The sequence below is a fragment of the Propionibacterium australiense genome (assembly GCF_003666605.1).
GTDB lineage: Bacteria > Actinomycetota > Actinomycetes > Propionibacteriales > Propionibacteriaceae > Propionibacterium > Propionibacterium australiense.
Window position 1 is genome coordinate 1 of the sequence record NZ_RCIV01000012.1, and the last position, 57101, is coordinate 57101.

Here is a 57101-nt window from a genome sequence, read left to right on the forward strand (position 1 = left end):
AAGATGGCTTCGGCTTTCATCCGCACAAGTACGTAAGTGTCTGTGCGTTTCTTCCATCTGATCAGGACAGCGGTTTCTTCCGGGGTGACCTCGATCTGCATGTCTCAATCATATCCGAAACAAGACCCCGAATCCATCAAAAATACGATTTCGTTTCATGACGGCCATAGCACGACAGTTTCCCCACCTGAATAGGTGGGGCTCCATTGAGGCCCGGTGAGGGTGGGGGTGATTATGGTGCGGGCATGGTTTCCCCACCTGAATAGGTGGGGCTCCATTGAGGCGCGACGATCACCTCCACACCCCCTCGTGGGTGGCCTGTTTCCCCACCTGAATAGGTGGGGCTCCATTGAGGCTTGGTAGCTGAGACCAAGATCATCCCTCAAAGAGTCGTTTCCCCACCTGAATAGGTGGGGCTCCATTGAGGCTTGCTCGCAATGGTGTTGTTGACCAGCTCGTAGAGCCGTTTCCCCACCTGAATAGGTGGGGCTCCATTGAGGCTTCTTTCTTCTGGTTGTTGACGTCGTCGACGACCCACGTTTCCCCACCTGAATAGGTGGGGCTCCATTGAGGCCCACGCGCTGATGCTCTCAGCAAGCGCCTCGCCCAGGTTTCCCCACCTGAATAGGTGGGGCTCCATTGAGGCGAGCACTCTGACCTGCTGTCCCGCGAGGGCTGGGCGCGTTTCCCCACCTGAATAGGTGGGGCTCCATTGAGGCCATCTTCCAGGACGTGTACGAGTGGGCCGGTGAAGAGGTTTCCCCACCTGAATAGGTGGGGCTCCATTGAGGCCCGGTGACGTGACTGCCCCGGACGCAAATGATGCATGGTTTCCCCACCTGAATAGGTGGGGCTCCATTGAGGCGTGGACAAGGTGAAGGAGTGCGGCACGGTCCCGGATGTTTCCCCACCTGAATAGGTGGGGCTCCATTGAGGCACAGCCGACACGGCGTGCACGCGACGCTCTTCTACCGTTTCCCCACCTGAATAGGTGGGGCTCCATTGAGGCACAGCCGACACGGCGTGCACGCGACGCTCTTCTACCGTTTCCCCACCTGAATAGGTGGGGTTCCATTGAGGCGAGGCGCTCCTCGGTGACATGTGAGCGTCCGTGCCGTGTTTCCCCACCTGAATAGGTGGGGCTCCATTGAGGCGTTGACCGCGGCGGCTAAGACCGCGCAGTGGCGGGTTTCCCCACCTGAATAGGTGGGGCTCCATTGAGGCTTCAGCTGTGTCACCACGGCTGTATACCGATCTGATGTACAGGTTTCCCCACCTGAATAGGTGGGGCTCCATTGAGGCTTGCTGATCGCAACGTGCGTGTGCAGGTCGGGGTCACCGTTTCCCCACCTGAATAGGTGGGGCTTATTGAGGCGTGCAACTCACGGCCAAGAAGATCGAGAGCCCGGAGGGTTTCCCCTGGGTCTCCGTGACGCTGCGCCCATTGCGGACAGCGCCGTGGCTGATCTGGTCAGTGTCACTCCCCCCTGGGAGACGGTCATCGTGCCGATCACGCCGGAGTCTTCCAGCCTCCGGGCGGCAGCGCCACCTCGCAGAGTCACCACATACCATCCGCACCGTGCCGCCTGACCCCGGGGCGAGCACTCGCGTCAGGGCATCGAAGGCCAAGGATGAAGAGGGGCCGCGGAACGATCGTTCCGCGGCCCCTCTTCCGGTTCTGCTCAGCCCTGGTGGGCCTTGCGGGCCGACCAGGCCGAGGCGACCATGTCGTCCAGGCTGTTGCGCATCTTCCAGTCGATGTCGCGGGCCGCGAGTTCACCGCGGGCGACGATGCGGGCCGGGTCGCCGGGGCGCCGGGGCGCGATCTCCGGGGTGAAGTCGATGCCGGTGACGCGGGCGATGGCCTCCATGATCTCGCGCACGGACGAGCCGTTGCCCGAGCCCAGGTTGTAGGAGGGCTCCAGCGCCCGGCCGGCCATCATGGCCTCGGCGGCCGCCACGTGCGAGCGGGCCAGGTCGGCGACGTGGATGTAGTCACGCACGCAGGTGCCGTCGGGCGTCGGGTAGTCGTCGCCGTTGATACGCGGCGTCCTGCCCTCGAGCAGCATGTCGAAGACGATCGGGAACAGGTTGTGGGGGCTGGCGTCGTACAGCTCGTCCGTGCCGGAGCCGACCACGTTGAAGTAGCGCAGGTTCACCGACTGCCAGGCCTCGTCGACGGCGGCCATGTCCCTGTTGAGCCATTCCCCGATGAGTTTGGTCTCGCCGTAGGGCGACTCGGGGTGCAGCGGCGTGTCCTCGGTGACCGGGTCGGTCTCGGGCGTGCCGTAGACCGAGGCGGACGAGCTGAACACGTAGCGGTGGACGCCGGCCTCGCGCATGGCCCGCAGCAGCGAGACGGTGCCGGTGACGTTCTGCGTGTAGGTGTGCAGCGGGCGCGAGACGGACACGCCTGCGTACTTGAAACCGGCCAGGTGGACGACGCCCTGGCAGGAGTGCTCGGTGAGCGCGCGGCGCACGAGAGCGGTGTCGAGGATGCTGCCCTGCACGAAGGGCACATCGCGAGGCACGAAGTCGGCAAAACCGCTTGACAGGTCGTCGATGACGACGGGCTCGATACCGGCCTGCTGGAAGGCCCGCACGATGTGCGAGCCGATGTATCCTGCCCCGCCTGTGACCAACCAGCTCATGAATCCTCCTAGTACGCCGTGTCGGACGGGCCGGCGCCTCACCCACTGAGAGCCTACCGAGTGCTCGACCGGCGCCCGGCAGTGGCGCACCCTTGCGGCTCTCACTGGCCTCCGTCGCCCCCGACCCGTCGGCGACATGTGAAGCAGCCCCGGCAAACCTGTGAATAACCTCGGGAACAGCCGCCTGCCGCCCCGGCCGCCACGACCGCAGTGCCACGGCGGACTAACGTTCCTGAACAACACGACAGCGACGGTGCTGTCCGCACCACGAGGAGTCACCATGTGCACAGGAATCAGGTTCACGGACAGTGCCGGGAACATGTACTTCGGACGCAACCTCGACTGGAGCACCTCCTACGGGGAACGTGTCGTCATCACGCCGAAGGGCTTCCCGGTCCGGTGGGCGTTCCTGGACGACGCCCCGGCAGCACACGCGGTCATCGGCATGGGCATCGTCTTCGAGGACCATCCGCTGTACTTCGACTGCGGCAACGACGCGGGCCTGGCCGTCGCCGGGCTGAACTTCCCGGGTTACGCCCACTACGAGGACGGCCCCGCCGACGGCAGGACCAATGTGGCCGCCTACGAGTTCCCGCTGTGGGTCGCCTCGACGTTCTCCACCGTGGACGAGGTCGAGGCCGCCCTCTCCGGCACCGCCATCGTGGGCAGGCCCGTCAGCGAGGAGCTGGGCGTGTCCCTGCTGCACTGGATCATCGGCGACGGGCGGCGCAGCATCGTCGTGGAGTACATGGCGGACGGCATGCACGTCCACCAGGACACGGTCGACACGCTGGCGAACCAGCCCACCTTCGACTGGCACCTGGAGAACCTGCGCAGCTTCATCACCGCGACGGGCGACCTGCCGCAGCCCGCCCACTGGCGGGACGCCGAGCTCGTCCCCTTCGGCTCGGGCGCGGGTATGCGGGGCATCCCGGGCGACTACTACTCGCCGTCCCGCTTCGTCAAGGCAGCCTTCCTCAACGCCCACTACCCCACCAAGGACACCGAGACCGAGAACGTGGCCCGCCTGTTCCACACCCTGGGGAACGTGTCGATGGTCGATGGCGCGGCGCTCATGGCGAACGGGGCCTACGAGCGCACCCTGTACACCGGCTGCTTCTCGGCCCGCACCGGCACCTACTACTACTCGACCTACGACGACCCGGCTCTGCGGCGGGTCCGCCTCGCCGACCACGCCGATGCCGATCCCGGGCACCTGCTGCAGCCCGAACCGCTGTCGGGGACGGCTCCGGCGACGATCCGTCGTGTGTTCTGAAGGGGGTGACACCGCCAGAACACACGACGGAGCGTCGATGCCTCGCACCCTGCCATCGGCTGCGGGCCGGACTCGGCACCTGACCCAGGGGCGACCCCCTGGACGCCGGGGCGGGGAGCCGGCGAGTCGCTTCGGTGCGGCCCACGCCATGGCCCTCCCCGTTGAGGAGATTACCCGAGACCTCCGTCCTCACCCGGGTCCGGCAGGCGGGCGAAGACGATCCGGTCGTCCAGCAGCTGGTAGAGCTGCCCGGTCTCGGTGAAACCGGCGGCCCGCAGGGCGGCCAGGTGGAACTCCAGGCTCACCTTCACCGTGGGGTGGTCATCGGCCCAGACCTTCTCGCGCTCGGCGGCCTCCTGCTCCCAGCCGGGCATGCCGGTTGCGGCGGCCCACCACTGGTCCCAGCCCATCACGCCGCCGGCGACGGCCTCCCGCTCGAACGCCTCACGGGCGTCCGGCGCATGGGCCGACAGCCACGGGTTGTGCCGGGCGTCGTAGAAGAGGTGGTCGGCGTTCATGAACAGCGCGCCGGGGCCCAGCAGGCGCGGCAGGCGCTGGTAGAGCGCCACCAACTCGTCCGGGTCGAGCCAGTGCAGGGCGGTCGCGCTGAAGGCCGCGTCGTAGGGCCCTGCCGGCAGCCGTTCGGGCAGGTCCGGGGCGGTCAGGTCGGCCTCGACGACCCGCAGCCGGTCGCCGAACCGGTTCGTCTCGCGCGCCAGGCGCAGCAGCACCGGGTCGCAGTCCACGGCAACGGCCTCCCCGTCGGGCAGCACCGCCAGCGCCGCGGACGCCAGGCTGGCCGGGCCGCAGGCCAGGTCGAGCATCCGCAGCGGGCGCCCTCGCTGCTCGCGCAGCCGTTGGAGCGCGTCGGTCATCATGCGGGTGCGCAGCTCGCGGAACTCGATGAAGGCGGTCTGCTGCCGGTGCCAGGCCTCGAGCAGTTCGTCCGGGGTCATCTGTCTCCTTCCTCGCCGGACGCCTCTCCGGCTTCCGTGTGGGCCCCACCGGCCGCCGCGTGGGTCTCGGAGTCGAAGAGCAGGTAGGGCCTGCCCAGGTGCTCGACCCGGTCCACGTGCATCCGGTAGATGGGGGCGATTCGTTCGGGGGTCAGGACGTCGGCCGGTGCGCCGGAGGCCACGACGCGTCCCTCGGCCAGCAGCATCACCTCGTCGCAGAAGCGCGCCGCCATGTTGAGGTCGTGCAGCACGATCACCGTCGTGCAGTCGAGTGCGCGCACCAGTTCCAGCAGGGCGAACTGGTGGCGCAGGTCCAGGTGGTTCGTCGGCTCGTCGAGCAGCAGGTGACTGGCCTGCTGGGCGATCGCCCGGGCCACCATCGCCCGCTGGCGCTCGCCGCCGGAGACACGGGTGACGAGCCGGTCGGCCAGCTCGGTGAGCTCGACCCTGGCCAGCGCCTCGTCCACCAGTGCGGCGTCCGCGTCATTGCCGTAGTCGAACATCGTGCTGGTCGCCAGTCGCCCCAGCGCGACGCTGTCGCGCACCGTCAGCGGGAGCACCGTCTCGTTCTCCTGCGCCACGACAGCTACGCGGCGGGCGATCTCGCGGCGCCTCAGGTCGGCGACGTCGTCCCCGTCGATGAGGACGCGCCCGCCGGCGAGCCGCAGCGCCCTGTTGAGCGACAGCAGGAACGTGGTCTTGCCCGAACCGTTCGGTCCGACGACACCCACCACCCGACCGGGGCCGGCGGTCAGGTCCACCCCGTGGCAGATCGTCCGGCCGCCCCGGTCGATGGTGATGTGCTCGGCCTGGATCACTGGGCCTCGCCGATGAGCTGCGACAGGCGCACGGCGCCCTGCACCGACAGCGTGTTCGGCGGGTCGGTCAGCCGGAAGGACAGCACGAGCACGTGGCCGTCCTTGACGGCCTGCAGGTCGGCGGCACCGTTGAGGCCCATCAGGGTCTCGGTGAGCTGCTCGGTCGTCGTACCGGCGTCACCCATGAGGACGATCCACTGCGGGTTGCGGTCGAGCAGATCCTCCATCGAGGCGTCGAAGACCCGCTCCTGGGTGTCCTCGTAGGCGTTCTTCAGCCCGTTCGCCTCGAAGATCGGCTGGATCATCGAGGGGGTTCCGTAGGCGTAGAAGACGTCCGATCCGGGCGTGAGGTACAGCGCGGCGGCGCTCTGCCCGGACGCCGCGGTCTGCTCGATGTCGTCGAGCCGGCCTCGGACCTCGTCCATGAGGGCGGGCACCTTGTCGGTGACGCCGAAGATCGTGGCGGTCTTGGTGACCTCGTTCTCGACGTTGTCCCAGGTGGCGTGCTCCAGCGTCATCTCGTCACAGAAGGCGTCGGGGGCGTAGAGCGGCACGCCCGCGTCGCGGAGCGCGTCGCGCTCGACCCCGCTGTCATAGCCGATGACGAGGTCGGGGCGCACCGACAAGATGGCCTCTGTGGAGACGACCCGGCCGCCGGTGACGTTGCTGCTCGACTCGACCTCGGGGATGGCCTCGATCTGGCTCTGCAGATCAGGATCGGCGTCCTGGAGGCCCGGGTCACCGGCGCGGGCGACGACATGATCCATGAGGCCGAGGTCCTTGAGGATCGAGGCGCTCGTCCCACCGATGATGACGACGCGTTCGGGCGCGGCGTCGAAGTGGAGGGTCTCGGTGCAGCTGGTCACCTCGGCCGGGAAACCAGCGGCGCTGCCGGCCTCGCTGGCCGAGGAGGCCGCCTTGTCGGCCGCGGACGAGCCGCAGGCGGTGAGCATCATCGTCGCGGCCAGTGCCGCGGCGGCGGGTGCGAGTTTCTTCATGATTCCTTCCTTGTGGTTCGTGCCGTACGGCACTGCGTGTCCGGGCGGTCACCATGTGGCGCGGCTCCGGCGGATGATGACGATGAGGAAAGGCGCCCCGACGAGCCCGGTGATGACGCCGAGTGGCAGCTCCGCAGGCGAGAAGACGATGCGGGCCACCGTGTCGGTCCACACGCAGAACAGAGCGGCGGCCAGTGCCGTGCCGACGACGAGCAGGCGGTGCGAGTGCCCGATGAACGAGCGCATCAGGTGAGGGATGATGAGGCCGATGAAGCCGATGCCGCCCGCACCGGCGACCGCGATGGCGACGGCCGCCGACACGGGGATGAGCAGTCCGATGCGCGCCCGGCCCGGTTCGATGCCCACGGACTGGGCGGTGCGGTCGCCGCTGGCCAGGGCGTCGAGGACGGGCCCGAGGAGGGCCATGGCCACGACGAGCACGACGGCGGTGGTGATCATGCGCGGCAGGTCGCCGTTGCCGATGCGGGCCATCGAACCGAGCATCCAGAAGGCCACCGACTGGCCCGCCTCGGCGGAGTCCGCCGAGAAGATGATGAGATTGGTCAGGGCCTGGAAACCGAAGCCGACGGCCAGGCCGCCGAGCACCAGGTGCAGCGGGCTGTGGGTCCGGCCGGCCACGGCGAGGACGGCCGCGGTGGCCAGGGCGGCGCCGGCGAAGGCCAGCAGCCCGACCCCGGTGCCGGAGGAGATGCCGAGCACGATCATGGCGAGCGCGGCGCCGGTCGAGGCGCCCGAGCTGACACCGAGCACATAGGGCTCGGCGAGCGGGTTGCGGACGATCGCCTGCATGACGACACCCGCCACGCCGAGGATCGCCCCGACGGCCATGGCGCCGATGATGCGCGGCAGCCGGGTCTGCCAGACGATGGCGTCGGTCGTGCGGTCCCAGGTGATGTCCACCGGCAGGCCGGGCACGTGGCTGGCGATGACGCCGAAGACGTCGTGCAGCGGCACTGCGGCCGGGCCCATGGCGATGGTGAGGGCGGGTGAGACCGCGAGAAGGATGGCGATGAGGCCGATCCTGCGCAGCGCCGGCCCCCGGCGCGAGCGGGCGTCGGCCGCCGCCGGCCGTGGGGGACCCGCTGGTACCGCACCAGCCCGCCCGGCCGGGGCGCGGTTGGTGCGTCGGCGCTGGAGTGTGCTCATGGTCTTCTTCCGTGTCGGCCGCGCGAGGACGGTGCCTGGGTCGCGGGGCGCGAGACCCAACTATGCTAAATAAGAATCATTTGCACAAATTGGAGGGTCTTCGCCGATCCGTCCAGCGCAATGGTCAACGGTGACCGGCAGCCGACGTTCTGGCGGCAGCCACACGGCGAGCGCGCATGTCGTCCACGGTGACGCAGCGGCTCGTGTTCGGGCAGTGGCGGTGCCCATGACTCGCTCCTCGGCGTGCAGGCCCGGAAACGACGCGAGGGTGAGGCCGCTCCCAGGGCATTCAGCTGCGACGGCGGCCGCCGTCGCACTGGCAGGTCTTCGGGCTCATGGGCACCCCGGACCACGCCGGGTTCCTCCGCCGCTGCTTCCCGGACACCTGTGCCCAGTGCACTCGATGCGGCATCGTTCCCACTGACCGCTGCGGGACAGCTCCGGACTCACACCGGATTCCCTCTTACGACGATTCACCGAAGGCGAACCGAACCAGTGGGATCACTGTACACACGGCCCGGTCGGCCACCCAGTTCCCTGACGAGTGAGAAGCTCATGCTGACGTGCCGACACCGGTGGACGACGCCGGGCTCGCCGCCGACGCGACATCGGCCCATGGGTTCTTGGCCGAGAACGCAGGTTGCCCGGGCCACCCCACCGCCTGTCCGGGCGGGCCGCTCAGACCCGTTCGGCGGCCACCCGGGAGACGCCGCGCGGGGCCCCGCGGCCGGTCGCCACGACGAGAACCGCGGTGCCCCACACCAGGAGCAGCACGACGGCGGACGGGAGAAGAGCAGCCTGCGGCAGGGCCAGGCCGCTGAACAACTGTCCCAGGTTCGTCATGACGATCGCCCCGCCCACGAGAGCACCCATGATCTTCGGGGGGATCCGGCTCACGAGCCAGGCCGCGATCGGCGCGGCGATCAGGCCGCCGGCGAGCAGCACGAGGACATGGGTCAGGTGCACCCCCGAACGGCCGAGCCCGACGAAGAAGCCCGCGGAGGCGGCCAGCGAGACCATGAACTCGGAGGTGTCCACCGAACCGATCACCGTGCGCGGCGAGGTGCGCCCGGCGCTCACCAGGGCCGTCGTCGAGACCGGGCCCCAGCCCCCGCCACCGGTGGCGTCCACGAACCCGCCGACCAGCCCGAGCGGGACGAGGAAGCGCCTGCCGTGCGGGGAGATCCTCGACTCGCTCACGGCAGCGTCACGACGGCGGAGGGAACGGCCCAGGATGAACAGTCCGAGCCCCACCAGGAGCAGGGCCATCACGGGTCTCGCCGCCTCGGTCGACAGGCCGGACAGCACGGTGGCGCCGAGGAACGCGCCGGCGGCGCCGGGGACTCCCAGCCGCAGCACGAGCCACCAGTCGACGTTGCGCAGCCTCCAGTGGGAGAGGCCGGAGGCCACCGTTGTGCCGACCTCGGCCATGTGCACCGAGGCGCTCGCCGCGGCCGGTGACAGGCCGCCCGCGAGCAGTACCGAAGTGGATGTGACGCCGTAGCCCATGCCCAGCGATCCGTCGATCAGCTGCGCGACGAGGCCGGCCACGGCGAGAAGAACGAGTTGCTTCATCTGAGGATTCCTTGCCCGAGTTCCTGGCGGAGTGCGTGGAGGAGCCACGGGCGGAATCACTGCTACTGAACAAGCGGAAGGGCCGCGATGTGGCCGTACTTCCGCCGGCGCCCGCCCGGGCCGGGCAGCCGTGCGGGGACGACGGCTGCGGTCAGAGGCGAGGGGCGCGACAGGCCATCGCGGCGACACGCACCAGGTCGATGTGGCGCCGGACGACGAGACGAAGCATGGCACGAGGTTAGCGTCCGCGACCCTCGCCGGGCAACGCCGTCCATGCCCGTCCGACGGAACCGGACGGCGTTGCTAGGGTTCGTCCATGTCCACGACGAAGACCCCGATGAGGCGCCGCGCGGGTCTGGCAGCGGCACTGGCATCGCTGATGTCCGTGCTGTGCGTGGCCGCGTGCACGGCCTCCCCATCGTCTCCTCCCCCTCGTTCGACCACCGGGCCGAGCACCCAGGCCAGCACCGCCGCCTACGACTTCTCTCCCTTCGCCGAGCAAACCTACGAGCAGGTCGAGGTGAGCGACGACCCCGCACGGGTCACCGCCTTCCTGCCCGAGCTGAACGTCTCGGAGGCGCACTCGATGGCCGCCAGCAGAGAGGATCCCCGCAGCATCCCCGGCCCGGACCCCCAGTACTGGCTGAACGCGGTGGTCACACTCGAACAGGACTCGGTCGAGGCGCTGGCCGAACGCGTCGATCCCCACGAGCTGAGCACGCTGCCGGCCCTCGCACCCGAGCTCCAGCAGTACGTCCCCTCGGGCTGCACCTTCACCCGGCTGCCGCTGAAAAACGCCACACCCATCACCGGTGCGACACCGGCCGGCACCGATAGTTTCAAACTCACCGCGTTCTCCCTGTCGGCGGACTGCTCGACGGCGATCATCATGGCCGAGATCGTCTTCTGAACAGCCGCCGGCCCGCGCCGGGAGACAGCACCCGATGCCGGCCGGGCACGGCCGCTCGGCGGCACCACGGGCTTACCGCGCAGCACATCGGACCGGCCGCCACGGCACGGACGGCATCGCCCGCCTCAGGCACCGGGGCGAAGACCACCGAGGCGAGAAGGCGCCGGCCGTGCGGGACGGACCCACGCTCGCCGCGACCTGGTGGTGAAAACAGGCGAAGGCGCTGGCCGTGCGGGGACGGACCGGTCTGCGCCGCCGGGAGCTCACGGCCGACGGGCCACCGATTGTCCGTCCGGGCGCTGATGGTCAGCGTCCGGGCGCATGAACCGTGCTCGTGCCGCCGGACTCCCCGACGAGCAGGCCATCGACGATCGTCGTGAACCGCGGCATCTCCTGCAGCATCGCCCCCTCGTTGGAGTAGATCGCCCACTCGTCCTCCCAGCCGGCCCGGCCGCCGTGGGTGTAGGTGCGGGCCAGCGCCATCGACCCATCGACGCTGACCAGGTCGATGAAGTCGGCGTCGATGAGTTCGCGCGAGGGCAGCATCCTGATGCTGTTGCCGAAACGGACGGCCACCACATCGCCCGAGGCGTCGACTGCGGCCTTGGCCGTGGGCGCGCTGCTCATGAGCAGGTCGTCACGGGAGAAGAGCAGCCCGCCGGAACCGTAGCCGGGCAGGTTGATCGCGTCGACGACGCCCCTGCGATTGCCGTCGAGATCGAAGACGAGTCTGGAAAGCCCGCTGCCATTGCCGTTGGTCGTGAAACCGTTCCACAGCCACGTGACCGACAGCTCGTCGCCGGCGTGCTCGTACTCGGTGGGGCTCAGGCTGAACTCGCCGGTGGCCAGGTCGATGACGGCGATCTGCGAGTCGGCGTAGGAGATGCAACCGAGATGATCGGTCAGGAAACGGCACTGACCCCACCAGGGCAGGTCGAGTTCCCAGGTCACCTCGCCATCGGCCCCGATGGCGAGGACCCGCTCGGTGACGCGCCCGGCGGCCTCGGTGACGATCAGGTCGCCCTCGTGCTCACCATGGGCCTGCACGAAGGAGAGTTCGTCGTCGCTCTCGTGGACGACGCGCTGCTGGCCGGTCGCGATGTCGACGCCGACGAGCTGGTCCGACTCGTCCTTGCCGTCCTTGACGGTGCGGGCGCAGTAGACGGTGCCGGCGAGGACGGCGTCACGGCCCATGCACCTCAGCCCGGCGCTCCGCCAGCGTTCGGCGCCGGTGGCGATGTCGAGGCCGACGAGGTCCTGATCGCTCTCGTCCTGGCCGCTGGACCCGCGCTGGGTGAGAACCGTCGTCCAGTCCGCCGAGTGCCCCAGCACCGTCCCGTCGGCGCGCCACGACGTGTACCCTGCCGCGTAATCGGTGTTGAGCCAGTCGTTGTCCGAGCTGCGAGGCGAGTAGACGACCCGCCGGGCGGTGAACTCGGCCGTTCCCGGGCCGCCCAGGAGGAGATTGGTGACGAACCCGATCACGAGGACGAGGACCACCACGAGCACGGCCGCCCAGACGCGCAGGGCCTTCCGAGGACGCCCGCCCGTTCCGCGGCGGGCCGGCAGCACTGGTGCGTCCGATGTGTCGCCACCGACCCTCCTCGGCGTCCCCGATGGGCGCACGACCTCCTCGGTGGCATCGGACTGCTCCGCTTCTGGCGACGCGTCCGGTTCGGGGGTGGCGGACGCGCCCTGCTGCTGCGACATCGTTACTTCTCCCAGGTTGTGTGCGCCCATCCAATCAGCCGTCCGGCCGTGATGAGGCACGCCCACGCCCGGCACTGCCGCAATGATCATGCGAGGCCGGGCGGAGAGGGCATCCCGCCGCGCTGGTGGGGTGAACGGGGTGGGTTCTCCCGCAGAAGGGTAGTGGAGCCCGGCTGTGACGTCGCGTCACAGCGCAGCGCACGGCCCTCCTCGCCGTCGGGGGAGGACCAGGCGCTGCCCCGCAGGGCATGGCACCCCGCATCTGCGGGTTCACAACGCCGTGAGCGTGTCGCTGCGGCAGCAGGTGCGGGTTCGCCCCCGCGGAGATCGGGGGCGGACGCGTTCAGCGATCAACTCATGGCAACGCAGTCTGTGGTGCGGTCACTGCTGCGCGTAGAGTCTCAGGAGCCTCTCCGCCTCGGCGCTGACCTTCTTACCGGCCGATGCGAACCACTTGCGCGAGTCGACCATGTCGGGATTCTCTGCCAGGGTCTGGCGCACCGATCCGGTGAAGACCTTGTTCAGGTGCGTCGAGACGTTGATCTTGACCATGCCGGCCCTGATGGCGGCGCTCATGCCCTCGTCGCTCACACCGGAGGAGCCGTGCAGCACCAGCGGCACCGGGGTGGCGTCGGCGATCTCCCGGATGAGCCCGGTGTCGAGTGCCGCCGTGCGGGTGACCATCGCGTGCGAGGAGCCGACAGCAACGGCCAGCAGGTCGACGCCGGTGTCGGCCACGAAGGCCGCGGCGTCACCCGGGGCCGTGCGGGCCGTGGGGTCATGGACGCCGTTCTTGCCGCCCACCTCGCCGAGTTCGGCCTCAACCGTCACGCCGGTGGCATGGCAGAAGTCGACGACCTCGGCGGTCGTGGCGCGATTGACGTCGTCGGGCAGTTTCGAGCCGTCGTACATGACCGAGGTGAAGCCCAGTTCGACCGCCTCGCGCACCAGGTCGACGCTCTCGGCGTGGTCGAGGTGGACGGCCACCGGCACCCTGGCGGCGCGGGCAGCAACGAGCGTCCCGGTGCCGATGGGGGCCAGTGAACCGTGGTACTTCACGGCGTTCTCGCTGATCTGCAGGACGACGGGCCGTCCGGCGCGGGTGGCCGCGTCGATGAACATCATGGCGTTCTCGAGGTGGATGACATTGAAGGCTCCGAGGCCCGTGCGCTCGCTCTGGCAGGCGCGGGCAATGCTCGCCAGGTCAGTGAGCATGTTCGTTCTCCGTAACTGTGATGCGCGAGAGCATCTCGCGGTAGGCGTTCAGATCGACCTCGCCCGCGACGGGGCTCAGGACGGCGGCACCCGACAGGGCGACCGCGTTCGGCAGGGCCAGCACCAGCGCCTCGGCCCGATCGGCACCCGCGGCCCCGTCCAGTGCCACAGCAAAAGCGGCGACCGCCGCGTCACCGGCACCTGTCGGGTTGCCGGACAGGACGCGGGCCGGAGCCGCCGTCCAGCGGATGGAGTAGCCGGCCAGGAGCAGCAGCATCCCATCGGCACCGAGTGAGACGACGACGGCCGAGGCGCCCTCGTCGAGCAGTACCCGGGCGCCGGCCACCGGGTCGTCCAGACCAGTGGCGGCGGCCAGTTCGTCGCGGTTGGGTTTGAGCAGGTCGGCGCCGGCTCTCGCTGCAGCGTGAAGCAGCTGGCCGGAGGTGTCGACGATGATCGGGCGGCCAGCGTCCCGGGCGGCTGCGACGACCCCGGACAGGTCCTCGGACCGCGAGCCGGGCGGCATCGAGCCGGACACGACGACCGGCCCGCTGCCGTCCGCGAGCATCGCAGCCTGCCGCACCCAATCGCCGGTGGTGACCGCGGGGCCCGGCTCGTTGAGCATCGAGGTGTCCTGGGAGTCCACGACGGCGACGGTGCGGCGAGTGGCACCGTCGATGGGCACCCAGCGCTGGGCGATGCCCGGGTCGATGCGGGTGAGCAGGCCTGCGACGGCCTGTCCGTCACGGCCGCCGAGAAAACCACTGACCTCCGCGTGGTGGCCGAGTGCGGCGGCGACGCGGGCGACGTTGACGCCCTTGCCGCCGGGGCGTTCGTGCACGGCGCGCACCCGGGTGGTGCGGTGCAGGAGGAACTCGTCCACTTCGTAGGTCACATCGAGTGCCGGGTTCGGCGTGATGACGGTGATCATCTCAGTGCCCGCTCAACCGGTAGAGCAGCTTGAGCCGCAGCCCGCTCGGGTCCTTGATGTCCTCGAAGGCCCGGGCGCCGTCCGAGAGCGTGTACTCGCCGGTGACCATGGCCTCGCCGTCCACCGCGCCGGAGGCGATGAGGCCGATCGCGGCCGGCCACTCGTAGCCGGGGAAGGGCGCCGAGTAGCTCATCCACGAGCCCGTCACGGCGAGTTCGCCGCGCAGGATCCGTTCGAAGGTGCCCGTTCCCAGCACCAAGTCGCCGTGCCCGGTGCCTACGTAGGACACCTGGCCGTCCTTGGCGACGAGGTCGAGGGCCATCGCCTGGGTGACGGATGAGCCGGCCGTCTCGATGACGATCTCGGGGGCCTCGTCGGCGACGAGTTCCTTGGCGTCGGTGCCGGCCCTCGTCCCGAGCCGAGCGGCGATCTCGATCTTGGCCGGGTCGATGTCGCACACCAGGACGCGGGCGCCCTTGGCGAGCAGCACCATGACTGTCATGAGCCCGATGACTCCGGCGCCGAGGACCATCGTCAGAGCGCCGGTGCGCACCCGGGTGCGCTCGACCCCGTGGACGGCGACGGTCAGCGGTTCGACGAGGGACGCCGCCTTGAGGGACATCGTATCGGGCACGGGCAGGGCGTTGCGGGCCGGGACCACGACGTACTCGGCGATCGCGCCCTGGCGGCGTGAGCCGATGAAGCTGTAGTCGGTGCACAGGGCCGGACGGCCCCTCTGGCAGTACGCGCAGTGCCCGCAGGGCACGAGCGGTGCCACGGCGACGCGCTCTCCCACCGCGTGGTCGTCCACGCCGGGGCCGAGCGCGGCGATCTCGCCGGAGAACTCGTGGCCGAGCACCTGGGGGAAGGCGTGCACGCCCCCCTCGAAGTAGCGGGGTATGTCGGAGCCGCAGATGCCGCACCAGGCGACGCGCACCAGCACCTCGCCAGGCCCGGGTTCGGGGACGGGCAGGGTGACCAGGTCGAGCTGGCGCACCCCGGTCACGGACAGCGCCTGCATGGTCTTCGTCTCACCCATCAGACGGCCTCGGCTTCCAGCTCGGGCTCGTCGGCGCGGTAAAGGGTGCCGCGGCGGTACTTCACGAAGGTGTAAACCCAGCAGAAGACGTACAGGGCGGCGATGACGACGAAACCGATGCCGACCTGACCGGTCAGGCCGCGGGCGAGCAGATAGGTGATGGGATTGCCACCCTGGTCGAGGGAGGCGACCTGAGAGGCGTCGCCGAGTTTGTCGGTGACCTGGGCTAGCTCGGTGGTGAGCGGCACCATCTGGTTGGCGATCCAGATCGTCACCGACATGATGAGGGTGCCGCTGAACAGGGTGCGGAAGATGTTGCCCTTGTGGATGCCCACCGCGATGGCGACGAAGAAGCCGATGGTGGCCAGGTCACCGAACGGCAGGACGCGGTTGCCGGGCATCGCGATGGCGATGACGATGGACAGCGGCACGAAGATGAGGCTGGCCGAGATGACCTGCGGCTGGCCGAGTAGCAGGGCCGGGTCGAGACCGATCTTGTAGTCGGCGTTCTTGAAGCGCTTCTGCAGCATGTCGCGGGCCGCGTCGGCGATGGGCATGAGGCCCTGCATGATGAGCTTGACGACCATCGGCATGAGCAGCATGACGGCGCCCATCTCGACGGCGAGCTGCAGCGAGTCGCCGATCGGGTAGCCGGCGAGCAGACCGACGACAAGTCCGAGAAGTGTGCCGATGACGATGGGCTGGCCGAAGAAGCCGACCTTCTCCTCGAGGGTCTCGGTGTTGATGTTGACCTTGCGCAGGCCGGGGATCTTCTCGATGAGGTCGTCGATCGGGGCGGCGAAGACGCCCATGACGGCCGAGGTGCCGTGCGGGATGGCAACGCCCTCCAGACCGAAGTAGTCGTCGGTCACGGCGCCGTACATGTCGCCGAACTTGTAGGACAGGACCGCGTGGACGATGACGCCCAGCACGCCGAGCCAGAAGTTACCGGTGGCCAACTGGACGATGATGCCGGTGAAGGCCATGTGCCAGATGTTCCAGATGTCCACGTTGAGCACGCGGGTGGTCCGGGTGAGCAGCATGACGATGTTCACGGCGATGGCAATGGGGATCGAGATGATGCCCATGTTCGAGGCCCAGGCCATCGGGGAGGTGCCGGGCCAGCCGAGGTCGACGACCTCAAGGCTGCCGCCGAAGTTCTCGGCCATGGCACCGGCAGCCGGGCCGAGTTCGTCGTTCAGCAGGTTGATGACCAGGCCGATACCGACGAAGCCGGCGCCGATCGTCAGGCCGGCCTGCAGCGACTTGCCGACGCCCCGGCGCAGGATGAGGCCGAGGATGAAGATGATGATGGGCAGCATGACGTTGGCGCCCAGGTCGACGACGTACTGGATCGCGTCGAGGAATGCATTCATTGGAATCATGGTGGAAGTCCTTGTCCTTGGGTAAATGGGCCCCGCAGGGCGCACGATTGCCAGGGAAATGGGCCCGGTGGCCGCCGGGGCGGGGATCTCCTGCCGGAGTGCGGGCCGATGCAGCATCCGGCCCGTGTGATGGCGTCCCTGCGGGGACGCGGCGGGCGGGGGTCTCAGCCCCTCGGCTCAGCCCTTGAGGATCTCCAGGATCGCGGCGTCGGTCTTGTCGGCGCCGATGCCGGAGATGAAGGCGATGCCGTGGACGACGGGCGTGCCGTAGTCGCGGGAGACCTTGGCGGTCGTGACGATCAGGTCGGCGTCGGCTGCGCGGCTGCCCAGCTCCGAGATGCGGCACTGCTGGACGTCGGCGTCGATGCCGTTCTCCTTGCACAGATCGCGCACGTGCTCGGCGGCGACGGTGGACGTGGCGACGGCACCGCCGCAGGCGACGAGGATCTTCTTCATGGTGGTTCTCCTTGAACTGTTGGGATTCGGTTGGGAAGTCGGCCGACCCGGTGGCCGGTCAACCGGAAAATGGGCGCACGAACGGCGGCGATGGACGTTCGGCGTGCGGTGCCGGCGTCGGGAGTCGCCGGCCTGGGAACAGGGTTGCGGTTTGGTTGGGATCAGACGTCGAGACCGAAGGCCTCGGACGCGGTGTCGACGATGACCTGCGGGTCGGTCGTCGACCGGATCGTCTCGAGGAACTCGGGTCTCTGGATGCTCGTGACGATCTTCTGGAGCACCTTCAGGTGCTCGCCTGCGCTGGCCAGGGCCAGCATGAAGACGGTGGAGACCTCGACCTCGTGGTCGGCGTCGCCACCCATCTCGTGGAATGTGACGGGCCTGGCCAGGGTCGCGATGACGATCGTGTCCTGGTTCACGTGTGAGGCGTCGGTGTGCGGGATGGCCACTCCCCCGGACACCGGCAGGCCGGTGGGATAGCCGTCCTCGCGCTCGGTCAGTGCGGTGATGTAGTCGTCCTTGACTCGACCATCGGCGAGGAGCGCCCCGCCGAGCTGGTCGAAGACGTCCTGACGGGTCTCGGCGTCGAGCCCGGTGAAGACGTATCTCGGGTCGATGAGAATGCTCATGTTCGTCCTTGGGTCACGTGGATGGTGCAGTGCGAGGACTCGAGGAGCGAGGCGAGCTCGCCCTCGGGTTCGCGGTCAGTGACGAGGTCGTCGAGGTCGTCGATGGAGGCCGCGCCGAGAGCCGCCGTGCGGTCGAACTTGGAGTGATCGGCCACGAGGACGACCCGCTGGCAGTGGCTCGCCGCCAGCTGGGAGACGGCGTTCTCCACGGCGTCGAAGTTGGTGACGCCGCTGCGGGCGGCGATACCGGCACAGCCGAAGAAGCCGATGTCGAAGAACAGCCCCTGCATCGCCTTGTCCGTCAGCGGGCCACCGAGCGAGTTCTCGTTGCGGCGCACCTGCCCGCCGGGGACGACGAGCTGAACGCGCTCGCACGGCAAGAGCGCCGTGATGATCGGCAGCGAGGCGCTGATGACCATGACGTCCGGGTCGGAGACGGCGATGAGCTGAGCGATCTGGAAGGCCGTGGTGCCGTAGTCGAGATAGATCGAGTGAGCATCGGCCGCCAGCCGAACGGCCTCCCTGGCGATGTCGCGCTTGGCCTGCGCGTTGATCGTCTTGCGACTCTCGTACGCGGATTCGCGGTTCGCCGTGGCGACCGCCCCGCCGTGAACGCGTTCGAGCAGACCCCGCTCGTCGAGGGCGAGGATGTCCTTGCGGATCGTCTCGGCGGAGACGCCGAGCTCCGTGCTCAGTTCGCCGACCTTCACGGACTGCTGAGCGCGCACCTGGGCCAGGATCGCCTGACGACGCTGCGTGGTCGGCATTGCCCCTCCTCGTGCTCCGCTGCCCGATGCACTCTCATCATAACTATGTTTCCCAACCATTCGCAACCAATCTCCCAAGTATTTCCCAATTAATTTCCCAAGGAACCAGCACCAAGGTACCGGCGAGGCGGCACCCCCGCACGAGAACCATCACCACCCCGAGTTCGATTCGGCGTTCCCACCGGACCCACCCGGCGATGACGCTCACTCACAATCGATGAGAAAGGTGTTCGCCGCACAGTGCCCACCCAGCTGGTGGAGGCGGTCTCACAGGCATGCAGTCCCGTAGCAGTCGGCCCACCACATCCGGTTGACCCATAGAGCGGTGAGCGCAGGACGCACTCCACAAGGCCGGCCCCACCGCCATCGGTCGACCCGGACGCGAGACCGCCTCGGGGGCGAGAGGCGCCGACTCGCCCGACAAGGAGCAAGACACGTAGCATGAGCCCATGGCCTACACCCTCGGAATCGACATCGGCGGCTCGGGCATCAAGGGCGCTCCGGCCGACCTTGACAAGGGCGAGTTCGCGCTGCCTCGTCTGCGCATCCCCACGCCCCAGCCGTCCACGCCGCAAGCCTGCGCGCAGGTCATCGGCGAGATCGTGGACCACTTCGGCGACCAGACCGAGGGGCCGGTCGGCGTCACCATCCCGGCGCCGGTCATCCACGGCGTCACACCCTCGATGGCCAATCTCGACCAGGGCTGGGTCGAGTTCGCCGCGCAGGACTTCCTCGCCGAGCAGTTGCATCGTCCGGTCAAGCTGCTCAACGACGCCGACGCGGCCGGCATCGCCGAGATGCGCTTCGGCGCCGGGCGCGACAAGGGCGGCCTGGTCATCATGACGACGCTCGGCACCGGTATCGGCACCGCCCTGTTCTACAACGGGGTGCTCATCCCCAACAGCGAACTCGGGCACATGGAGGTCGACGGACACGACGCCGAGACCCGCGCCTCGTCCGGCTACCGCGAACGCGAGGGCCTCAGCTACAAGAAATGGGCCAAGTCGCTGCAGCGCTACTACGCGGCACTGGAACGCCTGCTGTGCCCTGATCTGTTCATCGTCGGCGGCGGCGTCAGCAAGAAGCACGACCGCTTCCTGCCCCTGCTCAACCTGCGCACCCCCATCGTGCCGGCCCAGTTGCGCAACGAGGCCGGCATCATCGGCGCAGCGCTGGCCGCAACACAGGGCTGAACCGGCCCCTCAGCACCGGAGCACCAACCGCCTCGTCCCCTCAACGCCCCGACCTTGCGCTACGCACTCACCCTGCGATCCCCGAAAACCCTGCGGTTTTTGTGCGTCTTCTCACAACAACCGCAGGCTGTCCCAACAGGCAGGGCGCTCGCCCCCACTCGCCCTGCGGTTCGCATCACCCTGCGGTTCTTGCGTGTCTTCCCACAACAACCGCAGGACAACCGTCAACCGGGACACCACGCCGATAAAACACACGCCGGACCAAACCCTGCGCTACGCACTCACCATGCGGTTTTTGTGCGTCTTCTCACAACAACCGCAGGGCCATCTGATCGAGGATCAGCTCCGGTGAAGATTCGCCACCTCAGCCCTCATAATGTCAAGAGCCCATCCCGGGTCGTCCTCCGGCGAGTGGTGCAGCAAGTGAAATGACAGTCCGTCGACAAGTGCATGCAAACGGCGGGCTGCCTGACGCACCTCATTGTTCTCCCGGCTCATTCCGGTCACCATCTCAGCCACCCTGAGGAACAGCTCCGACAGCAATCTGTGCGCCTCATCCCTTGTCTTCGCGAGTTCTGGCTGTGCAGCTGCTTCAGCCATGAGGGCCATGTTCACCTCGAACTCTGCGCGACCATCATTCGACAGGGGAAGCACCTGTTCAATGACAGCCATCGCACACTCTTCAACATCGTCACCCTGCAGTACGGCGGTCACTCGCTCCGTTGCATGGTGAATCATCAGGTCAGCCGAAAAGGCCATCAGATCAGCGCGCGTCGGGAACACATGCCGCAGCGAGCCCACCGCGACTCCAGCTTGTTCAGCGACCGCCCGCACGGATACGGCCGTGATACCCCGATCGAGGATCACTCGCCACACGGCCTCAGCGAGTTGAACCTTCCTAGCATCCCTGTCGATTCTTCGAGGCACGTGGCGATACTAGTACGACTGTGCTAACCTTACTAGCACAGTCGTACTAGAAAAGTTGGGCTGTTCCTCGTCTACAAGCACCCAGAGAATGACAAGGGGCCCAAGCAGGGTCACATGGCTGCCATGCGTACCGGAGGATTGAGATGGAGCACGCGATGAGGCCGCTGGCGTCTCGAGACGCCACGGACCGTCCATGTAAGAAGAAGCTTGTGACCAGCCAGCTCCGTCACGATGGTCGTACTACAGCGCGCGGGTGGGATCGGAGCCTGGTATTACCGTGAACGTCGAGACCATCGGAACGCTCACCGTCCTCGCGCTCATTGACTCCATGAGTTTCGGCACGCTCGCCCTACCCACCTGGCTTCTCATGGCACCGGGGCGGATACGACCGCACCGTGTCCTGATGTTTCTGTGCGTAGTCGGCTGCTCTTACTTGGCGCTCGGCATGGCCCTGTCGTACGGCGCAACAACTGTCGTCGATAAGTATGAACACCTCCTCGCTGTTGAAGGCTTCCGGTACGTCGAGCTGATCACCGGAGCCATTCTCATCGTTGCCAGCGAGGTCATGGACTCGAAGAAAGCAAGAGCGAAAGCTGCAGGGCGAGCCGCTCAAGGCGGCGACCGTGTCATGACGTGGCGTTCACGGGTGATGAATGGCGACGCCTCGAAATGGTCATTGATCGCGCTTCTGAGTCTCGCACTCGCGGCCGTTGCCATCGAGGCCGCATCGATGCTCCCCTATCTCGCAGGAATCGGCATCATCTCGACCCAGGCCTCAGGATGGCCAATGAGGATCGCGCTCCTCACCGGCTATTGCCTTGTCATGATCACCCCTGCCCTCGTCCTGACTGCGGGAAGAGTCATTGCGCACAATGAACTTGAAACTCTGCTCAGGCGCCTCGACAGGTGGTTCGTCCGCAATGCACGGACCATGATGGCCTGGGTAACAGGAGTGATGGGCTTCATCATGGCTGCACATGGGGCACATTGTCTCTGGTTCGCGGGCTCGTAGTTCATACGATCAGCACCCCAGACGACCATGTTCTGCCCTTGTCAGGCTCTTACTCCTGCGATCATCGTGCGTCTTCTCACAACAACCGCAGGGCCACCGTCAACCGGGACACCACGCCGATAAAACACACGCCGGGCCAAACCCTGCGCTACACACTCACCATGCGGTTCTTGTGCGTCTTCTCACAACAACCGCAGGATCACCTGGCTGGCGAGTGTCAACCAGCCGAGGCGTCACGCTGTCTGCCGGCGCCGAGCTGTCAGCCGGCTGTCTGCCGGGGCGCCGAGCCGTCAGCCGAGGTGCTCGCCGGGGCGAAGTCCTGCGGCCTCGGCGGCCGCACGGGCGCTGGCGAGGACATCCGCGATGGGGCGGGCGAGGCTGGCGGCCAGGGTCGCGACGTCGTCGAACTCGGGTTGAACCTGGACGATGGTCCCGTCCCGGTGGCCGATCTTGATCCACACCGCGTGGTCGTCGACGGTGACCGTGCGCCAGTCGCGGGCCAGGACGTCGCGGACGACACCGGTGTAGCGGCGCACACCGAAGGTACTCGTCAGCGCCATGATGCGGGCGCTCAGGGCGTCGGCCTGGGCCGGTGCGCAGAGCACGTGCAGCACGTGGGCGGGACGGCCCTTCTTCATGAGGGCCGGCTCCGACCAGGCGTCGAAGGCGCCGGCCGTCATGAGGGCGGCGAGCACCTCCGGCCAGACGCGCGGGTCGAGGTCGTCGATGTTGGCGGCCAGCTCGCAGACCTCGTCGGAGCCGGCCGGCTGGGTGTCCTCGTCACCGAGGACGACGCGCACCACGTTGGGACGCCCCGGGGTGTCCTTTGTGCCAGCCCCCACGCCGACCGCCCGGGTCGTCATGGCGGGCTGGGGGCCGGGCTGCTCGGCGAGGACGGTGACGAGGGCCATGCCGGTCGGGGTGCACAGCTCGCCCGGCAGCGGGCCGACGACCCCGCCGTGGCCCCGATGGCCCGCGGCATGCTCGGCCTCATGGGCGTCGTGGCCGTGCGGGTGCGTGTGGGCACCGTCCGCGTCGGGCCCGGGATGATCGTGGCCCTGCTGGGAATGGCCGTCGCCCGGCCCATGGTGGACATCGTCATGTCCGGGACGACTGTGACCATGCGCAGAATGACCACCGCGCTGCTCGGGATGGGCGTGATCGGGCCCGGGATGATCGTGGCCCAGCGGGGAATGATCATCCCTCAGCCCATGGCGGGCACGGTCCTGACCGAGGTGATCGTCACTCTGCCCAGAACGATCGTGGCCGTGCCCGTCGTGGGCATGGTGGTGTCCGTGGTGCCCTGCCGGCACGACACCGGCCGTGGTCGGCCAGCCCAGGGCGAGCTGCGCGACGGCCGGGACCGGCACGGGCATGAGCCCGTGCGCCACCTGCACCTCGCCGGCACCGACAGTGACCGGCGTGGCCACGATGCGGTCGACGCCGAGCAGGCGAAGCCCCTCGCAGCAGGCGACGACGTCGGCGATGGAGTCGAGCGCACCCACCTCGTGGAAGTGGATCTGTTCGGGGTCTACGCCGTGCACATGGCCCTCGGCCCGGGCGATCGCCTCGAAGACGGCCAGGGCGCGGCCCCTCGTCCCCGATGCCAGGTCGGCCTGGTCCAGCAGGGTGCGGATGCTCGTCCAGGTGCGGTGCGGCGGATCGTCGACGAGGGTGGCGACCTCGGCCTTGGTCGCGCGCATGCCCTGGCGTGTGACCTGTCTGGCGGTCAGGCGCACAGAACCGGGTATGACGGCGTCGACGGCGGCCTGCAGAGCGGCGATGTCGGCGCCGGCATCGATGAGTGCCCCCATCATCATGTCGCCGGCCATGCCGGCCGATGCGTCCAGCCACAAGGTCGTCATCGTGTTCTCCTCATTGATCGGTCGGTCCAGGATTCGCGTGCGCGATCTGGGCTGCGAGATGGCCGGCGCCGTAGCCGTTGTCGATGTTGACCACCGCCACCCCTGGTGCGCAGGCGTTGAGCATGGCCAGCAGCGCGGCCATCCCCTCGAAGGCCGCCCCGTAGCCCACCGAGGTGGGCACGGCGATGACCGGGGCCGCGACGAGCCCTGCCACCACCGAGGGCAGGGCGCCGTCCATGCCGGCCACGACGACGACGACAGACGCCTGCTCCAGCAGGGTACGACGGGCGAGCACCCGGTGCAGACCCGCCACTCCCACGTCGACGACCAGCTCGGTGCGACAGCCCAGGTAGCGGGCCGTCAGCCAGGCCTCGCGGGCCACGGGGATGTCGGAGGTGCCGGCGCAGGCGACGACGACGAGTCCCCCGTGGGGTTCGGGTTCGGCGCCGGGCCAGGCGAGCAGCCGGGCCTGCTCGTCCCAGTGGGCGCCGGGCAGTGCCTCGGTGACGGCCGTGGCGCGTGAGACGTCCATGCGGGTGAACAGGGCCACTTGGCCGTCGGGGCGTTCACGCAGCGCCGAGGCGATGGCGACCAGCTGCTCAACGGACTTGCCGGGGCCGTAGACGGCCTCGGGGATGCCGCGACGGCGGGCACGTGCGGCGTCGAGGTCGGCGACCCCGTCCAGGGGTCCTGGGCCCTGCCCGGCGGTGGCGTGCTCAGTCATGGCGGTCCACACTCACCAGCGGCAGGGTGAACGCGCCCGACTGGATGCCCGCCAGGTCGAGCGTCACGAACCGGAAGCCGGCCGCCCGCACCCCGTCGACGACGCGGGTGCGCAGGCCGGCGTCGGCGAGGCGGCCCAGCTCGTCGGCGGGCACCTCGATGCGGGCGACGGCACCGTGGTGGCGCACCCGCACGTCGCTGAAGCCCTCGGCCAGGACGACGTCCTCGGCGGCGTCGATCTGCCGCAGCTTCTGCCCGGTCACCTGCTGCCCGTGGGGGATGCGGCTGGCCAGGCAGGGCGCGGCGGGCTTGTCGGCGACGGGGACTTCCCAGGCGCGGGCGAGGGCGCGCACCTGCGCCTTGGTGAGGCCGCAGTCGGCGAGCGGGCGCAGCACCGCGTGGTCCATCGCGGCCCGGGCCCCGGGGCGGTCGGGCCGCAGCCTGTCGTCGGCGTTCTCGCCGTAGGCCACGGCGGCCAGCCGGTACTCGGCGGCGATCTGCTCGTCGATGACGGTGAACAGTTCGTTCTTGCAGAAGAAGCAGCGGTCGGCGCCGTTGGCCGCGTAGCCGGCGATCTCGCCCTCGTGCGTCGTGATCTCGGCGAGGGGCACGCCGATGGCCTCGGCGGTGGCGTGGGCGGCGCGGCGTTCGCGCCGGGGCAGCGAGTCCGAGACGGCCAGCAGCGCCACGACCCGGTCGGGGCCGAGGGCCCGGACGGCTGCCGCGCACAGCAGCGCCGAGTCGACACCGCCCGAGTAGGCGACGCCGAGGCGCCCGGCCGGCAGCGCCGCGCGCAGGTGCTCGACCAGCCGCGCGGCCGTCTCGTCGACGCCGCTGGGAGCGGGGACTGGTGCAGCGCTCACATGCGCTCCGGGGCTGCCATGCCGAGCAGGTCGAGGCCGGCGGCCAGTACCTGGCGGGTGGCGGCGCACAGGCCGAGGCGGGAGGCACGGAGCTGCCCCTCGCTCCTGAGCACCGGGCACTTCTCGTAGAAGACCGAGTACGTGGTGGCCAGCTCGAACAGATAGGTGCACAGCTTGTGCGGGGTCAGCTCGGTGGCGACCTCGTCGACGGCCTCGCCGAATCGGGTCAGCCACAGGGCCAGCTGCTGCTCTGCGGGTTCGTCGATGACGGTGACCGGCCCGGCCTGGTGGCCCTCGGCCTCGGCCCTGCGCAGGATCTGGCAGACGCGGGCGTGCGCGTATTGCAGATAGGGGCCGGTGTCTCCGGTGGTGGCCGTCATGCGCTCGGGGTCGAAGACGTAGTCCTTCTGCAGCGCGTTCGACAGATCGGCGTACTTGATCGCGGCCAGCGCGATCTGGGGGGCGGCGTGCTCCTCGGCCTCGTCCAGCAGATCGTTGAGGTGCACCGCCGTGCCCTCGCGGGTGGAGAACTTCTTGCCGTCGGGGCCGAGCACCATGCCGTAGCCGACGTGGCGGGCCTCGACGTCCTCGGGCAGATAGCCGGCCTTGCGGGTCACCGCGAAGATCAGGTTGAAGTGGTAGGTCTGCTCCGAGCCGACGACGTAGATGAGGCGGTCGGCGCCCAGCTCGTCGACCCGGTAGCGGACGGCCGCCACGTCGGTGACGTCGTAGCCGTAGCCGCCCTGCGAGTTGCGCAGGATGGCGGGGGCGTCGAAGCCGTCGACGAAGACGACGAGGGCGCCCTGGTCGTGCACGGCGATGCCGCGGGACTCCAGGTCGGCGCAGACCTGCGGGAGCAGGTCGTTGTAGATCGACTCGCCCGCGTAGTCGGCGTCGGTGAGGCGCACGTTCATGCGCGCATAGGTCTGGTTGAAGCCGTCCTTCGACAGCCCGACGAGTTTGTCCCACATCCGCCGGGTGCTCTCGTCGCCGGCCTGCAGCGCGACGACCCGGTCACGGGATCGGGCGGCGAAGTCCTCGTCGGCCTTGAGGTGGGCGTTGGCGCGCTTGTACAGCTCCTCGGCGCCGGCCAGGTCGAGGGCGTCGAGGTCGAGGCCCTCGTCGAGGGACTGCTCGATGAGCATGCCGAACTGGCGGCCCCAGTCGCCGATGTGGTTCTGCGGGATGACGGTGTGACCCTTGGCCGTCAGGACGCGATTGAAGCAGTCGCCGATGATCGTCGAGCGCAGATGACCGACGTGCATCTGCTTGGCGGCGTTCGGCGCGGAGTAGTCGATGACGACGCGCTGGGGCGTCTCGGCCTGGACGATGCCCGCGTGCTCGTCGGCGAGCTGGTCGTTGACGGCGCCGGCCAGCACGTCGGAGCGCAGCCGGAAGTTGATGAAACCGGGGCCTGCCACGTCCGGTGTCTCGCACAGGTCACCGACGTCGAGCCTGGCGATGATCTCGGCCGCGAGCTCGCGCGGCGGGCGCCCCTCGTGCTTGGCCAGGCGCAGGGCGACGTTCGACTGGAAGTGCCCGAACTGGGGCTTCGTGGCGGGGCGCAGCTCGGGATCGGCACCGGCGACGGCCTCGATGCGGGCGGCCAGCCGGGATGGCAGGGACGGCATGACTCTCATTCTCTCACGCAGGCGGTAGCCGACCACCGACGTGCAACCGGCTTGCCGCGGCGGGCCGTCGAGGAGGGAACTCGCGCACGCCTGCCCGGCACCCGGGCGGGCGAGTGGATGGGGAGCGCACCGGAGTACTCGTCATTCGGTCACGACGGAGCCCCTGGCAGGGGGACCGTCCCTGCCAGGGGGCCAGCCTTCCGGGGCAGGTCACGGCCCAGCCGTTCAGATGGGACCGCCCCTGCCAGGGATAGCCTGCTCAGCGCCCGTGGCGGGCAAGGGCGTCGGTGACGGACGTCTCCTGCGATCCCATGATCGTCGCCTCGCGGCGCTGGATCAGGTCGGCGATGAGTTTGACGTTCGAGCCGAGCTCACGGACGATGCCCCAACGCCAGGTGCTCGTCGCGTGGGGCTGCTCGTTGCCGACGCCGACGGTGTCCAGGCCGAGCATCTGGCAGGTCGTGACGGCGCGGGCGATGTGGTAGCTCTGCCCGATCACTGTCACCGAGGTGACGCCGAAGATGTCGCGTGCCCGGTAGCAGGAGTCGTAGGTGTCGAGCCCGGCGTAGTCGGCGATCACGTCCTCACGCGGGATGCCCTTCTCCACGAGGTAGCCGGCCATCGCGTCCGGCTCGGAGTACGAGGTGGTGCGGTTGTCGCCGCTGACGAGGATGACGCTCACCAGTCCGGCGTTGTACAGCGTGACGGCCTCGTCCAGGCGGCCCGACAGATAGGTCGACGGCGTGCCGTCCGGGGTCAGCCCGGCCCCCAGGACGAGGGCGACGTCCCGGTAGGGGGCCTCGGTCGCCTCGTAGACGCGGGCGTGCGAGACGACGCGGACCCACGCGAAACCGCCTGCGACGATGATGACGGCCAGCACGATGATGGCGCCGATGAGTCGGCGCAGGAACTTGAACATCGCGGGGCTCCTCACGTGGTCGGGGTTGCTCGTACAGGGTTTCGCGCGGGGGCGCTCTTTCGAGGCTACCCGCGGATCATCCGCCGGGGCGCCACCGATCGTCGTACGCGCACCCTGCTCGCCCCTGAGGAGGGCAGCAACGAGCGGTCAGCGTGGCCGCAGCTCGGGGTGCAGGAACCACTCACGCAGCGTGCTGGTGCGTTCGGCGACCTGTTCGGTCGTGCACTGGGCCAGCCGGGGCCCGCCGCAGTGCCGGCGCAGGGCGGCGTGCACGTGCGAGTGCGGCACTCCGATGGTGCGGGCGTACTGGGACACGAGCGAGTTCAGTTCCTTGCGGGACGCCTCGAGGGCCTTGTGGAGGCTCTGCTGGGGCGGCACCTTCGCCTTCCGGTCGGCCTTCTCGTGGCGGCGCATCTGGCGGCGCTGCCGTTCCCGCAGCAGCGTGCTCACCTGGTCGGGTTCGAGCAGGCCCGGCAGGCCGAGATAGTCGGCCTCGTCCTGGCTGGTGGCGTCGGCGGGCAGCCCGTAGGCCTGCGAGTCGAAGAGCACGTGGTCGAAGTTCGCGTGCGCCTCGAGTGCCTCGAAGCTGCCGAGCAGGTCGTCGCTGGCACGCTCGGCACGGTTCGCGGCCGCGAGCAGGGCCTCCTCGGGCGACCACAGATCACCCTCGTCGTTGCGGGGCTTGCCGATGACGTGGTCGCGTTCGCGTTCCAGCAGGGCGGCGTGCGCCAGGAGGATCGGCACGGTCGGCAGGAAGACGGTCGCCAGCTCGCCCTTGCGGCGGGTGCGGACGAACCGTCCGACGGCCTGGGCGAAGAACAGTGGGGTCGAGGTGTTCGTCGCGTAGACGCCCACCGCGAGGCGGGGCACGTCGACCCCCTCGGAGACCATGCGCACGGCGACCATCCAGCGTTCGTCGGAGGCGGAGAACTCCGCGATGCGCCGCCCGGCGTTCGCGTCGTCCGAGACGACGAGGGCGGGCAGCTCGCCGGTGATCCGGTGGAGGATCTTCTGGTAGGAGCGGGCCAGTTCCTGGTCGGACGCGATGACCAGGCCGCCGGCGTCGGGCATGTGGGCGCGCACCTGGCTGAGGCGGGTGTCTGCGGCACGCAGCACCGATCCCATCCACTCGCCCTTGGGGTCGAGGGCGGTGCGCCAGGCCGACGCCGTGACGTCCTTCGTCGCCGGCGAGGCCAGGTCGGCCTCGACCTCGTCGCCCATTCTGGTGCGCCAGCGCATCTGTCCGCCGTAGGCCATGAAGATGACCGGGCGGACGACCTGGTCGCGCAGCGCCTCGGCGTAGCCGTAGGTGTAGTCGGCGTGCGAGTGCAGCGAGCCGTCGTCGAAGCGGTCGTAGCGGACGAACGGGATCGGGGAGTCGTCGCTGCGGAAGGGCGTGCCGGTCAGGGCCAGGCGCCTGGTGGCGGGCTCGAATGCCTCGGCGATCGCGTCGCCCCAGCTCAGCGAGTCACCGGCGTGGTGGATCTCGTCGAGGATGACGAGCGTCTTGAAGTTCTCGGTACGGGCCCGGTAGTGGAAGACGCGGGCGGCGACACCGGCGTAGGTGACGGCGACGCCGTCGTACTGGCGGCTGCGGCCCTTGCGACTGGCGCCGCCCAGTCCCGGGTCGAGCTGGATGCCGACCTTGGCGGCGGCCTGGGCCCACTGGGCCTTCAGGTGCTCGGTGGGGCACACGACGATGACGCGCTGCACGATGCGGGCACCGAGCAGTTCGGCGGCTACCCGCAGAGCGAACGTCGTCTTGCCAGCCCCGGGAGTTGCCACGGCGAGGAAATCGCGTGGCGACGACTCGTTGTAGCGGGCGAGGGCGTCGCGCTGCCAGGCACGCAGACGACCCGAGGTGCCCCACGGCGCTCGGCCCGGGAATGCCGGTGACAGGTGCTCGAAGGCCGAGGTACTCACGGCACCACTCACCTCGATCCGTCGATTTCTCCTGGTCAATGCCAGGTTCGGGCATCTCACGCATTCAGCTGCCGGCACCGGCCCGACTCTGCGGAGCAGCACGGCACAAGGCTCCACATGGTAGCGGTTCCTGGCTGCGCACCGGAAAACTCGTGGCTTCCCCAGGTATCCGCCTCGGGGCGAGTCCTGCCCCCCACGCCTCCCTGATGCGAACGCTGGGGGCTTGGCAAGGGGGCTCTTCATGAAGAAAAATTGCTTTGTTCGTCTCAGGACAGGGCATCTGCAGAGCCGGGACGATCGGGTGGGATGTGAGCCCTGAGACACCGCCTCGCAGCTCACCCACAAATCGACGCACGGAGCACAGCACCCCCTCGACGAGCACCGGACACATGTGCCGGTCATCGGGGAAGGTGCCGGCCCCGAGCCTCACGGGCAGCGGTGACGCATGAAAGGTGAGCATGAGCGAGAACGACGGCCACGACATCCCCTGGCCAGGCGCTCAGCCCAGCGGGACGAACGAACCCGCTCAGCATGGTCCTGCGCGCGACACCGGCCGACCGGCCGACTCCCGCGAGCCCCTGCCCGATGACGACGCGACACGTTCCCTCGCCAGGGACGAGACCATGGCATTCGCCCCCGACGACCAACAGACCATGGCATTCGGCACAGGCACGGGCCAAGCGGGGCCTCACAGCGGCCCAGCGGACCAGTCCGCAGGTCCCGGCGAGCCCGAGAAGACCCTCCTCGACGTCACCGGCCAGGGCGCCCAGGCACCGAACCAGTGGCCCCAGCCCGACCAGTCCTCCATGTGGACCGGCCAGGCAGCCGGCGCGACGCCTTCCGCGCAGCAGGGGCCTTCCCAGCCGGGGTGGGTCGCCGGGCCGAGCCACCCGCAAGGTCAAGGCGGGCCCTACCCTTACCAGAACCAGAACGGGTACCAGCCCTACCCCGGCCAGCAGCAGCCGTACCAGGGCCAGGGCGGGTACCCGTACCAGGAACAGCCCGGCTACCAGCAGTACCTGGGGCAGGGCGGCTACCAGCAGCCTCAGCCCGGCCAGCCACAGCCCGGCTACGGCCAGTCCTGGTCCGATCCGCGCGCCGAGAACATCGCCGCCCACACCAGCTGGGACGCCAACGGCCAGTTCATCCCGTACCAGCAGCCGAACCCGGAGGCCCAGGGCTTCTACAACCAGTTGGGCCAGTGGGTGCCCTACCAGCAGCCGCAGAAGCCCCGGTCGAGGTCGAAGAGGGCCGCCGGAATCGTGGCGGCCGTCGTGCTCGGCCTCAGCGCCTTGGCGCTGGGTGTCAACGAGATGAACAACGCGCTGAACCCGTCCCCGACCACCCCGACGTACCCGCCCTCGTCAGTGCCCTTCCCGACACCGAGCACGGACGTCCCGAGCGCGTCGACGAGTGAGCAGACCCCGGCCAGCGACGCCCAGTCGCGGGGCGTCGTCCTCATCGAGAGCCAGTTGTCCAACACCACCTCGGCCGGCACCGGTATGGTGCTCAGTTCTGACGGCCACGTGCTGACGAATTACCACGTCGTCCAGTCGAGCACTGCGATCTACGTGAAGGTGGCCAGCACCGGTGCCACCTTCGAGGCGACGATGATCGGGCACGACGCCACCAACGACGTCGCGCTGCTCAAGCTCAACGGCGCCAGCGGCTTGGAGACGGTGAAGATCGACAAGGACGCCGTCTCCGTCGGCGACGATGTCACCGCCGTCGGCAACTCGAACGGCCAGGGCTTCCTGTCTGGCGCGGACGGGAAGATCACCAACACCTCCACGACCGTCACCGTCAACTCCGAACTCGCCGACAGCGGCGAGGAGACCCTGGTCGACGTCTACGAGACCTCCTCGCAGGCCGTCCCCGGCGACTCGGGCGGCCCGCTGTACGACGACGAGGGCGAGGTCACCGGCATGACGACCGCGGGTGAGCAGGAGAACGGCAACGGCACGGCGGCCACGACGCTGCGCAGCTGGGCCATACCGATCGCGCATGCCATGGAGATCGTCGACCAGATCGAGGCCGGCGACGAGTCCGGCACCGTCTCGATCGGCCCGAAGGCCTACCTGGGTGTCAGCGTCGAGGAGGCAACCGGCGGCCTGATGATCATCTCCGTCGTCGACGACGGCCCGGCTGCGCAAGCGGGGCTTGAGGTGGGTGACAAGATCCTCTCGGTCAACGGCACCCCGGTCACCACGCAGAGCGCGTTGTCGTCGGCGCTGAAGGATCTGGAGCCCGGCGACAAGGCCACCGTCAAGGTCACCACGCTGGCAGGTGAGGAGAAGACTGTCGAGGTGACCCTCGGCGAGAGCCCCGTCAACTGATGAGTAGGTGTTTTCTGTCAAGTGGCAGGGTCAGGTGCCCGTGCTGGTTGCGCGGGGGCGCCTTTTCGTTGCCGGTGCCGGGGTTGGGTGCGGCGCGTGGTCAGTCTGATGTTCGCGGGATGGTTACCGCAGTTCCCGGTTTCGGTGGGGCGGTCGAGCGGGGTCTGAGTTCGAGCGTGACCTTGTCGGGTTGCTCACAGCCGAGTCGCTGGCATGCCCCTCACGCTGTCAAGCCCCGGGCAGCGATGCCAAATCCAACAGGATCTGGCCGTTTCCGCGCTTTTTCTGCCTGAAACGGCCAGATCCTGTTGGGAAAAGCATGCCCTCGGCGCCGGCCGCACCGGGATGCCCGGGGTGCTCCTGTAGGTCCATTTGCCAACCCGGGACTGTTGGTGGGGGCCTGAACGGGCGAGAATGGGTCCCATGACCGCACAGGACCGTTCACGCATCAATGCAGCCATCAACCTCCGCCTGTCGCTCTTGGGTCTGCCGCTGCCGGAGAATGCCGACGGAAGCGCCGAGACCGCCATGGTCGAGCCGCTCCTCGCCCGCCAGCGCGAGCTGAGCCGCCGACTCAACCAGCAACTGAGCGCCCCTGACAAGCGTGTCCAGGCCTTCCTCGACGATTACCTGTCCGACACCGGACTGCAGCCGCAGCTGCCCCGCACGACGCTCGTTCTCGACGAGCCGGGCCTGGCCCGCGGCCTGTCGCTGCCGGTGGACGGCGACGAGTTCCACTCCCCCGTCATCGAGTCCTACCGGCTCGTCAACGGGGTTCTGCACAACCCGAAGAACGATCGCCGCACCACGGCCGGTGTCTTCCACATCGCCACCGGCGGCCTGCCGATCCCCGAGGACAAGATCGAGGTCGACAAGACCGTGTTCGCCCGCATCCTCGAGGCGGCTCTGCAGGCCCCCGACGACGAGCTGATGCTGCCGTACACCGCGAACATGACGACGCCGGCCCGCTGCTGGGTCTCGCTGCTCATGCACCCGATCGTCGTCCCCGAGGTGCCCGGGCGCGCCCGCCGCCGCAGCTACGAGGTGCGTTTCATCGCGCCGGGCGGCCTGGTCGCCAATCTCGACTTCGTCGAGGCCATCTTCGGCAACGGCGGCGACCCCTACCTGCCCGAGAACGACGCCTCGCTCGACCCGGCCACGTGGACCGGCACGACCGGCTGCGTCATCCTGGCGCCCCACCTGGTGGGTTCCCTCACGAAGAAGGACCTGGGGCTGCCCTCCTGGGACGAGGCCACCGAGCGTCAGCGCCGGGACGGCCAGTGCTGGAAGAGCGCCGACGAGCTCTACAACGACGGCAAGTCCTTCAAGGTCTGCGCCCGCGACGAGCGCGGCGTCATCGTCACCGTGCTTGCCGACAACTACTTCGGCTACTGCAAGAAGGAGGTCAAGACCCAGATCTCCTACTCGGCGAATCTGCTGGGCTCGGCCGAGGAGGAGCATTCCGGTGGCGCGATCACCTATCCGGCGTGGAACCTGGGTGTCGAGTTCACCGACCGCACCCCCGACGGCTGGACGCTCGACGACGCCCTGGCCCGCAACCCCGACCGTTTCGCGGTGCAGCCGGAGGGCCACGCCATCGACCGGAAGTGGCCGAACATCGTCCTCGTGCCGGAGCACGCGCGCTTCTCGATGCGCGAGCAGAGGATCTCGTGGACCAGGGGCGGTGTCGAGCAGTCCATCAAGCTGCTCGCCGACAAGCAGTACCTGTCCCCCGACGGCTACCGGGTGCACGCCAAGCACCGTGAGATGGACGCCACCCAATGGCACCTGATCGGTGTGCTGCAGGACGCCACCCAGTGCCACAAGCCGGCGACCGTCTCCGGCGGCGGAAAGTCGGAGATCTCCAAGTCGATCGCCGACGCCTTCCAGTTCGGCAACGCACACGTCTCCGACTTCGAGGCCGACATGGACGCCGTCGACGAGTTGTTCCGGCTGGACTACTGCAACCGCTTCGCCGACGACTCCCTCAACGGCACCGACCACCGGCCCGTGCTGAGCAGGGAGCGCAGCCTCGGGTCGGTCATCAAGCTGCTGACGCCCTCGCGCGCCTACACCGAGGAGTACAACACCTTCCTGCGCGGCATCCGCCAGGACGTCAAGGAGCTGGCGTTCATCGTCAAACGCCACTACCGCCCCGAGTGGGGTGACGACTGGCGTTCGCACTTCACCGTCGACACCATGAACGGCCACCACGGCAACATGGTGCGGCTGGACGGCGAGAAGGTCATCGTCAACATGCTGCGCGTCGGTTTCGAGCCGGACGGCTCGTGGCGCATCTTCAGCCTGCGCCCCGACTTCAGCCCGGCGGTCAAGGTGCAGTCCGAGGACGACATCACCGCCAGCACCGTCACCCCGCCGTGGGGGGACCCCGAGGCGATGCCCCGCAAGTACGTCGAGAACTGCGAGATGCTGCTCTTCCAGCGTCCCGACGACGCCATCCACCGCGGCTACGACAAGCAGGCCGAGGCAGACCTGTCTGGTGGCGAGGACACCTTCATCTCGAACTTCGAGCCCCTCACCAGAGCGCAGGCCCGCGAGATGCTCACCGACGTGCAGGCGCTCAGCGAGTTCACCAAGCCCGTCCAGGACCTCATCGCGAAGGCAGCGGCTGGCGCCGACGACGAGTCCCCGGCCTTCTGGACCTGCTCCGACGAGCCGCGCCACCTGCCCGACGGCACGCGGTCGAGGAATCCCCGCTATCTGCAGCGGCGCCCAGTCGACGCCAACCCGGAGCTGACGGCGGTGGCCGACGTGGCCAGCAAGCTGTTCCTCAAGCTGCCGATGGACGAGCCGGCCCCGCTGCCGGTCGACCTGGTGGCGGCGGGCCGGCGCAACAACCCGCCCGAGGGCAGGATCCCGCCGCTGTGCGCCTACAACCCGCTGCACTACATGGAGCTCCCCGAGCTGTTCATGGAGTTCATCAGCTCGATGACCGGCAAGTCGCCGTCCACGACCGGAGCGGGCTCCGAGGGCGCCCTGACGAAGGGCCCGTTCAACGCGCTGGCCCCGATCATCGACCTCAACTCGGCGCTGCTCAGCTACGTGCTGACCGGCTACGACGGCTGGCTGAGCTCGGCCGGCTGCATCGGCCCGAACGTGCGCGTCGACCACGACATCTCGATGCTGGTGCCCGAACTGTTCAGCCACATGAAGCCGCACGAGCGCGACGCGAAGACCCTCATCGAGCAGGGCTTCCTCGACAAGCTCGAGGACTTCGAGTTCAACGGGCGCACCGTGCAGGCCTCGCGCCTGGGCTACCGCATGAACGACCGGCTCGCGACCACCTACTTCGGCCGCATCTTCCTGCACCCCGACGTGGTGTTCACCGATGAGATGCTGCGCCCGGAGCTGCAGGACGAGCAGGTCTACGCCGACTCGATCGATGTGATCGTCGCCACCCACCAGCGGGTCGCCCAGCTGTACATCGACGACGGCACGATCTCGCAGGCGATCCCCCCGCTCAAGGGGCTGCTCGAGATCATGGCCAACGGGCAGACCGCCGAGGGCTGGACGCTCAGCTCGCCCGAGTTCCGTGAGCTGTTCACCCGCGAGTCCGTGCTGGCCTCGGACTGGTACGCGGCCCGTCTGGACGCCATGCAGGCCGAGGAGCTGCGCCTGACGCACGAGGGCATCACGCGTCTGCGCGAGTACACCGAGCGCCCCGACGCTTTCTCCACGGCCGAGCGCGTCGGGCTGCCGCAGCGTCTGGCCGCCCTGGAGGAGGACGCCAAGCGGATCGCCTCTGACGAGTACCGCGCCTCGCTGGTCGGTACGCTCGGCCGCCAGGTGAGCTTCCGCTGATCGAGCATCGCATCACGAGGTGGGGTCGCAGGAACAGGAAAATCCTCGGCCCCGCCTCGCCGCTCAGCCACACGGGACGCAACATCCCCAGATTCCGAGGCCTCATGTCCGCCACCCCACCACATATTGTCCCCTTCGACCGACGCTACGACCGGTCTTCGTTCTGTTGCGGGCAGGCTGACATCGACATCTGGTTGAAGGAGCAGGCAGGACAGCACGAGCGGCGGAACAACACTCGAACCTTCCTGGCAATCGACGACGACTCGAGAGTCCAGGGGTACTACTCACTCAGGGCCTACTAACTCGATCTCGATGACGCGGCGGCGGTTCATGGCAAGAGATCTGCCCGGTACCCCATGCCAGCTGTTCTTCTCGCTCGTCTCGGCGTTGACGAACGGGCGCAGGGCAAGGGCCTTGGACGGCACCTGCTCAGCGACGCCATCCGGCGCATCGCTTCGGTGGGAAGCGACATAGGTATCGAAGTAGTCGTGTGCCACGCCTACGACGAACAGGCAGCGGCCTTCTACGCCCGGTATGGGTTCACCGCGTTCGTCACCAACCATCTGCACTTGTTCATGCCCATGAAGACCGTCATCGCCACTGTCAACGCCACTCAGTGACATGGTAACGTGCAGTGTACATACCATGGATGTACCGCAAGCGTCTTGGAGGGAGCCATGACGACGAAGACCGAGCGCATCAATCTTCGCTGCAGCAGCGTCGCCATCCAGACACTGCGTTCCGCCGCCGAGGCACAGAACCAGGACCTGACGTCATTCATCCTCGGGTCTGCGCTGGACCGGGCCCGTCAAGTCCTGGTTGACGAGCAGGCCCTCCGACTCAGCTACCAAGACGCCAACCAAGTGGAGAAGGCCCTTGCCCGCGCAGGGCATCCCAACGAGCAGCTGGCTCGTCTGCTCCGCAACACCGCTCCACATGGAGCAGAAAAGGTCGCCCAGTAACCGGGCGTATTCGGCGCCGGGTCCTGTCACCGTTCGGCGGCCCAGAACCCCTCAGCCGTCATGGGTGGCGGTCATGAGCGGGGCCAGGCCCTCGGCACGGGTGAGCGCCTGGTCGTCGCCGCACACGGTGAGCCAGTTGGCGAGCATCGGATAGCCCCCCTCGCTCAACACCGACTCGGGGTGGAACTGGACGGCCTCGACTGGCAGTGTGCAGTGCCGCATGGCCATGATGATGCCGTCGTCGGTCGTCGAGCTGACCTCGAGTTCGTCGGGCACCGTGGCCGGATCGACGGCGAGCGAGTGGTAGCGGGTGACGGTCATCGGGTTGGGCAGACCCGCGAAACAGCCCCTGCCGTCATGGCTGATCCGGCTCGTCTTGCCGTGCCGCAGCTGGGGGGCGCGGGTGACGCCGGCCCCGAAGGCGACGGCCATGGCCTGCAGGCCAAGGCAGACCCCGAAGACGGGCAGTTCACGGCCGATCGTCGCGATGACGTCGACACAGACACCGGCGTCCTCGGGGGTGCCGGGGCCGGGTGAGACGAGCACCCCGTCGAAACCCTCGTGCCAGCCGTCCCGGCCGAACCTCGGGTCGTCGTTGCGCCAGACCTCAACCTCTGCGCCGAGCTGGGCGAGGTACTGGACGAGGTTGTAGACGAACGAGTCGTAGTTGTCGATGACGAGGATCCGGGACATGACCGAAGTCTAGGCCGGATGGCCCCCAGGCCCCAGAACGGGCAGTACCGGGGTTGCCCGGCTGCCCGACCGCAGGGGACGACTTCCCACCGCCAGGGCAGGTGCTGCTTGAGAAGAGCTTCTCGCCCTGCCTCGCCGGCGCCTGGTCCTACCTGCCATGCCGTGATTGGTGCAGTGGGTCGGGGTTGGGTCCGATGCCAGCGGGCGGCTGCTGGAGGACATCGCGGTGGAGGACGAGCCCGATGGCCGGCTGGTCCTCCATGCCATGCCCGCGACGAAGAAGGTTCTCATCGAACTCGGACCGGGGAGGTGACCAGATGGGCGCGCATCACGACATGAACGAGATCCAGTCCGCTGACAAGGACATCGAGCAGCGGGCCGCTGAGGCCGAGTCCGAGCGGGGCTACACCGGCAAGCACCTGGGCCCCTCGGTTCCCGGACGCCCCATCAGTGTGGGTGAACGAGCGCGCCCGTTCACCCTTCGCCTTGATGCCGCGCGCCGGGCGAAGCTGGACGAGGTGGCGAAGAAGCGCCACATCACGGTCTCGCAGCTGATGCGCGATCTCATCGACTCGCTCTGAGGGACCTGCCCGCCAAGGATCCTTCAAGCACCACGGCCAAGGAATTGACCGGCCAGCACCTGAGGGGTACTTGTGCACAGGCGTGGGCTGGGGCTGGGCGCCGAGCTCATCCCAGCTCTAAGCTTCAGGTGAGTCGGCAGTTCGCGTTGGAGGCGTCATGGGTGGCAATGGGTTCCCCTCCATGCCGTCAAGCGAGTTCAAACGTCTTCTGTGCATGAAGCTCGGTTACCGGGAACTGGGAGACTCGGGTAAGGGGTCGCACTGTTGGCTGGTGTCAGACGCGCATCCGCGCATACGATGGGCTTTCCACCGCAGGGAGGTCAGCAGTATCGAGGTCCGCAAGCTCTTGGTGAACCAGATCGGTCTGACACTCGAGGAGGCAAGGAGGGTGGTGGAGTGACCATTCACGCGATCGTCTCGGCCTACGGACCTGCGTCGTTCGGCCTGTCCAGCCCGCAGCTGCCCGAGCTCTTCGCCGGAGGCACCTCCCCCGACGAGTACGACCAGGACGGCATCGTCGCTCTTCTCGGCGAAGCGGGCGCCCCTGACGAGTACCAGCTGTGCGTTCACCGTCAGGTCTACACCGCCCGTGAGGACCGCGAGTGGTTCATCCGGTTGTTCCGGGACCCCCGCCCCGACGGTGCAGCTGATCGTCTGGCCACCTTGCGTCTGCTCCGCGATCTGCTTGAGGCCACTCCCGAGCCCGTCGACAGTGCCCCTCACGCCGTGACAGGCGAGGTGCTGTTCATCATCGCCAGCCCCGAGGACACCCTCGGCTGGCTGGCCGAGCAGCTCCACGACCACGAGCCCGCAACGGTCGTCGCCCGGGCAGACGACAAGACCCTGTGGATGCTGGGCATCACCAGGAGCGGGCACGGCGCCGGCGGGGCGGAAGAACCATCGGGAACCACCGTGGGTCAGCTCATGGCCCGCTGCGAGGCGCATCCGAAGGCGCCGGCTCCTGATTTCCTGACCGAGACGGCCCCGGCCGAGGTCTCGCGCGTCGGTGAACTCGTCAGCGTTAGCCACTGAGCACACTGCTGCCGAGTGAAGTTCCGGCATCGGTCCTACTCGTCGGCCTGCACCCGCTGCTGGCTTCCCGCGTCCGGAGGCGGTGAACCATTCGGCCGGTGCGTGCTACAAGCAGTGTGTGGACTCCGACCCGGTTGAGTTGCTGCGCCGTGTGGGCGACGGGGATGAGTGCGCCCTGGCCGAGTTGTACGCGCGGTTCGCGGCGTCGGTCCACGGTTTCGTGTCGAGGCGGGTGCCGGACCGCGGTGTGGTCGAGGAGGTCTGCGCGGACGTCTGGCTGGGTTGCTGGCGGTCGGCGCGCTCGTTCCGCGGGGACAGCCGGGTGCTGACCTGGCTGCTGGGCATCGCGTCCCGTCAGGTGTACGTGCACACCCGCCGCAAACGCCGGCCGACGGTGCCTCTCGACTCCGTCGACGGCACCCCGGCCGACGCGCATCCGGGCCCGGCCGATGTGGCGGTCTCGCGGGCCGGGTCGGAGGCGCTGGTGAACGCCATGGAGCATCTGCCGGAGGATCTGTACGAGGTCATCGTCCTGGCATGGCTCCACGACCTGCCGTACGGCGAGATCAGCGATGTCGTCGGCATCCCGGTGGGGACGGTCAAGAGCCGGGTGTCGCGGGCCCGGCGCCTGCTGCGAGAGGAGATCGGAGGGCCTCATGAATGATCCGTACGGGAACGAGGCCGAACAGTTCCGGGCGGCACTCGCCCGGATCGAGGCGTCCAGGGCCGGTTCGATGCCGAGTTTCGAGACGATCCGGTCCGCTGTCACCGCGTCGGCGTCACCGATGGATGCGCCGCGGTGGACACTGGCGCGCAGCATCCGGGTGACGGCAGCCCTGGTGCTGGCCCAGGTCCGGGTCGCGTCGTGGCTCATCGTTCCGGCGGCGCTCGTGAGCGCGGCTCTCGCGGTGCTCACCGCCAGGCTCCTGGGCACCACCCAGGGCTCCTCGGCCGTGGCATCGGGTTTCGCCGCGCTCATCCTCGCCGGTGCGGTCGTCACGATGACGATGGCCGTTTCCACGCGGTCGGCGGACTCGGTGCCGATCGCCACCCCTGTGGGGCCGGCCACGGTCCTGTTCGCCCGGGCGACGATGGTGCTCGTCGTCGACTGTCTTGCGGGTGGGGCAGCCTCGTGGCTGGCCGCCAGCTCCGGTTCGGTGGCCGCGTTCGGCCCCCTCGTCCTGACCTGGCTTGCGCCGATGGTGCTGGTCACCGGGCTGACGACGCTCCTGTCGGTCTGGGCCGCCCCCTGGGTCGGCGCGCTCATCGGGCTCATGACGATCCCCGTGCTCATTCCCGCGCCCGAACCGATGATGCGGGTCGGGCTCGGCGCCGTGATCGGGGCGGTGAACGACGTCCTGCCCGCGTTCGCCGTGGCAGGCGTGGGCGTGGTCCTGTTCGTGGCCGCCATGCTGACGGCCGCAGGGCCGCCGTCGCCGTGGGCACTGCGTGAACCGGGCCGGCCTCGCCGGCTACTCACCAGGTGATGGCCCGTCCGGGTCAAGAACGCAGAGAAGGATCATGTCGACTGGGAGGATCCGCGCGCAGTTCAGGCGCGTCGGGGCGCCGGCCGCGGCCCTGCCCCTCACGTCCGGCATCGCCGTGGCGGCGATCGGTGTGGTGATGGCCGGGTCGTGGACGGCGACACAGACCGCGGTCGCCGTCACCTGGTTGTCCCAGATGTTCTCGATCGCGGTCGGCATCACCGCGGTCGTGGCGCTGACCGGTGACCCGGTCATCGAGTTGCACGAGTCCACCCCCACGTCATTCCGTGCGGCACAGCTCATCCGCGGCGCCATCGTCCTGACGGTCTCGGTACTCGCGGTGTTCGCGATGTTCGCGCCCCTGCACGCCCGTAGGGTGTGGCCGAGAGACGTCGGTTGGGTCGATGTTCTCGGCCCGGTCAGCTCCACGACCTTCATCGTGGCCGTCGCGCTGGCGGCCGCCGCCTTCTCCAGGTCCGCGTCGACGACGAGCATCGCCGTCATCGCGGGCTGGATGTTCGTGTCCCTGATGTGGGAGCCCTACGTCGGCGTGCTCGCCGTGCGGTGCGGCGGCCTGTTCGTCATGGCCGCCGGGTTCGCCGTCATGGCGGCCCTGCGGCTGGGGGACGCGGAGGAGAACATCTCGAAGGCGGTGACGACATGACGCTGTTCCACGTCGCCGCCACCCATGCGCGGATCACGCGCCGACGCGTCTGGCTGTGGTTCGCGATCGTGTCGTTGACCGCCCTTGGCGCCCTGCTGGCGTTCATCTCCCCGGGTGCCCCGCACACCGGCGGCACACCCGATCTTGCCTTCACCGGCCAGGTCATCGCGCTGTTCTGCGGGGCCGCCTACGCCGCGGCGTTCACCGACTTCTTCGCCTCCGCGTCTCGCCGCAGCATGGACGAGATCGAGGCCTCGACGCCCGCCGCCCCGCTGACGCGCCACGCCGCCCTCGTCCTGGGGACGCTCGGGATCGTCCTCGTTCCGAGCGCCGTCGTCCTGATGGGAACCGGGCTCGCGCAGACCGTCGCCGGCCACGGGACAGCCGTCCTGGCGGCGATCGCCGTTCTCGTGACGATCGTCCTGCCCAGTGCGCTGGTCGCCACCTGCCTGTCGGCGCTGCTCGGCGCCGTGCTCCCGCACGGTGCGGCGCGTGTCGTGGCGGTCCTGCTGTGGTTCGGGGCCGTGTTCTCCACGCCGCTGGTCCCGCTGCCCACCCTCAACGGCACCGTCCTCAATCTCGTCGGCGACACCGTCGCGGCCGGGTTCTTCGGGGCGTCGCCCCTCTACCCCCGCTACGACTCGACCGGCCCGCTCGGCCTGGACGCCACCACGCCACCGGCCGCGGTCCTGTCCCTGGTGTGGCAGGCCGTGCTCATCATGCTGCTCCTGGCCGCCGGCTCGTCCCTTGCCCGCGCCCGTGCCCGGAGCTGAAAGGAGAACCCGTGTTCATCTCCATCGACCACGTCACCAAGGACTTCCGCCGGAAACCGGGAGCCCTCAGCGAGGTGACCATCGACCTGCCCACCGGGATGATCGGGCTGCTGGGCTCCAACGGCGCCGGCAAGACCACCCTCATGCGCATCGTCTGCGGGATCATCCGGCCCACACGCGGCCGGGTCCTCGTCGACGGCCACGACCTGTCCGACCGGGGAGCGCGGCGCACGCTCAAGAAGACCCTCGGCTATCTTCCCCAGGACGTCGAACCGTACCCGAACCTCACCCCGGTCGAGTTCCTCGACTACATCGGCGTGCTCAAGGGGCTCGCCGCCCGCGCCGAGAGACGCCGGCAGGCCCACGAGCTCATCGAGCTGGTCGGTCTCGCCGACGCCTCCCGGCGCCGCATCGGCGGTTTCTCCGGCGGCATGCGCCGACGTCTGGGCATAGCCCAGGCGCTCGTGGGCGACCCCGGGCTGCTCATCGTGGACGAGCCCACCGCCGGGCTCGACCCGGAGGAGCGCATCCGCTTCCGCACCCTGCTCGCCAGGCTCGGTGACGAGCGGACCGTGATCCTGTCCACCCACATCCTCGACGACGTCGCCCAGACCTGCCCCTACGTGTTCGTCCTGCGCAATGGCCGTACGACCTTCGCCGGGCCCACCACGGGCCTGGTCGACGAGGCGCGCGGCCGCACCTGGCTCACCGCGCCGCAGGCGGCACCGCCCAATGACGCCATCGTCGTCAACGCGACGAGCACCACACGGGGAACCCGCTACCGCATCGTCACCCGTACCCCACCCGAGGACGCCGAACCCGTCGACCCGTCCCTCGAGGACGGGTACATGGCCCTGGCCGCGAAGGAGACACCATGACCAAGACCATCAACACGATTCTCACCGGCGCGGTCGCCGTCCTGCTTGTCACCGCGGCGAGCGGCTGTGGCGCCTTCCACGCCGAGGACTACCCGACGGACGGCCCGTCCCGGACGGCGACCAGCAACCCGCAGGAGGTCACCGCCGAACAGTTCGGCCACTCGTGGCCCTTCGCCGTGGAGCACGGCACCGTCGGCTGCGAGGTGAACGACGACGGCGACCCGGTGCTCACCTTCACCGCCCCGGACGGGACCAGGTACGCGCTCAACTCGGTCCAGGGCAACCGCGAGCTGCCCGATGCCTCCGAGATCGCCAGCGGATCGATCGGCCCGATCCGGTCCTTCGCCTTCAGCGTCTGTGACGTTTGAGGCCCGAGGAACGCCAGACAATCCCATCGGCCGTCAAACAGGGTGCGGGTCAGCCGCTGGTGAAGAACCGGCCAGGAGGCTGCCTTGGCGTACCGGTCCACGCATCGCCTCACACAACTGCCTTAGGCATCGGCTCTCGTCAGGAGGTGACCCTGGTGGACGCAGGTCCTGCGCCTCATGGCGGCTACCGGTCACCGCGCTTGACTGGCGGCGGTTCGGCGTGGGATTGGGGTTCGTCCACTAGGCTTGGCGTGTTGCGCCGTCGTCCCGGTGCAGCAAGCCGTCGTCCACGAGGAGCAGCGCACCGTGCCGGAATCCAAGGCTCGCAAGAAGGCCGTCGACAAGAAGAAGTCGAAGAACAAGGCCAAGGCGAAGGAGGCCTCGAACAAGAGGCTCCAGGCCGTCCGCATCGCCGACCGCGCCTGGGTGCCCTACGTGTTCGTGCCGGTCGGGCTCATCGGCGTGGCGTGGCTGGTGCTCTTCTACATCGCCGGCTACACGATCCCCTTCATGGCGGTGCTCGGCAACTGGAACTTCGCCATCGGGCTGGGGCTCATCGCCGCCAGCTTCTTCATCGCGACCTTCTGGAAGTAGCACCACCGGCCGCTTCGCCCTCCGGCAGCTCCCGCACGCCCGTGGGGCGTCCAGCCCGCGGGACCGGCGGACGCCCGCCCGCACCATCCTCGTGGGTTCGTGGGCTACTCCCCGACCGGCCCCTCGACGCCCTCGGGAACGGCAGGTCCCGCCCGTGCGCGGGGCGCTCAGTACATCATCGCCAGTGCCGGGTTGGTGATGAGCGCGGCCAGGTCGGACAGGAAACGTGCCGCCTCGACGCCGTCGATGAGCCGGTGGTCGAAGGACAGCGACATCATCGCGGTCCAGCGCGGCTCGATGAACTCCTCGCCATCGCGTTCGCTCACCCAGGGGCGGCGCCGGATGGAACCGATCGCCAGGATCGCGCTCTCGTTCCCGCTGATGATCGGGGTCCCGGCGTCCAGGCCGAGGCCGCCCAGGTTGGTGATGGAGAAGGTGCCGCCGCTGTAGTCGGCCGGCTGCAACTGCCCCGCCTTGGCGAGCTTCACCAGGCGTCCCAGCTCGGCGGCCATGTCCTTCAGGTCGCGGTCCTGGGCGTCACGGATCACCGGCACGAGCAGGCCGTGCGGGGTGTCGGCGGCGAACCCGATGTTGACCGACTCGTGCAGGGTGATCCGGTCCTGCTCGCTCGGCCAGCTGGCGTTGATCATCGGGTTGGTGCGCATCGCCAGGCAGACGGCCTTGCACCAGATGAGCAGCGGGGTCACGTGCAGCCCGGCGAAGTCGCGCCGGGCGCGCAGCGCGGTGACCAGATCGACGACGGATCCGGCGTCGCACTCGACGAAGGCCGTCGTGTGCACCTTGCTGTCCTTCGATGCGGTGACGTTGCGGGCAGTGGCACGGCGCACCGCGTCGGCGTCGTGCTGGTCGTCGTGCCTGGGGCGGGCTCCGGTGCGGCGGCTCACCTCGTGCACGCGGCGGCGCCGGGCCCGCGGCGGGACGGAGCCCGGGGTGGCGCCGTAGCCGACGAGGACCGGCCGCCCGGCCTCCGGGGCGGCCCCGGCCGATGCCGTTGACTCGGGGCGGGAGAACCCGGCGGCCTCCTCGTCCTGGCGGGGCGCTGGCGGCTGCGCCTCGGGCGCCGAAGCCCTGGCCGCCACGGCGGCACCCTGGTCTGCTCCGGCCGGTTCGTCGCCCGGCGCCTCGCCGGCTGGCTCGGGGCCGTCGTCGATGACGACGACGGGCGCCCCCACCTCGACGGTCTCGCCCTCGGCGGCTAGGATCTGGGTGACGGTCCCGGCGAACGGCGAGGGCAGTTCGACGACCGACTTGGCCGTCTCGACCGACAGCAGGTCGTCGTTGACCCTCACCCGGTCTCCGACCGCGACGTGCCATTCGACGATGACGGCCTCGGTGAGACCCTCCCCCGCGTCGGGCATGAGATATGTGGGCACGATTGCTCCTCGCTGGGTTCAGTAGGCGAATGATCTGTCGACGGCGTCGAGGACACGTTCGGCGTCGGGCAGGTAGTCGCGCTCGACCCGGGCCGGCGGGTAGCGGGTGTCCCAGGCGGCGACGCGCAGCACCGGGGCGTCGAGGGCGCCCCACAGCTCCTCGTCCAGGCGGGCGGCGATCTCGGCGCCGGGACCGAGGGTCCGGCGCGCCTCGTGGACGACGACGACCCTGCGGGTTCGGGCCGCGCTGGCCCGGATCGTCGCCATGTCGAGCGGCGCCAAGGCGCGCAGGTCGACGACCTCCAGGTCGCGTCCCTCACGGGCGGCCGCCTCGGCGGCGTCCAGGCAGGTGCGGACGGTCGGGCCGTAGGCCAGCAGGGTGGCGTCGCGGCCGGGCCGGACGGTCCTGGCGGCGGTCATCGGCAGGTCGGGGGCCGGGCCCACCTCGCCCTTGACGTAGTAGCGGGCCTTGGGTTCCAGCAGGATCACCGGGTCGGGGCACTCGATCGCCTGCCGCAGCAGCCAGTGGGCGTCCTGGGGCGAACCGCAGCTGAGCACGTGCAGGCCGGGGGTGTGCATGAAGTAGGCCTCGGGCGACTCGGAGTGGTGCTCGACCGCGCCGATGCCGCCGCCGAACGGGATCCGGATGACCACGGGCAACCTCGTGCGGCCGTGGGTGCGAGCCCGGTAGCCGGCCAGTTGGTTGACGATCTGGTCGAAGGCCGGGAAGACGAAGCCGTCGAACTGGATCTCGACGACCGGCCTGAACCCGCGCAGGGCGAGGCCGATGGCGGTGCCGACGATGCCGGACTCGGCCAGCGGCATGTCGCGGACCCGGCGCGGCCCGAACGCGTCGAACAGGCCCTCGGTGATGCGGAAGACCCCGCCCAGCCGGCCGACGTCCTCGCCCATGACGAGCACCTTCGGGTCCTCGGCGAGCGCGGCGTGCAGGGCCGTGTTGAGGGCCTTCGCGAGAGTGAGCTCGGTCATGCCGCGTCTCCTTCGCTCGGAGTGGTGGACAGCCAGTCCAGGCAGTCGGCGCGTTCGGCGCGCAGGTAGTCGCCGGGCTCGCCGATGAGCTCGTCGAAGACCTGCTCGATCGGGGTGTCGGCGAGCTCGCGGCAGGTGCGGCGCACGTCGGCGCCGAAGTCCTCGAGCTCGGCGTCCATGGCCGTCAGCCAGGCCTCGTCGATGACTCCCGCGTCGAGCAGGTGCCGGCGGAGCCGTTCGATCGGGTCCTTGGCGGCCCAGTCGGCGGTGGCCTCGTCGCTGCGGTAGCGGCCCGGATCGTCGCTGGTCGTGTGAGCGCCCATGCGGTAGGTGAAGGCCTCGACGAGCACCGGGTGTCCGGCGCGGGCCTGGCCGAGCGCCCAGCCGATGACGGCGGCGCTGGCGAGCGGGTCGTTGCCGTCCACGCGGATGCCGGGCAGACCGAAGCCGTGGGCGCGCTGGTACAGCGGCACCCGGCTCTGGTAGGAGACGGGTTCGCTGATGGCCCACTGGTTGTTGACGCAGCAGAACACGATCGGCGCGTCCTGGGCTGCGGCGAAGACGAGTGCCTCGTTGACGTCGCCCTGGCTGGAGGCGCCGTCGCCGTAGAGGGCCAGCGTGGCGGGCACGGGCCCGTCGTCGGCGCGCTCCAGGTCGACACCCATGGCGTAGCCGACGGCGTGCAGCGGGTGCGAGCCGATGACGATCGAGAAGGGCGCGACGCGGGTGGCCTCGCTGTCCCAGCGCGACATGCCCGCCCCGCGCCACAGGGCGAGCAGATCGGACACCTCGACGCCCATGGCCATGGCCAGGGCCTGCTCGCGGTAGGTGGCGAAGACCATGTCGTCGGGCTGGATCACGGCGGCGATACCGGCCTGGTAGCCCTCCTGGCCGCGCAGCGGCGGCCACAGGCCGAGCTCGCCGTGGCGCTGGAGCGCGGCGCCCTCGATGTCGAGGCGGCGCCCGGTCATCATGCGGCGCAGCATCGTCACCAGCTCGGTGTCGCCGCCCCGCCAGTCGAACCGGGCGTCCTCGACACGGACACCCTCCGGCGTGAGCAACTGCACCGGCCGCGTCGGATCCTCGGCATCCATGGCTGTCCTCCCCCCACAACAAAACTTACGGTTTGGTAACTTACCGGATCGTAAAAACTGAATTCAACGGTTCCCGGGCGATGCCCGGTCACAGTGAGCAGGTGATTCGACACCCGGGGTACCCAGAGCCTATGCTGCGTGCGAGTCGATCGCGCCCATGAGCAATGGGCGCCAGGGAACTCCGGTGAAAATCCGGGACTGGCGCGCAGCGGTGAAGGTGACGGGGCCGGCACGAGAACCCACTGGGGAGACCCGGGAAGGGGCCGGCCTCGGATGATCCGAGTCCGAAGACCTGTCGGCTCACCTGTCCGTCAGGCGTCTCGCGCTCACAGACGCCCCAGATGAAAGCCGGCGCCCCGTTGACCCCCGCTCAGTCCCCCGCCCCGCACCGGACGTCCCCTGCCGCGACCGGCAAGGACGCGCACCGGGCCACGGCCCGGGCCGGGCGCAGCGCCCGCATCAACCTGACGCCGGTCGTCATCGCCCTGGCCGTCGCCATCGCCGTGAGCATCGTCCTGTCGCTGGCCTTCGGCTCCGAGCGCATCCCGCTCGCCGACGTCTGGGCGGTCGTCCGCGGCCGCCTCACCGGGGAGCCGATCAGTTCCCCGTTCGCGACGATCGTCTGGCAGCTGCGCATGCCGCGCGCCCTGCTGGCCGTGCTCGTCGGCGCGGGCCTGTCGCTCGGCGGCGCCGGCATGCAGACGCTCGTGCGCAATCCGCTCGCCGAGCCGTACCTGCTGGGCATCTCGTCGGGCGCCGCGGTGGGTGCCACCGCGGTGCTCGTCTTCGGCGCCCTGGCCCAGTTCGGTGTCTACTCGCTGTCGGCCGGTGCCCTGCTCGGTGCGCTCGGCGCGGCGCTCGCGGTGTTCGGCGTCTCGCAGGCCCAGGGCGGCCTGACGCCGCTGCGCATGGTGCTCTCCGGCGTCGTCCTGTCGTCGGCGTTCTCCGCCGTCGCCTCGTTCATGGTGTTCCTGTCCGACGACAACCACGCGGCGACGTCGGTCATGTTCTGGATGCTCGGCTCGGTGGCCGGCGCCAGCTGGGAGAAGCTGCTGCTGCCCCTGGTCGTGGTCGTCGTCATCGGCGGCGCGATGATCGTCGTGAGCGGCTGGATGGATGCCCTGGCGGCCGGCCCCGAGACGGCCGCGGCCCTCGGCGTGCGGGTCGGGGCCATGCGCATCGGATTGTTCGTCGGGCTCGGCGTGCTCATCGGCTGCCTGGTGGCGGTGAGCGGCGGCATCGGCTTCGTCGGCCTCATCGTCCCCCATGCGGCCCGCATGATGGTCGGCTCGCTGCACCGGCGCATGCTGCCGATCGCGGCGCTGACCGGCGCGCTGTTCCTGCTGTGGGTCGACGTCGTCTCCCGGGTCGTCGCCCGCCCGCAGGAGATCCCGATCGGTGTCGTCACCGGTGTGATCGGCGCACCCGTCTTCCTCGTGCTCATGGGGCGCCGCCGCTACGCGTTCGGAGGCCGTGACGCATGAGGACGAGGAAACCGGCCAGGCCCCGCGGCGCCGAGGCGATCCCCGAGATCCGTCTCGAGGACGTCGCCGCACAGGTCGAGGGCCATGTCGTCGTCCGTGACGTGAGCCTGACGATCCCGGCCGGCACGAAACTGGCGCTGGTCGGCACGAACGGCGCCGGCAAGTCGACACTGCTGCGCGCCATCGCCGGCATCGCCGCCCCGGCAGCCGGCCGGGTCCTGCTTGACGGGCGGCCCCTGTCGGTCATGAAGCCGCGAGAGCGGGCCCGCGTCATCGCGTTCGTCTCCCAGGAGGAGACCCCTCCGGACGATCTGCGGCTGGGTGAGATGGTCGCCCTGGGCCGCATCCCGTACCGCAACCCGTGGTCGATGAGCACGCACGGCGAACTGCACATCGTCCGCGAGTCGCTGTCGGCGCTCGGCCTGGGCGACCGGCTGGAGACGCCCTGCACGAACCTGTCCGGCGGTGAGCGGCGCCGCGCGATGATCGCCCGCGGGCTGGCCCAGCGCTGCCCGGTGCTCATGCTCGACGAGCCGACGAACCACCTCGACATCGCCTGGCAGCTGCGGCTGCTCGACCTGCTCGGGGCCCAGCCGACGACGGTCATCGCGGCCATCCACGACATCGACACCGTGCTGCGCCACTTCGACCTGGTGGCCGTCCTCCACGCCGGGCACATGCTGGCCTTCGGCAGACCCACCGAGGTGCTCGACGCCGGCCTCATGGACGAGGCCTTCGCCGTCGAGGCCATGCAGATATCCCATCCCGAAACCCACCGCAGTCACCTGCTCATCAGCAGGGGAAAGGACCAGCCATGAAGATCTCCCGGATCGCACCGGTCGGGCTGCTCGCCCTGGCGCTCGTCGCCACCGGGTGCAGCTCCGGCACTGACCAGAGCTCCGGCTCCTCGTCCGCCGACACCATCCAGCTCACCAACTGCGGCGAGACCAAACAGTACCCGAGCCCGACCACCCGGCTGTTCGTCAACGACGGCAACATCATCTCGATCGCCCTCGCCGCGGGGGCGGCCGACGAGATCGTCGCCGTGTCGAGCCTGCAGCGCGACCGCGACGTGCTGGCCCTCAAGTACGGCGCCGAGACGGTCGACGGACTCAACCAGGTCGCCGAGAAGTACCCGACGATGGAGAACATCGTCGCCGCCTCACCGCAGGTGGTCTTCGCCGGCTGGGGCTACGGCTTCTCCGAGGAGAAGAACCTCACCCCGGACGGGCTGAGCCAGCAGGGCATCGAGAGCTATCTGCTGTCGGAGACCTGCCGGCAGGACGACGGCAACCGCGGGACGATGGACCCGTGGGACGCGCTGACCACCGACATCACCAACGTGGGGGCGATGACCGGTCACGAGGAGACCGCGGAGTCGGTCGTGGCGGACATCAACGACCGGCGCCAGGGGCTCGAGCAGGCCCCGCAGGCCGACACCAGGCCGACCGCCTTCCTCTTCGACTCCAGCTCGGACACCATCTTCTCGTCCGGGTCCTTCGGCGCCCCGCAGGCCATGATGGACTCGGCCGGCGTGACCAACGCCCTGGCCGACGTCGAGGACACCTGGACCTCGGTGAGCTGGGAGCGCCTGGCCACCGCCGACCCGGACATCATCTTCTTCGTCGACTACCCGGGCCAGAGCTACGACGAGAAGATCGCCGCGCTGCGGTCGAACGACGCGACGAAGAACCTGAGGGCCGTCAAGGAGGAACGCTTCGTCAACCTGCCCTACGCGATGTGGACCTCGGGGCCGCTCAACATCGACGGTGCCGAGTACCTGCGCACCGCGCTCGAGCACTACGGCCTGCAGCCGGCCTCCGACGTCCGCACCCAGCTGGACCTGTCCGAACTGGCCGACCTGCCCGGCAACGAGTGGATGAAGTAGCCCTTCGGCGCGGTGGCCTGCCCTGCGCCGACTCCGTCTGCCAGCCGGTGTGCCCGGGCCCGCGGGGCCTGGCGCGCCGGGACTGGTTCCCCGAGGGCTCTCCGCCATCGGACTGCTCGTGCCGCCGACAGCCCTGATGGCCCGGGTCCGGCTCGGACCCGGGCCATGGGTGTGATCGCCGCGTTCGGTGCGCCCGTGCCCGTGGCGCGGGCGGCCCGGGCCGTCAGTCCGCGGGGCTCGTCGTGGCCGCTGCGGCGGGGGTCGCCAGTTCCTCGGGGCTGACGAGGCCCTGGACAGAGACGCCGTCGAGATAGGCCATCGGGTCGAAGTCCTCCTCGCTGGCGCCCCCGGAGCCCCTGCGGATCCGGCCGCCGGCGATCGTGTCGACGATGATCGCGAGGGCCCCGTCACCGGTGACGTTGGTGGCGGTGCCGAAGGAGTCGAGGGCGATGTAGGTGGCGATCATGAGGGCCACCTGGTCGTCGTTGAAGCCCAGCATCGAGGTGAGCAGACCGGTCGCCGCCATGATGGCGCCGCCGGGCACGCCGGGCGCGGCGACCATCGTGATGCCGAGCATGAAGATGAAGCCGACCCACTGGACGGCGGAAACGTCGATGCCCTGGGTCCAGGCGATCGCGAACGCGAAGGCGAAGATCTTCGAGGTGGACCCGGCCAGGTGGATCGTCGCGCACAGCGGCACGGTGAAGGAGGCGACGGCGTCGGACACGCCGTTGCGCCTGGTCTGGCGCAACGTGACGGGGATCGTCGCGGCCGAGGACGAGGTGCCCAGCGCGGTGAGATAGGCGGGCAGCATCGTGACGAGGGCCTTCGCCGGGTTCCTGCGTCCGACGAGGCCGGCGGTGCAGTACTGGACGCCGAGGATGACGAGCTCGAGGAGCAGAACGACGACGACCACGCGGACGAGCGTGCGCATGATCGCCCAGGCCTCGCCGGTGTAGGTGAGGTTGAGGAAGATGCCGAAGATGTGCAGGGGCAGCAGCGGGATGATGATCCGCTCGATGAGCTTGGTGATGATCGCGCGAAACTCGATGAAGCCCTTGCGCAGGACACCGCGCGGCACCATGGCCAGGCCGATGCCGATGACGAAGGACAGCAGCAGGGCGGTCATGACCTCGACGACCGGGGGCATCTCGACGGTGAAATAGCTCTCCAGGGCCGAGCCCGGCTCCTCCACGTCGGACAGGGCCGAACCGGACAGCACGCGCGGGAAGGTCGTCGCGCACACGAGGTAGGTGAGGAAACCGGAGAACAGCGTCGAGGTGTAGGCCAGGACCGCCGTGACGCCGAGCCACTTGCCGGCGCCGCGGCCCAGGTCGGCGATGGCCGGTGTGACCAGGCCGATGATGATGAGCGGGATCGAGAAGGTGAGGAACTGGCTGAACAGATCGGAGAAGGTCGCGAAGACGCGGCCGAGGCCGACCGGCAGCACATGGCGGCCGCCGATCGTCACCGAGCCCAGCACGAGGGCGAGGACGATGGCGGCGAGCACCCACCCGAGGATGCCGCCCTTGAGCAGGGCTCTGCGAGACGTGGACATGCGGAACCTTTCGGCAGGAGTGGCGGCGCGGACGGCCGCTCTTCGCAGGACAGGGTCTCACACGTGCGGGCGAACAGCGAATGGACGGTGAAACATTGCCGCGGTGTCATCGTACGCCCCCCCGGAGGGGACGCAGGACTCAGCCCTGCGGGCGCAGCAGCGGGAACAGGATCGTCTCGCGGATGCCGGTGCCGGTGAACAGCATGATGAGCCGGTCGACGCCCAGGCCGAAACCTCCCATCGGCGGGCAGCCCTGTTCGAGGGCCGCCAGGAAGTCCTCGTCGAGCTGCATGGCCTCGGAGTCGCCGGCGGCCGCGGCGAGCGACTGGGCGGTGAGGATCTCGCGCTGGATGACGGGGTCGACGAGCTCGCTGAAGCCGGTGCCGCGCTCCATGCCGCCGATGATGAGGTCCCAGGCCTCGATGCAGCCGGGCTTGGAGCGGTGACGGCGGGCCAGCGGCTGGGCGATCTCGGGGTAGTCGCAGACGAAGGTCGGCTGCAGCAGGTCCTTCTCGACGAGCTCACCGAAGAGCTCGACGACCATCTTCTGGGCGCCCCAGTCCTCGCTGAAGCCCACACCGTTCGCCTCGGCGATCCGGCGCAGCCGCTCCAGCGGGGTCTCGGGGGTGATCTCCTCGCCGAGCCGGCTGGACAGGCCCTCGTGGACGGGCAGCCAGGCCCACTCGCCGTCGAGGTCGATGACGCCGCGTTCGGTCTCGATCCGGTGGGCGCCGAGCTCGTCGGCGACCCGCAGGATGACCGACTTGAGGGTGTCGGCGATCGTGAACTGGTCGCCCCAGCTCTGGTATGCCTCGAGCATCGTGAACTCGGGGCTGTGCGCGGAGTCGACGCCCTCGTTGCGGAAGACCCGGCCGATCTCGTAGACCCGGTCGGCGCCGCCGACCATGACGCGCTTGAGGTGCAGTTCGAGCGCGATGCGCAGGTACATGTCGATGTCGAAGGCGTTGAGGTGGGTGGTGAACGGGCGCGCCGCCGCCCCGCCGTGCAGGCTCTGCAGCACCGGGCCCTCGACCTCGAGGTAGCCCTGATCCTCGAGCTCGGAGCGGATGGCGCGGGTGATGCGCGAGCGGGTACGCAGCATGGTGCGCGCCTGCTCACGGACGATGAGATCGTTGTGGCGCTGCCGCACCCGCGACTCCTCGGACAGCTCCTTGTGGAGGGTCGGCAGCGGGCGCAGGGCCTTGGAGGCGAGCCGCCACTGGGAGGCGAGCACCGACAGCTCGCCGCGCTTGGACGCGATGACGCGGCCGCGGACCCAGACGAAGTCGCCCAGGTCGACGTCGGACTTCCAGGAGGCGAGGGCCTCCTCGCCGACCTCGGCGCGCGAGAGCATGATCTGCAGTCGCTCCGCGTCGGCGTCCGGTGTGAAGCCGTCCTGCACGGTGGCGAAGCACAGCTTCCCCGTGTTCCGCAGCAGCACGACCCGGCCGCCGACGGTCACCTCGTCCTGGGTCTCCTGCCCGGGTTCCAGGCCGGGCCAGCCGGCCCGCACCTGCGCGAGCGTGTGGGTCCGGCGCAGATCGACCGGGTAGGGCTGCTTGCCCTCGTCGAGGTAGCGCTGGCGCTTCTTGGTACGGACGCGCACCTGCTCGGGAAGGTCCTGCTCAGGCGCGGGGCTCGTGGGGCTGGTCGGCTGCTGGGAACTCACCCGGACAGACTACCGTGAGGCGCCCGCGGCTCCCGTCACCGTGACGGGAGCCGGATGACGGGGCTGGGCCGCGGTGCGTTCCACCGTCCTCCAGGGGCCGCCGCACCCGGCAGCAGCCGGCTGCTTCCGCCCGGCCCGGCCGGATCATCCTGCGGCGACCGGGGCCGGGCGGCGCAGGGCCGGGCGGGGACGACGGGACGGCGCCGGGCCGGGCTGTGGCCGGCCGAGGCCGAGGTAGGTCCAGCCCGCCTCGCGCCAGCGGCCGGGGTCCAGGGCGTTGCGGCCGTCGATGAGGACCGGGCGCGCCACCCGGCCGGCCGCCTCGGCCGGGTCCAGGTCGGTGAACTCCTGCCACTCGGTGAGCAGCAGGACCAGCTCGGCGCCGGCGAGGGCGGCCAGGGGCTCGCGGCAGGTGTCGAGCCCGGGATGGTGACGTTCGACGGCGCCCAGCGCCCGGGGATCGCACACCCGCACGTGGGCCCCCTTGTCGGCGAGGCGCTGGGCGACGTCCAGGGCCGGGGAGTCGCGTATGTCGTCGCTGTCCGGCTTGAAGGCGGCGCCGAGCACCGTGATCCGCGCCCCGGCCGGATCGCCGCCCAGCCAGTGCTCGGCGAGGCCGACGACGCGGTCGCGGCGGCGCTGGTTGATGGCGTCGACCTGCTTGAGGAAGGCGAGGGCGTCCCCGGCGCCCAGTTCCTCGGCGCGGGCGACGAAGGCGCGGATGTCCTTCGGCAGGCAGCCGCCCCCGAAGCCGACGCCGGCGCGCAGGAACTTCCGGCCGATCCGGTCGTCGTGGCCGAGCGCGTCGGCCAGGGCCACGACGTCGCCGCCGGTGGTCTCGCACAGTTCGGCCATGGCGTTGATGAAGCTGATCTTGGTGGCGAGGAAGGAGTTGGCCGCCATCTTGACCAGCTCGGCGGTCGGGTAGTTCGTCGCGATCCGGGGGATGCCCTCGGCCAGCAGCGGCGCGTAGGCGGCGTCGAGCGTCTCGCGGGCGTGCCGGGCACGGTCCGGGTCGTCGGGCAGCCCGTAAACGATGCGGTCCGGGTGCAGGGTGTCCTGGACGGCGCGGCCCTCGCGCAGGAACTCCGGGTTCCACACCAGGGTGGCCCCGTGTGCGGCGAGGCGTCCGGCGAGGCGGGCCGCGGTACCGACCGGCACCGTCGACTTGCCCACCACGACGGTGCCGCCCCCGTGAGGCAGCGCGCCGAGGACGGTGTCGAGGGCGGACTCGACGGCGCTCAGGTCGGCCGAGCCGTCGTCGGACTGCGGGGTGCCCACGGTGATGAAGTGCAGCTCGGCGGCCGCCAGCTCCGCGCTGGACGGCGACGTCGTGAACCGCAACCGGCCGCTGCGCACGGTCCGCCGGAGCAGCTCGTCCAGGCCGGGTTCGTAGAAGGGGGGCCTGCCGCCGGCGAGGGCGTTCACCCGTGCGGCGTCGACGTCCACGCCCAGGACGTCGTGGCCGAGGCACGCCATGGCGGCCGCGTGCACGGCTCCGAGATAACCGCAGCCAAGAACGGAGATTCTCATGATGGGCTTCCTTTCGTGGTGTCGGTCGGTTTCAGCACCAGCCGGGTGCGGTCGCGGCAGTGGCCATCCGCCCGGCCCGGAGCTGTCAGGGTGGTCGCGGGCGCGCCAGGCAGCTCTCGACCCACCGCGCCAGCCAGCGGTCCGCGGCAGGTCTGAAGGCGTGGACGAAGGCCAGCCGCAGGCGGGCGGCCCTCCAGTAGCAGCCGACGCGGTCCGGGCGGGCCTCCAGCTGCCGGGCCAGTTCCATCAGGTGCCCGGTCACCCGCCGGTGGCCCGGTGCGCTGAGCGCGCCCGTCAGGCGGCTCAGTTCGGCGTGGGCCAGCAGGTTCCCCACGTCCAGGGCCGCCTCGCCTCTGGCGGCGGTGTCCAGGTCGAGGACGCCGAGAGCCGCACCGTCCCACAGCAGCTGGCCGTCGTGCAGGTCGCGGTGCAGGAGCACCGGCGGGCCGGTGCCGGCCACGAGCTGGGCGCACACCTGCTCGACCGCCCGGCGCAGCGGGCCGAGCGGCCCCAGTGCCCCGTGCTCGGCGGCCGCGGTGTACCAGCGGTTGAGCACGGCGGCCTCGTCGGCGGCCGAGTGCCGGGTCGGGGCCTGGTCCGGGTGGCGGGCGATGAGCGGCCAGGCGGCGGCCAGCTGCGCCCAGCCCGCCAGGCCGTCGTCGCCGAGGTCGCGCAGTGAGCGGCCCGGCAGCAGGGTGAACTCGACGCGGGCCTCGGTGGCGTCCAGCACCCGGGCGGCCCGCAGCCCGGTGCCGGCGCTCAGCTCGGCGAGCCGCCGGGAGACGGCGGCCACCGGGGCGGCCCGGCCGGGCCGCAGCAGCTTGACGGCCCGGTCCGGGCACAGGACGACGGCGCGGCGCCCGAGCCGGTGCACGACGAGCCTGCCGCGGCTCGGTGCCGACAGCTCGGGCAGGCGGGGATCGGTGGCGTAGCCGGCCAGTTCGCCGTCGCCCCAGGCGTCGACCCGCCCGGCACGCAGCAGGCCGGCCGGGTCGCGCTGCTCGAAGGTGACGCCGCCCTGCCGCGCCGGCCATGCCCGGACGACCCCCGTCATGGACCTGAGGGTGGCAAGTGCCGCGCTCGTCATCGGAGCACCTCCTCCAGCCGGTCCAGCCGTTCGCCGACGAGTCGCCCCCAGTCGGTGCGGGCCTGGCGCAGTGGTTCGACGGCCCGCAGGAGGATGGCCCCGGCCAGCGCGGTGCGCAGCTGCGGGCCGGGCGGGACCAGCCCGCCCGCTTCCTGGTAGCCGGCCAGGAACTCCCCCGCGCTGGTCTCGTCGGCCGTCATGAGCCAGGAGCCGAGGTCGGCTGCGGCCGGGGCCAGGTGGGCGCGGTCGAAGTCGGTCAGCCAGACCCTGCCGTCCGCGCTGGTCAGCACCTGGTCGGGGGAGGCGTCGCCGTGCACGAGCACCGCGGGGCCGGGCAGTTCGGCCAGGGCGCGGGCCGCGAGGCCGCGCGTCCGCCGCGCCAGCCGCTGGTCCAGGGCGTCGAGGACGCCGGCGTGGGCGGCGGCCTGCCGCTGCGGGTCGACGACCCGCTGGGACAGCGTCTGGAGCAGCGGGCCGGGGAGCAGGTCGGTGGCACGGTGGAGGGCCGCGACGAGGGCGCCGGCCAGCCGGCTGCCCGCCGGGTCGGGGCGGCGCCCCAGGTCGGAGTCCCCGGTGTGGCGGAGCACGGCCAGGTGGGGGTCCTGGCCGTCGTCGACCCGGTCGGGAACGGCCACGTGGGCGGACACGAAGGCGTGGAGCTCGGCGCCCAGCGGGTCG

51 protein-coding genes, 1 CRISPR repeat array and 2 riboswitches (1 of these 54 running past the window's edge) are annotated in these 57101 nt (G+C 69.6%); of the genes, 20 read left to right on the forward strand and 31 right to left on the reverse strand.

Annotation, left to right across the window (positions count from 1 at the left end):
• Positions 1-177: 177 nt before the first annotated feature.
• Positions 178-1302: direct repeats of the CRISPR family, unit length 36 nt; unit sequence GTTTCCCCACCTGAATAGGTGGGGCTCCATTGAGGC.
• 380 nt (positions 1303-1682) lie between these two features.
• A complete protein-coding gene (galE, locus tag D9T14_RS09205) occupies positions 1683-2651 on the reverse strand; it encodes a UDP-glucose 4-epimerase GalE (protein ID WP_119162072.1) in 969 nt (322 codons plus the stop codon).
• Positions 2652-2931: 280 nt separating this feature from the next.
• On the opposite strand from galE, the gene bsh reads away from it, so the two are divergent.
• Positions 2932-3927 carry a choloylglycine hydrolase gene (gene bsh / locus D9T14_RS09210; protein WP_119162071.1) on the forward strand — a complete coding sequence of 332 codons (996 nt, stop codon included), beginning with the start codon at positions 2932-2934 and terminating at the stop codon, positions 3925-3927.
• 170 nt (positions 3928-4097) lie between these two features.
• On the opposite strand, the gene D9T14_RS09215 is transcribed toward bsh, so the two are convergent.
• From D9T14_RS09215 to D9T14_RS09235, 5 genes are all read right to left on the reverse strand, one after another.
• Positions 4098-4883, reverse strand: a complete 786-nt coding sequence (locus D9T14_RS09215) for a class I SAM-dependent methyltransferase (protein ID WP_119162070.1) — start codon at positions 4881-4883, stop codon at positions 4098-4100.
• Positions 4880-5701 carry an ABC transporter ATP-binding protein gene (locus D9T14_RS09220; protein WP_119162069.1) on the reverse strand — a complete coding sequence of 274 codons (822 nt, stop codon included), beginning with the start codon at positions 5699-5701 and terminating at the stop codon, positions 4880-4882. The genes D9T14_RS09215 and D9T14_RS09220 overlap by 4 nt, the downstream gene beginning before the upstream one ends.
• Complete coding sequence (locus D9T14_RS09225) at positions 5698-6699, reverse strand: ABC transporter substrate-binding protein (RefSeq protein ID WP_119162068.1); 1002 nt, start codon at positions 6697-6699, stop codon at positions 5698-5700. Before D9T14_RS09225 ends, D9T14_RS09220 begins: the two co-directional genes overlap by 4 nt.
• Positions 6700-6747: 48 nt before the next feature.
• Entirely contained in the window at positions 6748-7866 is a 1119-nt protein-coding gene (locus D9T14_RS09230; RefSeq protein WP_119162067.1) for a FecCD family ABC transporter permease, read from the reverse strand.
• 301 nt (positions 7867-8167) lie between these two features.
• A riboswitch (cobalamin riboswitch) is annotated at positions 8168-8378 on the reverse strand.
• 166 nt (positions 8379-8544) lie between these two features.
• Positions 8545-9441: a sulfite exporter TauE/SafE family protein gene (locus D9T14_RS09235; protein WP_119162066.1), complete on the reverse strand. Its 897-nt coding sequence runs from the start codon at positions 9439-9441 to the stop codon at positions 8545-8547.
• Between the two features lie 316 nt (positions 9442-9757).
• Here D9T14_RS09235 and D9T14_RS09240 point away from each other — a divergent pair, with 316 nt between their 5' ends.
• The gene (locus D9T14_RS09240) at positions 9758-10351 is read left to right on the forward strand and encodes a hypothetical protein (RefSeq protein WP_121588291.1); all 594 of its coding nucleotides are present in this window, start codon (positions 9758-9760) and stop codon (positions 10349-10351) included.
• 306 nt (positions 10352-10657) lie between these two features.
• On the opposite strand, the gene D9T14_RS09245 is transcribed toward D9T14_RS09240, so the two are convergent.
• The 8 genes from D9T14_RS09245 to D9T14_RS09280 form a co-directional block, all read right to left on the reverse strand.
• Positions 10658-12061: a hypothetical protein gene (locus tag D9T14_RS09245; RefSeq protein ID WP_126464302.1), complete on the reverse strand. Its 1404-nt coding sequence runs from the start codon at positions 12059-12061 to the stop codon at positions 10658-10660.
• 381 nt (positions 12062-12442) lie between these two features.
• Complete coding sequence (locus D9T14_RS09250) at positions 12443-13276, reverse strand: class II fructose-bisphosphate aldolase (protein ID WP_119162063.1); 834 nt, start codon at positions 13274-13276, stop codon at positions 12443-12445.
• Positions 13266-14207 (reverse strand): 1-phosphofructokinase family hexose kinase, encoded by a 942-nt coding sequence (locus D9T14_RS09255; RefSeq protein ID WP_119162062.1) that lies wholly within the window; start codon positions 14205-14207, stop codon positions 13266-13268. Before D9T14_RS09255 ends, D9T14_RS09250 begins: the two co-directional genes overlap by 11 nt.
• A gap of 1 nt (position 14208) precedes the next feature.
• A complete protein-coding gene (locus D9T14_RS09260; RefSeq protein WP_197720604.1) occupies positions 14209-15246 on the reverse strand; it encodes a galactitol-1-phosphate 5-dehydrogenase in 1038 nt (345 codons plus the stop codon).
• On the reverse strand, positions 15246-16622 hold the full coding sequence (locus D9T14_RS09265) for a PTS galactitol transporter subunit IIC (RefSeq protein WP_119162061.1): 1377 nt from the start codon (positions 16620-16622) through the stop codon (positions 15246-15248). Before D9T14_RS09265 ends, D9T14_RS09260 begins: the two co-directional genes overlap by 1 nt.
• 186 nt (positions 16623-16808) lie before the next feature.
• Positions 16809-17087 (reverse strand): PTS galactitol transporter subunit IIB, encoded by a 279-nt coding sequence (gene gatB, locus D9T14_RS09270; RefSeq protein WP_119162060.1) that lies wholly within the window; start codon positions 17085-17087, stop codon positions 16809-16811.
• A gap of 161 nt (positions 17088-17248) precedes the next feature.
• Positions 17249-17716 (reverse strand): PTS sugar transporter subunit IIA, encoded by a 468-nt coding sequence (locus tag D9T14_RS09275; protein ID WP_119162059.1) that lies wholly within the window; start codon positions 17714-17716, stop codon positions 17249-17251.
• Complete coding sequence (locus D9T14_RS09280; RefSeq protein ID WP_170175780.1) at positions 17713-18483, reverse strand: DeoR/GlpR family DNA-binding transcription regulator; 771 nt, start codon at positions 18481-18483, stop codon at positions 17713-17715. Before D9T14_RS09280 ends, D9T14_RS09275 begins: the two co-directional genes overlap by 4 nt.
• A gap of 449 nt (positions 18484-18932) precedes the next feature.
• Between D9T14_RS09280 and ppgK the strand changes: the two genes are divergently transcribed.
• Positions 18933-19676, forward strand: coding sequence for a polyphosphate--glucose phosphotransferase (gene ppgK, locus D9T14_RS09285; protein WP_119162057.1), 744 nt, complete (start codon positions 18933-18935; stop codon positions 19674-19676).
• A 339-nt stretch (positions 19677-20015) separates the two neighbouring features.
• Here the strand turns inward: ppgK and D9T14_RS09290 are convergent, their stop codons facing one another.
• Entirely contained in the window at positions 20016-20603 is a 588-nt protein-coding gene (locus D9T14_RS09290) for a TetR/AcrR family transcriptional regulator (protein ID WP_119162056.1), read from the reverse strand.
• A gap of 277 nt (positions 20604-20880) precedes the next feature.
• Here D9T14_RS09290 and D9T14_RS09295 point away from each other — a divergent pair, with 277 nt between their 5' ends.
• Positions 20881-21615 carry a GAP family protein gene (locus D9T14_RS09295; protein ID WP_197720605.1) on the forward strand — a complete coding sequence of 245 codons (735 nt, stop codon included), beginning with the start codon at positions 20881-20883 and terminating at the stop codon, positions 21613-21615.
• A 290-nt stretch (positions 21616-21905) separates the two neighbouring features.
• Here the strand turns inward: D9T14_RS09295 and larC are convergent, their stop codons facing one another.
• The 6 genes from larC to D9T14_RS09325 form a co-directional block, all read right to left on the reverse strand.
• Complete coding sequence (larC, locus tag D9T14_RS09300) at positions 21906-23480, reverse strand: nickel pincer cofactor biosynthesis protein LarC (RefSeq protein WP_119162055.1); 1575 nt, start codon at positions 23478-23480, stop codon at positions 21906-21908.
• Between the two features lie 10 nt (positions 23481-23490).
• Positions 23491-24204: a nickel pincer cofactor biosynthesis protein LarB gene (larB, locus tag D9T14_RS09305; protein WP_119162054.1), complete on the reverse strand. Its 714-nt coding sequence runs from the start codon at positions 24202-24204 to the stop codon at positions 23491-23493.
• Complete coding sequence (gene larE, locus D9T14_RS09310) at positions 24197-25066, reverse strand: ATP-dependent sacrificial sulfur transferase LarE (RefSeq protein WP_119162053.1); 870 nt, start codon at positions 25064-25066, stop codon at positions 24197-24199. Before larE ends, larB begins: the two co-directional genes overlap by 8 nt.
• A complete protein-coding gene (argS, locus tag D9T14_RS09315; protein WP_119162052.1) occupies positions 25063-26697 on the reverse strand; it encodes an arginine--tRNA ligase in 1635 nt (544 codons plus the stop codon). The genes larE and argS overlap by 4 nt, the downstream gene beginning before the upstream one ends.
• Positions 26698-26956: 259 nt before the next feature.
• Positions 26957-27616, reverse strand: coding sequence for a SanA/YdcF family protein (locus tag D9T14_RS09320; protein WP_119162051.1), 660 nt, complete (start codon positions 27614-27616; stop codon positions 26957-26959).
• Between the two features lie 147 nt (positions 27617-27763).
• Positions 27764-29539: a DEAD/DEAH box helicase gene (locus tag D9T14_RS09325; protein ID WP_119162050.1), complete on the reverse strand. Its 1776-nt coding sequence runs from the start codon at positions 29537-29539 to the stop codon at positions 27764-27766.
• A gap of 458 nt (positions 29540-29997) precedes the next feature.
• Between D9T14_RS09325 and D9T14_RS13345 the strand changes: the two genes are divergently transcribed.
• Entirely contained in the window at positions 29998-31875 is a 1878-nt protein-coding gene (locus tag D9T14_RS13345) for a S1C family serine protease (RefSeq protein WP_126464303.1), read from the forward strand.
• 423 nt (positions 31876-32298) lie between these two features.
• Complete coding sequence (locus tag D9T14_RS09340) at positions 32299-35697, forward strand: PPi-type phosphoenolpyruvate carboxykinase family protein (protein ID WP_119162047.1); 3399 nt, start codon at positions 32299-32301, stop codon at positions 35695-35697.
• Between the two features lie 284 nt (positions 35698-35981).
• Here D9T14_RS09340 and D9T14_RS14565 read toward each other — a convergent pair whose 3' ends face one another.
• Positions 35982-36320, reverse strand: a complete 339-nt coding sequence (locus D9T14_RS14565; protein ID WP_232012381.1) for a hypothetical protein — start codon at positions 36318-36320, stop codon at positions 35982-35984.
• 54 nt (positions 36321-36374) lie between these two features.
• On the opposite strand from D9T14_RS14565, the gene D9T14_RS09355 reads away from it, so the two are divergent.
• Positions 36375-36659, forward strand: coding sequence for a type II toxin-antitoxin system TacA family antitoxin (locus D9T14_RS09355; RefSeq protein ID WP_119162044.1), 285 nt, complete (start codon positions 36375-36377; stop codon positions 36657-36659).
• A gap of 51 nt (positions 36660-36710) precedes the next feature.
• Here D9T14_RS09355 and D9T14_RS09360 read toward each other — a convergent pair whose 3' ends face one another.
• Positions 36711-37352: an aminodeoxychorismate/anthranilate synthase component II gene (locus tag D9T14_RS09360; RefSeq protein ID WP_119162043.1), complete on the reverse strand. Its 642-nt coding sequence runs from the start codon at positions 37350-37352 to the stop codon at positions 36711-36713.
• A 166-nt stretch (positions 37353-37518) separates the two neighbouring features.
• On the opposite strand from D9T14_RS09360, the gene D9T14_RS13675 reads away from it, so the two are divergent.
• The 10 genes from D9T14_RS13675 to D9T14_RS09410 all read left to right on the forward strand — a co-directional run bounded on the left by D9T14_RS13675 (position 37519) and on the right by D9T14_RS09410 (position 43726).
• Positions 37519-37665 (forward strand): hypothetical protein, encoded by a 147-nt coding sequence (locus D9T14_RS13675; RefSeq protein ID WP_170175606.1) that lies wholly within the window; start codon positions 37519-37521, stop codon positions 37663-37665.
• Between the two features lie 4 nt (positions 37666-37669).
• Positions 37670-37933 (forward strand): CopG family transcriptional regulator, encoded by a 264-nt coding sequence (locus D9T14_RS09365; protein ID WP_119162042.1) that lies wholly within the window; start codon positions 37670-37672, stop codon positions 37931-37933.
• Between the two features lie 396 nt (positions 37934-38329).
• Entirely contained in the window at positions 38330-38965 is a 636-nt protein-coding gene (locus tag D9T14_RS09375) for a hypothetical protein (RefSeq protein ID WP_119162040.1), read from the forward strand.
• A gap of 118 nt (positions 38966-39083) precedes the next feature.
• Positions 39084-39629, forward strand: coding sequence for an RNA polymerase sigma factor (locus tag D9T14_RS09380; protein ID WP_119162078.1), 546 nt, complete (start codon positions 39084-39086; stop codon positions 39627-39629).
• Positions 39622-40452: a phosphatidylglycerol lysyltransferase domain-containing protein gene (locus tag D9T14_RS09385; RefSeq protein ID WP_119162039.1), complete on the forward strand. Its 831-nt coding sequence runs from the start codon at positions 39622-39624 to the stop codon at positions 40450-40452. The genes D9T14_RS09380 and D9T14_RS09385 overlap by 8 nt, the downstream gene beginning before the upstream one ends.
• Before the next feature lie 34 nt (positions 40453-40486).
• Positions 40487-41113: a hypothetical protein gene (locus tag D9T14_RS09390; RefSeq protein ID WP_119162038.1), complete on the forward strand. Its 627-nt coding sequence runs from the start codon at positions 40487-40489 to the stop codon at positions 41111-41113.
• Positions 41110-41886 carry a murein hydrolase transporter LrgB gene (locus D9T14_RS09395; protein WP_119162037.1) on the forward strand — a complete coding sequence of 259 codons (777 nt, stop codon included), beginning with the start codon at positions 41110-41112 and terminating at the stop codon, positions 41884-41886. The genes D9T14_RS09390 and D9T14_RS09395 overlap by 4 nt, the downstream gene beginning before the upstream one ends.
• An 11-nt stretch (positions 41887-41897) precedes the next feature.
• Positions 41898-42764, forward strand: a complete 867-nt coding sequence (locus D9T14_RS09400) for an ATP-binding cassette domain-containing protein (RefSeq protein ID WP_119162036.1) — start codon at positions 41898-41900, stop codon at positions 42762-42764.
• A complete protein-coding gene (locus D9T14_RS09405) occupies positions 42761-43132 on the forward strand; it encodes a hypothetical protein (RefSeq protein ID WP_197720606.1) in 372 nt (123 codons plus the stop codon). The genes D9T14_RS09400 and D9T14_RS09405 overlap by 4 nt, the downstream gene beginning before the upstream one ends.
• A 270-nt stretch (positions 43133-43402) precedes the next feature.
• Positions 43403-43726 carry a cell division protein CrgA gene (locus D9T14_RS09410; RefSeq protein WP_232012383.1) on the forward strand — a complete coding sequence of 108 codons (324 nt, stop codon included), beginning with the start codon at positions 43403-43405 and terminating at the stop codon, positions 43724-43726.
• A gap of 167 nt (positions 43727-43893) precedes the next feature.
• Here D9T14_RS09410 and D9T14_RS09415 read toward each other — a convergent pair whose 3' ends face one another.
• Genes D9T14_RS09415 through D9T14_RS09425 form a run of 3 tightly spaced genes read right to left on the reverse strand, consistent with a single transcriptional unit; the run spans position 43894 to position 47204 of the window.
• The gene (locus tag D9T14_RS09415) at positions 43894-45120 is read right to left on the reverse strand and encodes a dihydrolipoamide acetyltransferase family protein (RefSeq protein WP_232012385.1); all 1227 of its coding nucleotides are present in this window, start codon (positions 45118-45120) and stop codon (positions 43894-43896) included.
• An 18-nt stretch (positions 45121-45138) separates the two neighbouring features.
• Entirely contained in the window at positions 45139-46110 is a 972-nt protein-coding gene (locus D9T14_RS09420; protein ID WP_119162033.1) for an alpha-ketoacid dehydrogenase subunit beta, read from the reverse strand.
• Entirely contained in the window at positions 46107-47204 is a 1098-nt protein-coding gene (locus tag D9T14_RS09425; RefSeq protein ID WP_119162032.1) for a thiamine pyrophosphate-dependent enzyme, read from the reverse strand. Before D9T14_RS09425 ends, D9T14_RS09420 begins: the two co-directional genes overlap by 4 nt.
• 129 nt (positions 47205-47333) lie before the next feature.
• Positions 47334-47518: riboswitch (cobalamin riboswitch) on the forward strand.
• Positions 47519-47668: 150 nt separating this feature from the next.
• Here D9T14_RS09425 and D9T14_RS09430 point away from each other — a divergent pair.
• The 3 genes from D9T14_RS09430 to D9T14_RS09440 are packed head-to-tail and all read left to right on the forward strand — an operon-like array spanning position 47669 to position 50576.
• Entirely contained in the window at positions 47669-48688 is a 1020-nt protein-coding gene (locus D9T14_RS09430; RefSeq protein WP_197720717.1) for a FecCD family ABC transporter permease, read from the forward strand.
• Complete coding sequence (locus D9T14_RS09435; protein WP_119162030.1) at positions 48685-49506, forward strand: ABC transporter ATP-binding protein; 822 nt, start codon at positions 48685-48687, stop codon at positions 49504-49506. Before D9T14_RS09430 ends, D9T14_RS09435 begins: the two co-directional genes overlap by 4 nt.
• The gene (locus D9T14_RS09440; protein ID WP_119162029.1) at positions 49503-50576 is read left to right on the forward strand and encodes an ABC transporter substrate-binding protein; all 1074 of its coding nucleotides are present in this window, start codon (positions 49503-49505) and stop codon (positions 50574-50576) included. The genes D9T14_RS09435 and D9T14_RS09440 overlap by 4 nt, the downstream gene beginning before the upstream one ends.
• 223 nt (positions 50577-50799) lie before the next feature.
• On the opposite strand, the gene D9T14_RS09445 is transcribed toward D9T14_RS09440, so the two are convergent.
• From D9T14_RS09445 to D9T14_RS09465, 5 genes are all read right to left on the reverse strand, one after another.
• Positions 50800-52134: a dicarboxylate/amino acid:cation symporter gene (locus D9T14_RS09445; RefSeq protein WP_119162028.1), complete on the reverse strand. Its 1335-nt coding sequence runs from the start codon at positions 52132-52134 to the stop codon at positions 50800-50802.
• A 139-nt stretch (positions 52135-52273) separates the two neighbouring features.
• Entirely contained in the window at positions 52274-53740 is a 1467-nt protein-coding gene (gene lysS, locus D9T14_RS09450) for a lysine--tRNA ligase (protein ID WP_119162027.1), read from the reverse strand.
• 207 nt (positions 53741-53947) lie between these two features.
• Positions 53948-55336, reverse strand: coding sequence for a UDP-glucose dehydrogenase family protein (locus D9T14_RS09455; RefSeq protein ID WP_119162026.1), 1389 nt, complete (start codon positions 55334-55336; stop codon positions 53948-53950).
• Between the two features lie 85 nt (positions 55337-55421).
• Entirely contained in the window at positions 55422-56390 is a 969-nt protein-coding gene (locus D9T14_RS09460) for a phosphotransferase (protein WP_170175781.1), read from the reverse strand.
• 29 nt (positions 56391-56419) lie between these two features.
• Positions 56420-57101: the 3' portion of a phosphotransferase family protein gene (locus D9T14_RS09465; protein ID WP_119162024.1), read on the reverse strand. 440 nt of this gene lie beyond the right edge of the window; the window shows 682 of its 1122 coding nt (coding positions 441-1122); the start codon falls outside the window, past its right edge; it ends in the stop codon at positions 56420-56422.

Coding starts and splice junctions, on each gene's coding strand:
- galE (WP_119162072.1), bottom strand. CDS start 2,651: ATGAGCTGGTTGGTCACAGGCGGGGCAGGATACATCGGCTCGCACATC.
- bsh (WP_119162071.1), top strand. CDS start 2,932: ATGTGCACAGGAATCAGGTTCACGGACAGTGCCGGGAACATGTACTTC.
- D9T14_RS09215 (WP_119162070.1), bottom strand. CDS start 4,883: ATGACCCCGGACGAACTGCTCGAGGCCTGGCACCGGCAGCAGACCGCC.
- D9T14_RS09225 (WP_119162068.1), bottom strand. CDS start 6,699: ATGAAGAAACTCGCACCCGCCGCCGCGGCACTGGCCGCGACGATGATG.
- D9T14_RS09230 (WP_119162067.1), bottom strand. CDS start 7,866: ATGAGCACACTCCAGCGCCGACGCACCAACCGCGCCCCGGCCGGGCGG.
- D9T14_RS09235 (WP_119162066.1), bottom strand. CDS start 9,441: ATGAAGCAACTCGTTCTTCTCGCCGTGGCCGGCCTCGTCGCGCAGCTG.
- D9T14_RS09240 (WP_121588291.1), top strand. CDS start 9,758: ATGTCCACGACGAAGACCCCGATGAGGCGCCGCGCGGGTCTGGCAGCG.
- D9T14_RS09245 (WP_126464302.1), bottom strand. CDS start 12,061: ATGTCGCAGCAGCAGGGCGCGTCCGCCACCCCCGAACCGGACGCGTCG.
- D9T14_RS09250 (WP_119162063.1), bottom strand. CDS start 13,276: ATGCTCACTGACCTGGCGAGCATTGCCCGCGCCTGCCAGAGCGAGCGC.
- D9T14_RS09255 (WP_119162062.1), bottom strand. CDS start 14,207: ATGATCACCGTCATCACGCCGAACCCGGCACTCGATGTGACCTACGAA.
- D9T14_RS09260 (WP_197720604.1), bottom strand. CDS start 15,246: ATGGGTGAGACGAAGACCATGCAGGCGCTGTCCGTGACCGGGGTGCGC.
- D9T14_RS09265 (WP_119162061.1), bottom strand. CDS start 16,622: ATGAATGCATTCCTCGACGCGATCCAGTACGTCGTCGACCTGGGCGCC.
- gatB (WP_119162060.1), bottom strand. CDS start 17,087: ATGAAGAAGATCCTCGTCGCCTGCGGCGGTGCCGTCGCCACGTCCACC.
- D9T14_RS09275 (WP_119162059.1), bottom strand. CDS start 17,716: ATGAGCATTCTCATCGACCCGAGATACGTCTTCACCGGGCTCGACGCC.
- D9T14_RS09280 (WP_170175780.1), bottom strand. CDS start 18,483: ATGCCGACCACGCAGCGTCGTCAGGCGATCCTGGCCCAGGTGCGCGCT.
- ppgK (WP_119162057.1), top strand. CDS start 18,933: ATGGCCTACACCCTCGGAATCGACATCGGCGGCTCGGGCATCAAGGGC.
- larC (WP_119162055.1), bottom strand. CDS start 23,480: ATGACGACCTTGTGGCTGGACGCATCGGCCGGCATGGCCGGCGACATG.
- larB (WP_119162054.1), bottom strand. CDS start 24,204: ATGACTGAGCACGCCACCGCCGGGCAGGGCCCAGGACCCCTGGACGGG.
- argS (WP_119162052.1), bottom strand. CDS start 26,697: ATGCCGTCCCTGCCATCCCGGCTGGCCGCCCGCATCGAGGCCGTCGCC.
- D9T14_RS09320 (WP_119162051.1), bottom strand. CDS start 27,616: ATGTTCAAGTTCCTGCGCCGACTCATCGGCGCCATCATCGTGCTGGCC.
- D9T14_RS13345 (WP_126464303.1), top strand. CDS start 29,998: ATGAGCGAGAACGACGGCCACGACATCCCCTGGCCAGGCGCTCAGCCC.
- D9T14_RS09340 (WP_119162047.1), top strand. CDS start 32,299: ATGACCGCACAGGACCGTTCACGCATCAATGCAGCCATCAACCTCCGC.
- D9T14_RS14565 (WP_232012381.1), bottom strand. CDS start 36,320: ATGTCACTGAGTGGCGTTGACAGTGGCGATGACGGTCTTCATGGGCAT.
- D9T14_RS09355 (WP_119162044.1), top strand. CDS start 36,375: ATGACGACGAAGACCGAGCGCATCAATCTTCGCTGCAGCAGCGTCGCC.
- D9T14_RS09360 (WP_119162043.1), bottom strand. CDS start 37,352: ATGTCCCGGATCCTCGTCATCGACAACTACGACTCGTTCGTCTACAAC.
- D9T14_RS09365 (WP_119162042.1), top strand. CDS start 37,670: ATGGGCGCGCATCACGACATGAACGAGATCCAGTCCGCTGACAAGGAC.
- D9T14_RS09385 (WP_119162039.1), top strand. CDS start 39,622: ATGAATGATCCGTACGGGAACGAGGCCGAACAGTTCCGGGCGGCACTC.
- D9T14_RS09390 (WP_119162038.1), top strand. CDS start 40,487: ATGTCGACTGGGAGGATCCGCGCGCAGTTCAGGCGCGTCGGGGCGCCG.
- D9T14_RS09395 (WP_119162037.1), top strand. CDS start 41,110: ATGACGCTGTTCCACGTCGCCGCCACCCATGCGCGGATCACGCGCCGA.
- D9T14_RS09405 (WP_197720606.1), top strand. CDS start 42,761: ATGACCAAGACCATCAACACGATTCTCACCGGCGCGGTCGCCGTCCTG.
- D9T14_RS09420 (WP_119162033.1), bottom strand. CDS start 46,110: ATGACCGAGCTCACTCTCGCGAAGGCCCTCAACACGGCCCTGCACGCC.
- D9T14_RS09425 (WP_119162032.1), bottom strand. CDS start 47,204: ATGGATGCCGAGGATCCGACGCGGCCGGTGCAGTTGCTCACGCCGGAG.
- D9T14_RS09435 (WP_119162030.1), top strand. CDS start 48,685: ATGAGGACGAGGAAACCGGCCAGGCCCCGCGGCGCCGAGGCGATCCCC.
- D9T14_RS09440 (WP_119162029.1), top strand. CDS start 49,503: ATGAAGATCTCCCGGATCGCACCGGTCGGGCTGCTCGCCCTGGCGCTC.
- D9T14_RS09445 (WP_119162028.1), bottom strand. CDS start 52,134: ATGTCCACGTCTCGCAGAGCCCTGCTCAAGGGCGGCATCCTCGGGTGG.
- D9T14_RS09455 (WP_119162026.1), bottom strand. CDS start 55,336: ATGAGAATCTCCGTTCTTGGCTGCGGTTATCTCGGAGCCGTGCACGCG.
- D9T14_RS09460 (WP_170175781.1), bottom strand. CDS start 56,390: ATGACGGGGGTCGTCCGGGCATGGCCGGCGCGGCAGGGCGGCGTCACC.